The 57671-nt window shown below is 42.6% G+C and carries 62 protein-coding genes and 4 pseudogenes (1 of these 66 running past the window's edge); 50 read left to right on the top strand and 16 right to left on the bottom strand.

Annotated elements, in window-relative coordinates; translation table 11 throughout:
- Window positions 1–211 carry the 5' portion of a 4-hydroxyphenylacetate 3-hydroxylase family protein gene (locus tag QGT46_RS10240; protein ID WP_024727474.1) on the bottom strand. 1241 nt of this gene lie to the left of the window's left edge, so the window shows 211 of its 1452 coding nt (coding positions 1–211); it begins with the start codon at window positions 209–211; the stop codon falls past the left edge of the window.
- Window positions 212–527: 316 nt separating this feature from the next.
- On the opposite strand from QGT46_RS10240, the gene QGT46_RS10235 reads away from it, so the two are divergent.
- From QGT46_RS10235 to rpoN, 8 genes are read left to right on the top strand one after another with little or no spacing between them, the layout of a single operon-like run.
- Window positions 528–806 carry a NifU family protein gene (locus tag QGT46_RS10235; protein WP_024727475.1) on the top strand — a complete coding sequence of 93 codons (279 nt, stop codon included), beginning with the start codon at window positions 528–530 and terminating at the stop codon, window positions 804–806.
- Window positions 807–816: 10 nt separating this feature from the next.
- Window positions 817–1536: a MaoC family dehydratase gene (locus QGT46_RS10230; RefSeq protein WP_270430587.1), complete on the top strand. Its 720-nt coding sequence runs from the start codon at window positions 817–819 to the stop codon at window positions 1534–1536.
- Window positions 1537–1538: 2 nt separating this feature from the next.
- Complete coding sequence (locus QGT46_RS10225) at window positions 1539–1790, top strand: hypothetical protein (RefSeq protein WP_024727477.1); 252 nt, start codon at window positions 1539–1541, stop codon at window positions 1788–1790.
- Window positions 1783–2430 (top strand): MBL fold metallo-hydrolase, encoded by a 648-nt coding sequence (locus tag QGT46_RS10220; RefSeq protein WP_270430586.1) that lies wholly within the window; start codon window positions 1783–1785, stop codon window positions 2428–2430. Before QGT46_RS10225 ends, QGT46_RS10220 begins: the two co-directional genes overlap by 8 nt.
- A 4-nt stretch (window positions 2431–2434) precedes the next feature.
- On the top strand, window positions 2435–3505 hold the full coding sequence (locus QGT46_RS10215) for an acyl-protein synthetase (RefSeq protein ID WP_270430585.1): 1071 nt from the start codon (window positions 2435–2437) through the stop codon (window positions 3503–3505).
- Window positions 3495–4694 carry an acyl-CoA reductase gene (locus QGT46_RS10210; protein WP_270430584.1) on the top strand — a complete coding sequence of 400 codons (1200 nt, stop codon included), beginning with the start codon at window positions 3495–3497 and terminating at the stop codon, window positions 4692–4694. Before QGT46_RS10215 ends, QGT46_RS10210 begins: the two co-directional genes overlap by 11 nt.
- Window positions 4695–6083, top strand: a complete 1389-nt coding sequence (locus QGT46_RS10205; RefSeq protein WP_270430583.1) for an AMP-binding protein — start codon at window positions 4695–4697, stop codon at window positions 6081–6083.
- A complete protein-coding gene (gene rpoN, locus QGT46_RS10200; RefSeq protein ID WP_024727481.1) occupies window positions 6084–7391 on the top strand; it encodes an RNA polymerase factor sigma-54 in 1308 nt (435 codons plus the stop codon). It begins immediately after the preceding gene.
- Window positions 7392–7507: 116 nt separating this feature from the next.
- On the opposite strand, the gene QGT46_RS10195 is transcribed toward rpoN, so the two are convergent.
- Complete coding sequence (locus tag QGT46_RS10195; protein WP_024727482.1) at window positions 7508–8884, bottom strand: hypothetical protein; 1377 nt, start codon at window positions 8882–8884, stop codon at window positions 7508–7510.
- A 206-nt stretch (window positions 8885–9090) separates the two neighbouring features.
- On the opposite strand from QGT46_RS10195, the gene QGT46_RS10190 reads away from it, so the two are divergent.
- On the top strand, window positions 9091–10527 hold the full coding sequence (locus QGT46_RS10190; RefSeq protein WP_148458802.1) for a sigma-54 interaction domain-containing protein: 1437 nt from the start codon (window positions 9091–9093) through the stop codon (window positions 10525–10527).
- Between the two features lie 245 nt (window positions 10528–10772).
- Here QGT46_RS10190 and QGT46_RS10185 read toward each other — a convergent pair whose 3' ends face one another.
- The 4 genes from QGT46_RS10185 to QGT46_RS10170 form a co-directional block, all read right to left on the bottom strand.
- The gene (locus QGT46_RS10185; RefSeq protein WP_270430581.1) at window positions 10773–12581 is read right to left on the bottom strand and encodes an ABC transporter permease; all 1809 of its coding nucleotides are present in this window, start codon (window positions 12579–12581) and stop codon (window positions 10773–10775) included.
- The gene (locus tag QGT46_RS10180; protein ID WP_024727485.1) at window positions 12578–13261 is read right to left on the bottom strand and encodes an ABC transporter ATP-binding protein; all 684 of its coding nucleotides are present in this window, start codon (window positions 13259–13261) and stop codon (window positions 12578–12580) included. The genes QGT46_RS10185 and QGT46_RS10180 overlap by 4 nt, the downstream gene beginning before the upstream one ends.
- Window positions 13262–13365: 104 nt before the next feature.
- The gene (locus tag QGT46_RS10175) at window positions 13366–14403 is read right to left on the bottom strand and encodes a sensor histidine kinase (RefSeq protein ID WP_270430578.1); all 1038 of its coding nucleotides are present in this window, start codon (window positions 14401–14403) and stop codon (window positions 13366–13368) included.
- Window positions 14404–14411: 8 nt separating this feature from the next.
- Complete coding sequence (locus tag QGT46_RS10170) at window positions 14412–15098, bottom strand: response regulator transcription factor (protein ID WP_270430577.1); 687 nt, start codon at window positions 15096–15098, stop codon at window positions 14412–14414.
- 151 nt (window positions 15099–15249) lie between these two features.
- Here QGT46_RS10170 and QGT46_RS10165 point away from each other — a divergent pair, with 151 nt between their 5' ends.
- From QGT46_RS10165 to QGT46_RS10155, 3 genes and pseudogenes are all read left to right on the top strand, one after another.
- Complete coding sequence (locus QGT46_RS10165; protein WP_270430575.1) at window positions 15250–15588, top strand: hypothetical protein; 339 nt, start codon at window positions 15250–15252, stop codon at window positions 15586–15588.
- A 76-nt stretch (window positions 15589–15664) separates the two neighbouring features.
- The gene (locus QGT46_RS17300) at window positions 15665–16282 is read left to right on the top strand and encodes a hypothetical protein (protein ID WP_270430574.1); all 618 of its coding nucleotides are present in this window, start codon (window positions 15665–15667) and stop codon (window positions 16280–16282) included.
- A gap of 58 nt (window positions 16283–16340) precedes the next feature.
- Window positions 16341–16583: pseudogene (locus QGT46_RS10155) on the top strand (DJ-1/PfpI family protein); the annotation flags it as partial.
- A 167-nt stretch (window positions 16584–16750) separates the two neighbouring features.
- On the opposite strand, the gene QGT46_RS10150 reads toward QGT46_RS10155, so the two are convergent.
- The gene (locus QGT46_RS10150) at window positions 16751–16927 is read right to left on the bottom strand and encodes a DUF1540 domain-containing protein (protein WP_081723827.1); all 177 of its coding nucleotides are present in this window, start codon (window positions 16925–16927) and stop codon (window positions 16751–16753) included.
- Between the two features lie 160 nt (window positions 16928–17087).
- Here QGT46_RS10150 and QGT46_RS10145 point away from each other — a divergent pair, with 160 nt between their 5' ends.
- On the top strand, window positions 17088–18581 hold the full coding sequence (locus tag QGT46_RS10145; RefSeq protein ID WP_270430573.1) for a L,D-transpeptidase: 1494 nt from the start codon (window positions 17088–17090) through the stop codon (window positions 18579–18581).
- Between the two features lie 6 nt (window positions 18582–18587).
- On the opposite strand, the gene truA is transcribed toward QGT46_RS10145, so the two are convergent.
- Window positions 18588–19337, bottom strand: coding sequence for a tRNA pseudouridine(38-40) synthase TruA (gene truA, locus QGT46_RS10140; protein ID WP_148458799.1), 750 nt, complete (start codon window positions 19335–19337; stop codon window positions 18588–18590).
- A gap of 157 nt (window positions 19338–19494) precedes the next feature.
- On the opposite strand from truA, the gene fliB reads away from it, so the two are divergent.
- From fliB to QGT46_RS17290, 4 genes and pseudogenes are all read left to right on the top strand, one after another.
- Entirely contained in the window at window positions 19495–20604 is a 1110-nt protein-coding gene (fliB, locus tag QGT46_RS10135) for a flagellin lysine-N-methylase (RefSeq protein ID WP_024727492.1), read from the top strand.
- On the top strand, window positions 20597–20800 hold the full coding sequence (locus QGT46_RS10130; RefSeq protein ID WP_270430570.1) for a hypothetical protein: 204 nt from the start codon (window positions 20597–20599) through the stop codon (window positions 20798–20800). Before fliB ends, QGT46_RS10130 begins: the two co-directional genes overlap by 8 nt.
- Before the next feature lie 101 nt (window positions 20801–20901).
- Window positions 20902–21045 (top strand): annotated as a pseudogene (locus tag QGT46_RS17295) (diguanylate cyclase); the annotation flags it as partial.
- Complete coding sequence (locus QGT46_RS17290) at window positions 21041–21208, top strand: diguanylate cyclase domain-containing protein (protein ID WP_270430568.1); 168 nt, start codon at window positions 21041–21043, stop codon at window positions 21206–21208. The pseudogene QGT46_RS17295 and the gene QGT46_RS17290, both read left to right, overlap by 5 nt.
- A 22-nt stretch (window positions 21209–21230) precedes the next feature.
- Here QGT46_RS17290 and QGT46_RS10115 read toward each other — a convergent pair whose 3' ends face one another.
- Complete coding sequence (locus QGT46_RS10115) at window positions 21231–22229, bottom strand: SPL family radical SAM protein (RefSeq protein WP_270430567.1); 999 nt, start codon at window positions 22227–22229, stop codon at window positions 21231–21233.
- Between the two features lie 184 nt (window positions 22230–22413).
- On the opposite strand from QGT46_RS10115, the gene QGT46_RS10110 reads away from it, so the two are divergent.
- The 3 genes from QGT46_RS10110 to QGT46_RS10100 all read left to right on the top strand — a co-directional run bounded on the left by QGT46_RS10110 (window position 22414) and on the right by QGT46_RS10100 (window position 24495).
- On the top strand, window positions 22414–23259 hold the full coding sequence (locus QGT46_RS10110; RefSeq protein ID WP_024727495.1) for a hypothetical protein: 846 nt from the start codon (window positions 22414–22416) through the stop codon (window positions 23257–23259).
- 22 nt (window positions 23260–23281) lie between these two features.
- Window positions 23282–24202, top strand: coding sequence for an NYN domain-containing protein (locus QGT46_RS10105; protein ID WP_024727496.1), 921 nt, complete (start codon window positions 23282–23284; stop codon window positions 24200–24202).
- Between the two features lie 77 nt (window positions 24203–24279).
- Window positions 24280–24495 carry a helix-turn-helix domain-containing protein gene (locus tag QGT46_RS10100; RefSeq protein WP_009289583.1) on the top strand — a complete coding sequence of 72 codons (216 nt, stop codon included), beginning with the start codon at window positions 24280–24282 and terminating at the stop codon, window positions 24493–24495.
- Window positions 24496–24592: 97 nt separating this feature from the next.
- On the opposite strand, the gene QGT46_RS10095 is transcribed toward QGT46_RS10100, so the two are convergent.
- On the bottom strand, window positions 24593–24799 hold the full coding sequence (locus QGT46_RS10095; protein WP_024727497.1) for a DUF378 domain-containing protein: 207 nt from the start codon (window positions 24797–24799) through the stop codon (window positions 24593–24595).
- Between the two features lie 78 nt (window positions 24800–24877).
- The gene (locus tag QGT46_RS10090) at window positions 24878–25006 is read right to left on the bottom strand and encodes a hypothetical protein (RefSeq protein ID WP_268876113.1); all 129 of its coding nucleotides are present in this window, start codon (window positions 25004–25006) and stop codon (window positions 24878–24880) included.
- Between the two features lie 116 nt (window positions 25007–25122).
- Here QGT46_RS10090 and QGT46_RS10085 point away from each other — a divergent pair, with 116 nt between their 5' ends.
- Window positions 25123–25311, top strand: a complete 189-nt coding sequence (locus QGT46_RS10085; protein WP_148458790.1) for a DUF6472 family protein — start codon at window positions 25123–25125, stop codon at window positions 25309–25311.
- Between the two features lie 14 nt (window positions 25312–25325).
- Window positions 25326–25814, top strand: coding sequence for a VanZ family protein (locus tag QGT46_RS10080; protein WP_051405203.1), 489 nt, complete (start codon window positions 25326–25328; stop codon window positions 25812–25814).
- A gap of 100 nt (window positions 25815–25914) precedes the next feature.
- Here QGT46_RS10080 and QGT46_RS10075 read toward each other — a convergent pair whose 3' ends face one another.
- Both QGT46_RS10075 and QGT46_RS10070 read right to left on the bottom strand, forming a co-directional pair.
- Window positions 25915–26574: a hypothetical protein gene (locus QGT46_RS10075; RefSeq protein ID WP_270430565.1), complete on the bottom strand. Its 660-nt coding sequence runs from the start codon at window positions 26572–26574 to the stop codon at window positions 25915–25917.
- A gap of 120 nt (window positions 26575–26694) precedes the next feature.
- Window positions 26695–26973, bottom strand: a complete 279-nt coding sequence (locus tag QGT46_RS10070) for a hypothetical protein (RefSeq protein WP_270430563.1) — start codon at window positions 26971–26973, stop codon at window positions 26695–26697.
- On the opposite strand from QGT46_RS10070, the gene QGT46_RS17525 reads away from it, so the two are divergent.
- From QGT46_RS17525 to ilvC, 9 genes are all read left to right on the top strand, one after another.
- Entirely contained in the window at window positions 26857–27312 is a 456-nt protein-coding gene (locus tag QGT46_RS17525) for an EAL domain-containing protein (protein ID WP_420314653.1), read from the top strand. The genes QGT46_RS10070 and QGT46_RS17525 overlap by 117 nt on opposite strands.
- Window positions 27296–27433, top strand: a complete 138-nt coding sequence (locus tag QGT46_RS10065; protein ID WP_235824578.1) for a hypothetical protein — start codon at window positions 27296–27298, stop codon at window positions 27431–27433. The genes QGT46_RS17525 and QGT46_RS10065 overlap by 17 nt, the downstream gene beginning before the upstream one ends.
- A gap of 224 nt (window positions 27434–27657) precedes the next feature.
- Window positions 27658–29571, top strand: a complete 1914-nt coding sequence (locus QGT46_RS10060) for a DNA gyrase/topoisomerase IV subunit B (protein ID WP_024727502.1) — start codon at window positions 27658–27660, stop codon at window positions 29569–29571.
- A gap of 12 nt (window positions 29572–29583) precedes the next feature.
- The gene (locus QGT46_RS10055) at window positions 29584–31845 is read left to right on the top strand and encodes a DNA gyrase/topoisomerase IV subunit A (protein WP_024727503.1); all 2262 of its coding nucleotides are present in this window, start codon (window positions 29584–29586) and stop codon (window positions 31843–31845) included.
- Window positions 31846–31862: 17 nt separating this feature from the next.
- The gene (locus QGT46_RS10050) at window positions 31863–32786 is read left to right on the top strand and encodes a glycosyltransferase family 2 protein (RefSeq protein ID WP_024727504.1); all 924 of its coding nucleotides are present in this window, start codon (window positions 31863–31865) and stop codon (window positions 32784–32786) included.
- A gap of 75 nt (window positions 32787–32861) precedes the next feature.
- Window positions 32862–33926, top strand: coding sequence for an LCP family protein (locus tag QGT46_RS10045; protein ID WP_024727505.1), 1065 nt, complete (start codon window positions 32862–32864; stop codon window positions 33924–33926).
- A gap of 135 nt (window positions 33927–34061) precedes the next feature.
- A complete protein-coding gene (locus QGT46_RS10040) occupies window positions 34062–35336 on the top strand; it encodes an LCP family protein (RefSeq protein WP_024727506.1) in 1275 nt (424 codons plus the stop codon).
- A gap of 66 nt (window positions 35337–35402) precedes the next feature.
- Window positions 35403–35903 (top strand): acetolactate synthase small subunit, encoded by a 501-nt coding sequence (ilvN, locus tag QGT46_RS10035; protein WP_009289590.1) that lies wholly within the window; start codon window positions 35403–35405, stop codon window positions 35901–35903.
- Window positions 35904–35973: 70 nt separating this feature from the next.
- Window positions 35974–36990: a ketol-acid reductoisomerase gene (ilvC, locus tag QGT46_RS10030; protein ID WP_024727507.1), complete on the top strand. Its 1017-nt coding sequence runs from the start codon at window positions 35974–35976 to the stop codon at window positions 36988–36990.
- Window positions 36991–37080: 90 nt separating this feature from the next.
- On the opposite strand, the gene QGT46_RS10025 is transcribed toward ilvC, so the two are convergent.
- Window positions 37081–38202, bottom strand: a complete 1122-nt coding sequence (locus QGT46_RS10025) for a LacI family DNA-binding transcriptional regulator (protein WP_024727508.1) — start codon at window positions 38200–38202, stop codon at window positions 37081–37083.
- Window positions 38203–38454: 252 nt separating this feature from the next.
- On the opposite strand from QGT46_RS10025, the gene QGT46_RS10020 reads away from it, so the two are divergent.
- The 18 genes and pseudogenes from QGT46_RS10020 to QGT46_RS09940 all read left to right on the top strand — a co-directional run bounded on the left by QGT46_RS10020 (window position 38455) and on the right by QGT46_RS09940 (window position 54643).
- The gene (locus tag QGT46_RS10020; RefSeq protein ID WP_024727509.1) at window positions 38455–39330 is read left to right on the top strand and encodes a metallophosphoesterase; all 876 of its coding nucleotides are present in this window, start codon (window positions 38455–38457) and stop codon (window positions 39328–39330) included.
- Between the two features lie 24 nt (window positions 39331–39354).
- Window positions 39355–40668, top strand: coding sequence for an MFS transporter (locus QGT46_RS10015; protein WP_024727510.1), 1314 nt, complete (start codon window positions 39355–39357; stop codon window positions 40666–40668).
- A 420-nt stretch (window positions 40669–41088) separates the two neighbouring features.
- Window positions 41089–41891 (top strand): annotated as a pseudogene (locus QGT46_RS10010) (MerR family transcriptional regulator).
- 525 nt (window positions 41892–42416) lie between these two features.
- A complete protein-coding gene (locus tag QGT46_RS10005) occupies window positions 42417–42629 on the top strand; it encodes a metallophosphoesterase (RefSeq protein WP_301590662.1) in 213 nt (70 codons plus the stop codon).
- Window positions 42581–42844: a hypothetical protein gene (locus QGT46_RS10000; RefSeq protein ID WP_301590660.1), complete on the top strand. Its 264-nt coding sequence runs from the start codon at window positions 42581–42583 to the stop codon at window positions 42842–42844. Before QGT46_RS10005 ends, QGT46_RS10000 begins: the two co-directional genes overlap by 49 nt.
- 43 nt (window positions 42845–42887) lie before the next feature.
- Window positions 42888–43094, top strand: a complete 207-nt coding sequence (locus QGT46_RS09995) for a hypothetical protein (protein WP_148458781.1) — start codon at window positions 42888–42890, stop codon at window positions 43092–43094.
- Between the two features lie 161 nt (window positions 43095–43255).
- A pseudogene (locus tag QGT46_RS09990) lies at window positions 43256–44122 on the top strand (glycosyltransferase family 4 protein); the annotation flags it as partial.
- On the top strand, window positions 44091–45011 hold the full coding sequence (locus tag QGT46_RS09985; RefSeq protein ID WP_148458779.1) for a glycosyltransferase family A protein: 921 nt from the start codon (window positions 44091–44093) through the stop codon (window positions 45009–45011). The pseudogene QGT46_RS09990 and the gene QGT46_RS09985, both read left to right, overlap by 32 nt.
- A gap of 1 nt (window position 45012) precedes the next feature.
- Complete coding sequence (locus tag QGT46_RS09980) at window positions 45013–46218, top strand: glycosyltransferase (protein ID WP_148458778.1); 1206 nt, start codon at window positions 45013–45015, stop codon at window positions 46216–46218.
- 13 nt (window positions 46219–46231) lie between these two features.
- Complete coding sequence (locus tag QGT46_RS09975; protein ID WP_148458777.1) at window positions 46232–47323, top strand: radical SAM protein; 1092 nt, start codon at window positions 46232–46234, stop codon at window positions 47321–47323.
- A gap of 9 nt (window positions 47324–47332) precedes the next feature.
- Window positions 47333–48460 (top strand): hypothetical protein, encoded by a 1128-nt coding sequence (locus QGT46_RS09970; RefSeq protein WP_148458776.1) that lies wholly within the window; start codon window positions 47333–47335, stop codon window positions 48458–48460.
- Window positions 48461–48504: 44 nt separating this feature from the next.
- Window positions 48505–49422, top strand: coding sequence for a glycosyltransferase family 8 protein (locus QGT46_RS09965; protein WP_148458775.1), 918 nt, complete (start codon window positions 48505–48507; stop codon window positions 49420–49422).
- Between the two features lie 33 nt (window positions 49423–49455).
- Window positions 49456–50508 (top strand): glycosyltransferase family 2 protein, encoded by a 1053-nt coding sequence (locus QGT46_RS09960; RefSeq protein WP_148458774.1) that lies wholly within the window; start codon window positions 49456–49458, stop codon window positions 50506–50508.
- A gap of 119 nt (window positions 50509–50627) precedes the next feature.
- Window positions 50628–52061 (top strand): lipopolysaccharide biosynthesis protein, encoded by a 1434-nt coding sequence (locus QGT46_RS09955; RefSeq protein ID WP_148458773.1) that lies wholly within the window; start codon window positions 50628–50630, stop codon window positions 52059–52061.
- Between the two features lie 56 nt (window positions 52062–52117).
- A complete protein-coding gene (locus tag QGT46_RS09950) occupies window positions 52118–52804 on the top strand; it encodes a glycosyltransferase family 2 protein (protein WP_148458772.1) in 687 nt (228 codons plus the stop codon).
- Window positions 52805–52812: 8 nt separating this feature from the next.
- On the top strand, window positions 52813–53109 hold the full coding sequence (locus tag QGT46_RS17520; RefSeq protein WP_420360580.1) for a glycosyltransferase: 297 nt from the start codon (window positions 52813–52815) through the stop codon (window positions 53107–53109).
- Window positions 53061–53546, top strand: a complete 486-nt coding sequence (locus QGT46_RS09945; protein ID WP_148458770.1) for a glycosyltransferase — start codon at window positions 53061–53063, stop codon at window positions 53544–53546. The genes QGT46_RS17520 and QGT46_RS09945 overlap by 49 nt, the downstream gene beginning before the upstream one ends.
- Before the next feature lie 578 nt (window positions 53547–54124).
- Complete coding sequence (locus QGT46_RS09940) at window positions 54125–54643, top strand: nitroreductase family protein (protein ID WP_148458769.1); 519 nt, start codon at window positions 54125–54127, stop codon at window positions 54641–54643.
- Window positions 54644–54691: 48 nt separating this feature from the next.
- Here the strand turns inward: QGT46_RS09940 and QGT46_RS09935 are convergent, their stop codons facing one another.
- The gene (locus QGT46_RS09935) at window positions 54692–55009 is read right to left on the bottom strand and encodes an ArsR/SmtB family transcription factor (RefSeq protein ID WP_024727518.1); all 318 of its coding nucleotides are present in this window, start codon (window positions 55007–55009) and stop codon (window positions 54692–54694) included.
- 83 nt (window positions 55010–55092) lie between these two features.
- Here QGT46_RS09935 and QGT46_RS09930 point away from each other — a divergent pair, with 83 nt between their 5' ends.
- Entirely contained in the window at window positions 55093–55458 is a 366-nt protein-coding gene (locus QGT46_RS09930; protein WP_024727519.1) for an ArsR/SmtB family transcription factor, read from the top strand.
- 111 nt (window positions 55459–55569) lie between these two features.
- Here QGT46_RS09930 and QGT46_RS09925 read toward each other — a convergent pair whose 3' ends face one another.
- Window positions 55570–57438: a heavy metal translocating P-type ATPase gene (locus QGT46_RS09925; RefSeq protein ID WP_148458768.1), complete on the bottom strand. Its 1869-nt coding sequence runs from the start codon at window positions 57436–57438 to the stop codon at window positions 55570–55572.
- Window positions 57439–57671 lie beyond the last annotated feature (233 nt).

Below are 57671 nucleotides of genomic sequence, written 5' to 3'. Positions count from 1 at the left end.
TTACGATTTCTCCTGTATATGGAGATTTTGTTGTCATTAACTCTTCGTATTCTGGATTTCCTGCTAAGTCATAAGTTGCTTTGACTGAATTTAATGATGGACGTAAGATTGGGTCATCGACTGGGTTTTCGATTTTCTCTCCAAACATATAAACTTGAAGATTTAACTTCCTCATACTTTCCACATATTCATTTCCTGTCATTAAAGCCATAATTGTATCCTTCCTTTCTTGAATCATGAATAGTTCAAATGTTCCAAGTACATATAGCGTACTGAAATTATGATTGACTAAAAAGCAAAAGCCGTGCCAACTTAAAAAATGATAAGATTCTGAAAAATGAATGCAATAAATGCAGAAATGCAACAAATCTACGATTCAAAAATGCAACAAGAAAATATTTGTTGCAAAAATGCAACAAGAAAGAAGGATAGAATTTAAAAGGTATCTGAATCCACACGAAATGAGGATGGCATAAGTTTTGCTATAATAAATAAAATGAAAAGAATTATAGTAGGAGGAAACAGAAATGTTACATGAAATAGAAAAGGTATTAGAAGAGGACGTAAGACCACAATTATTATCTCATGAAGGAAATGTAGAAGTTGTAGATGTTACAGATGGAGTCTTAAAAGTCAGATTGCTAGGACAATGTTCTGGATGTCCATCTGCTACACTAACGACAGAAGAATTAATTGCAGAAGCAATGAAAAGTCGGATTCCAGAGATCAAGGATGTTGTCTTAGTCAATCAGGTGAGTCAAGATTTGATCGATATGGCAAAGAAGATCCTAAGTCACGGAAGATAAGGAGCTTATTATGGAAATTGGGGTCAAGTTTTGTGGTGGCTGTAATCCAAGATATGATCGTGGACGAGAATTAACTGCACTCAAAGGAAAGTTTCCAGATGTGACTTGGGTTTGTGGAAGTTCAGATCAAGTATGTGATTATTGGTTGGTCATTTGCGGGTGTTCAAGAAGATGTATAGCCACGCAAGAATTGTTAGTGCGAAAGAAAATCTTATTACTAGAAAGTCCTATAGATTTTCAAAAGGCAGTGAAACAGATTAAAAAGGATCAAAGATCCAGAGGAAAGCAGGAACGAAAGGCTCTTACCGTTGGAGATGAAGCAGCCATGGAAAAGAAAGTGACCAAAGAGGTGGTAGAAGCATTTGCAAGTTTAACAGGTGACTATAATAAGATGCATATGGATACAGAATTTGCGTCTAGACAGTGGTTTCAAAAACCAGTTGCTCATGGGATGTTTTCATCAAATCTTCTTTCGTCTGTTATGGGAATGAAGCTTCCTGGAGATGGAACGATCTTGATGGAGGAATCTAGCCAATTTCAAAAACCAGTGTACCTTGGAGATAACATTACAGCAAAGATCACATTTCATTCCTATCAGGAGGAACGTGTATTTTATATTGGAACATTCCATGGAGTATGCACCAATCAAAATGGTGAGATTATCACCGAAATGAAAGCAAAACAAATGATGATGAAACATTTATTTCAGGTAAAAGAAAAAGGAGAATGAAAATGACAAACTTAGAAAAATACAACAAAGTATTTCAAGTAATTTTAAAAAAAGAAGGAGAAGAATTAAAGGAACTTCGTTATCGAGGAGTTCCGGAATGGGACTCCATGGGACATATGAATTTGGTAGGAGAACTGGAGGAGAAGTTTGATATTATGCTAGATACACCAGATATGTTAGCCTTTAGTTCTTACGAAAAAGGAAAAGAAATTTTAAAAAAGTATGGGGTTGAAATTGAGAAAGAGGATGCCTAGACTATTTGTCTTAGAAGATCGTTTGACACAGAGTAATTGTTATCTGATGGAAGATAATGGAAGTGTTCTGATCATTGATCCAAATGACCATGAACGAATCCTAAAAATCATAAGAGAACATCAATGGAACATAGATTATATTTTATTGACTCATGAACATTGTGACCATATACAAGGATTAAATGGGGTGCGTAGAGGATACCCGGAAGCATTGGTCATCGCAACCGCTGTATGTAGTGAGAATCTTGGAAACCGGATCAAAAATATGAGTGGTATGATGGGTACTTATTTACACTTCAAGTATGGAGGTGACAAAAAGTATGTTTATTCATCGATTTTATGTAATCCTGCAAATCTTACGTTTGATCAAGAATATGAGTTTCATTGGAAAGGGCATATGATTCAAATGGAACTTGTACCAGGACATACCATGGGAAGCTGTTGTATAAGAATGGATGAAACGATTTTATTTTCAGGAGATTATTTGATTATGGGGGAAGAAGACATAACCAGATTGCCAGGAGGAAATGAAGAGGCATATGAAACTTATGCAAAGCCTTGGATCGAGGCGTTAGAAGATGGAATTCATATTTATCCCGGACACGGAACAGATTATATCTTAAAAAAAGAAAAGAGGTGAAAATGTGGAATATGAAGAGCTATTAAAACAGGAACCATTTGGTGTTTCACAAAAAGAAAAAGAGGTGTGGTTTTATAACTATTTTACAGAATTGACTGCATACCATAAAGAACATTGTCCAGCCTATGCAAAGTTGTTAAGCGTCCTTCAGGTTCCAGAGGCATTTTCATCGATGAGTCAAATCCCTATGATGCCAGTATCTGCATTTAAGGATATGAAACTTCGAAGTGTGGAGGAAGAGGATGTTTTTAAGGTAATTACATCTTCAGGAACAACAGGTAAGAAGGTGTCGGAAATCTATTTAGATGAGGAAACAGCAGCGAACCAACAAAAAACGTTAGTCCGAATTATGGAAGAAGTGATTGGAAAGAGGCGAATTCCAATGCTGATCGCAGACTCTCCAGAGGTGCTGCAAGATCGGAATATGTTTTCTGCAAGAGGAGCTGGAATCTTAGGATTTTCCATTGTATCTTCCAGACACCAGTATGCCTTTAACAAGGATATGAATCTAGATGTCAAAGGAATCGAAGCATTTTTAGAAAAATATAAGAATGGTCCCATTTTAGTCTTTGGCTTTACCTATATGATCTGGAAGTATTTTTATGGTGCGTTAAAAGAAAGTGAAAAAAAACTTTCGATTCCCAATGGGATCATGATCCATGGAGGCGGTTGGAAGAAGTTGCAGGCACAAGCGGTATCAATGGAGGATTTTAAAAAAGGTATTCAGGAAGTCAGTGAGATCAAACAGGTATATGACTATTATGGAATGGCAGAGCAGACGGGATGTATTTACTTAGAATGTGAATATGGTCATCTCCATGCAAGCACATATTCAGATATTTTGATTCGAAACATGCAGGATTTTTCGGTTTGTGAAATTGGAACGGAAGGAACGATCCAGGTACTGTCACCGATGGCTAGATCATATCCAGGGCATTCGATCTTAACAGAAGATCAGGGAATCTTACTTGGAATCGATGATTGTCCTTGTGGGAAAAAGGGAAAATATTTTAAAGTGACTGGAAGAATGCAGCACGCAGAGGTCAGGGGGTGCAGCGATACATATGAAGGATGAAACAATCATTAGATTAGCAGGAGGCTGGAAAGGATCTGAAATCGTTGGGAGAACCCTTTTAGAAGAAAGTGTGTTATGCTTTTTGGAGGATTTATCCAGGGAAATTCGCAGCAATCCCATGACAAGAAATCGAGAAGACTGCGCGGCTTTTGCATTCTGGTGTCGAAGAAAACATTTAGAGTCATGGAAAGAAGCACTGAATGATAGAGAAAGCAGACTTGGATGGGGAATGATATTTCACATTGCACCGTCAAATATACCAACGCTGTTTGCGTATAGCATGGTGTTTGGTATGTTGGCTGGAAATGGAAATGTCATTCGGATTTCAAGTCGAGTCATGGAAGATAGTCTTCCATTGTGCCAGATGATCGAGCAGGTAATGCAGCAGAAAAGGTATCAGGATATTTATGAAAATACGTTACTGTTTACTTGTGAACGAGGAGATGGCTGTATTGAAACCTATACAAATCTTTGTGATGGAAGGATTATTTGGGGTGGAGATAAAGCCATTGAAGAACTTCGCAAGATTCCAGTGAGGCCTGGTGTGACAGAACTTGAATTTGCAGACCGATATTCCATTGCAGTTATTGACACAGAATGGATGAAACAACGATCAGAAGAAGAGCTTCAGCAGCTTTCTTATCAGTTTTATAATGATACCTTTGCTATGGATCAAAATGCATGCTCTAGTCCAAGGTTGATCGTTTGGAAAGGGGAAGACAGAAAGTGTTTTGAAACGTGGTGGGAGCAATGTATGGAAACCGCAAAACGATATGAATTAAGTCCATGGAAAGTTAGTCGTAAATATGAAGAAGTCTGTCTAAACATCATGGAAACCGATCAAATAGAGAAGGTTCGTTTTTATGATAATCGAATCTATGTGGCAGATTTGCAAGAATGTCCTAGAAATCCAGAACAGTATGATGGGAGATTTGGTTGCTTTTATCAATGTATCATTCAAAATCTAGAGGAATTGATGCCAAGCTTAAATCGAAAGATTCAAACTATAGAGTATGCTGGTGTTTCGCCAAAGGAATTGCAAGATAGGATTGTAGAATTTGGAGCTAAAGGTGGAGACCGTATCGTTCCATTGGGACAAGCACTTTCTTTAGACTATATGTGGGATGGAATAAATTTGATAGAGCATCTGTCACGCGTGATTTGTACAGTAGAAAGAAGGGAAAACTAAATGTATTTTTTTGAAGAACAAGTATTAGATAAGGATCGGATCTATTTAAGATCAGAGAAGGAAGGATCAGTGACATATGGAGAGTTGGATTGCTTTTGCAAGGAGATGGGAACACATATGGAGAAAAGAACGCTGGTGTTTCTTCTATGTCAAAATACCGCAGGTTCTGTTCTTGGATACATAGCATGTCTTCGAAATCGAGTGGTCCCTCTTTTGTTAGATTGCAAAATGGATTATAATATGTTAAAAGATTTAATCTGCCATTATGAACCAGACTATGTGTTTGCACCAAAAGGACATCAGGGGTATTCTCCAGATGAAAGGACACAATTGGTATATGAGGCATATGGATATAACCTGTACGATATTTCAAAGGAAACGGAGACGAAGTTAAATGAGGATTTAGCTCTTTTACTGACGACGTCAGGAAGTACTGGAAGTCCCAAATTAGTCCGTCAAAGCTATGAAAATATTCAGTCCAATGCAGAATCCATCGTGGAATACTTAGAGTTAAATGAAAAAGAGCGTCCAATCTCGACACTTCCTATGAATTACACTTATGGCTTGTCGATTATAAATAGTCATACTCTTTGTGGGGCAACGATCTTATTAACCGAACATACCATGTTTGAACATGAATTTTGGGAGTATTTTAAGGCAGAAGAGGCAACTTCCTTCGGAGGAGTTCCGTTTACTTATGAGATGTTAAAGCGAATTCAATTTTTTCATATGGATTTACCGTCTCTTAGAACAATGACACAGGCTGGAGGAAAACTTTCGAGGGCTTTGCAAAAGGAATTTGCGTTATATGCGAAAAAAGCAGGCGTTAAATTCGTGATTATGTATGGTCAGACAGAAGCTACGGCTAGAATGTCCTGGCTTCCGCCAGAACGTGTTCTGGAAAAAGCAGGAAGCATTGGAATACCGATTCCAGGTGGATCATTCTCTATTGTGGATGGTGAACTTGTTTATGAAGGGAAAAATGTAACTTTAGGTTATGCAAAGTGTAAGGAGGATCTGGCAAAAAAAGATGAGCGTCATGGCGTTCTATACACAGGGGATCTGGCAAGAAAAGATGAGGATGGATTTTACTATATAACCGGGCGGAAAAAACGATTTTTAAAGATCCTTGGCAGCAGGGTCAATCTTGATGAAATTGAGCAGATTTTAAAAGGAAGATATAAGGATGTTTGTTTTGCTTGTACTGGTGTGGATGATCGATTAGATATCTTCGTAGAAAAAGGAGCTGGTCTTTGTTCAGAAGAAATCGTTGACTTTATTAGTAAAAAAATAAAGATGAATGATGGAGTGCTTCAAGTGAGGCAGATCGACAGTATCCCGTTGAATCATTCTGGAAAGATACATTATAGAGAATTGGAGGAAATGTAGATGGCATATGGGTTGGAACTCCAACAGGGGTTATCACAACAACTGAATCAATTTCAATTACAATCATTGAATATATTGTCGTTGGATAATTATGAGTTGGATGAATTTTTGCAAAATGAATTTGCAGAAAACCCATTGCTAGAGTATAAACCACAAAGTGAAAGTCCACAGATGTTAAGTGGAAATGCAGGCGGCTACCGAGAGACTGAGAGACCAGAGATCAAAGACGAATCTCCCAGAGACAAAAAAACATTTTTTATGGAGCAATTGCATCTTGTACAATTTACAAGAAAGGAACTGGATATTATGACATATCTGATAGACTGTCTTGAAGATTCAGGGTTATTGCATGTTTCTTTAGAAGAAATCAGTGATAATCTTGGTGTCCCTTTAGAAGAGATCAAAGCGTGTCATGATGCATTGATCAATCTAGAGCCAGCTGGTGTTTTTGCAAGAAACCTAGAAGAATGTTTGATGCTGCAGTTGGAACGAAAAGGATTGTTAGATGATGATCTTGAGAAAATTATCCTAGAACATTTAAGCGATGTGGCGACGGGGCATATTGCTTCGATCACAAGAACTTTGGGTCTTTCAACGGTGCAGGCAAGAAAGTATATTCAACAGATCCAGCAACTCAATCCAAGACCTTTTAGTGGATATTCATATGAAAAGGCAGAGTACATTGTTCCTGATATCATCATCCAGAGAAATGGAGATGAGTGGAAGATTGAACTTAACGATAACTGGATAGGAAATTATTCTTTGAATGACTATTATCTAAAGATGATGAAGGAAATCGAAGATCCGGAATTGAAAGAATATTTTCAGAAAAAGTATGAGAGAAGCCGCTTTATCATCGCAAGTATCGAACAGAGAAGACAGACTATTACAAAGATTGTATGGGCTGTTTTTAAGAAGCAAAAAGAGTACTTTACTAAGGGCGGAAAGCTAAAACCCATGTGTATGCAGGATGTTGCAGATGAGACACAGATGCATGTCTCTACTGTCAGCCGTGCTTCCAAAGGGAAATATATTCAATCCCCATTTGGAACCGTCTCGATCAAGGACTTATTTGCATCTTCCTATTCGTTCGGGAATCAGTGGAATACAGCAGATGATATCAAGGAGGCAATTTGGAAGTTGATCCAGTCGGAAGATCCCAAAAAGCCATATAGTGATCTTAAGATATCTCAGTTGTTGTTGGAAAAAGAGATGAAGATCTCGAGAAGAACGGTGGCGAAGTATCGAAAAGAGATGGGGATCTTGGGGACGTATTCGAGGAAAGATAGTGAAAGTTTCGGATGGTAGAGCTTTTTAGCTCATCGATTAAGACTTGGGACCATAAAAGGAAAAATCGTCAAGGTCATGAATTGATTATAACCTTGGCGATTCTACCTTATCTTGAATTTGAAAATGAAGATTATCTAGTCTGTTTCTTCGATTGCGTCTGGTGAATTTTCTTCAAGAACAGGGTTCTTGAAGTTTCCATTGACTAAGATGTAAACAATGATACCAATGCAAAGTCCCCAGCTAGCACCCTTGATGGCAAGGATAGCAGCCATAACTCCTGCGATACCACGTTCCATATCAGTGCCGATCATACTAAGGCCAATCTTACAACATACATAACCTTGAACAATTAATGTAAGTGACAATGCAGCCGGGAGGATTGGCTGTACAAAAGATGCAACAGGAACCAATGCGACACAGATAAATGTCATCCAACGGAAGGTACCGACTCCACTGTAGATGGAATCCATAGATTCACGGCCTTCTTTGTAGCGTTCAGAAATGGCTGCGGTAACAGCTGCCCACAATGGGCCGCTTAATACAACATAAGGACAGAAGAATCCTTCCACTAAGTTACGTAATGCACTGATGACATTTGAACGGTTTGAATTGAAGTCAATCTTCTCATCGGTACGAATTTCATCTGCCTCACGAATCAACTGTTCACTCGAAACGAAATCACCGAATGCAATGATGTAAACAGCAATTGCTGTTGGAATCACAGAGATAAAGGTTTGGATGGAAGGGAATCCAATTCCAAATGGACTCAAAGTTTGGAAAATCGTTCCGATATCCGGAATCTTGATGATAGATCCAAGCACAAAGTTTGGTGCTGGTAATTCTCCAGATAAAGGTCCAATGATAACAGCGATGATGATCGCTGGTAACATCCCAAAGTTTCCAATTGTGTGCCAAAACTTACTTTTTTCCTTCGTTCGTCGGAATAGCAAGGAAAAGAGCAAGAAATAAGCAATCAAAGAGCCAATACCAACAGTGATAGGGTATAATCCAAATCTTCCTCCTGTTTGGAATTCACCCATTATCGCAGAAAATCCAGCACCCAATAAGATACCAGCTTTAATCGCATTTGGAATCAATCCAATGATCTTTCCTGCCATTCCACTCAGACCCATACTTAAGAATATAAGTCCAACTACAATTTGAAGTGCAATCAATGTTTTGATTCGCTCAGGCCCTTGTTGAGATTGGGTCAAAAATGCAGTAATCAAGGGAAGTGCCGGTGTAATCCAACCTGGAACCACCGGGTCACCAAGCAGAGTGTGTAGATTGTATAAAAAACCGTTAAGAATAACCATGCTCCATGCGATTTCATATGGAACGCCTAAGACTTGCTCCAGGATTGGGATCGCCCCAAGACAGGTTGCACACATTAAAATAGCTTGGAGACATTCAGAAAGTTCCCAACGATAGTGAATAAATGGAAGTCTGATCTTAAAAATACCAGCGGGTATGTATGGCTGTTCCATACCCTCTTTACGTTTTAATGCCATATAATATTCCTCCTCTTCGTATAATAAAATTTATTTGCTAATGATATAAGAAGCAAAAAAGGTGCCAACCTTAGAACCTTGGTTTTGTGTTAAAAATAAAACAAAATACGAATCATTTTTGAAACGTGTTGCAAAAATGGATCAATACGTAGATAATAGGGTTGAAAAAATTAGACAGAAGAGAAAAATAGGAAGGAGATGCTATAATGAAAAAAATTAATTTATTTCGGACAAAAGAAGAAACTTTGGAACGCTTAGAAGCGATCATTGAACATTCTTTTGATGGAATTTATATTACAGATGGACATGCGAATACCGTGATGATTAATCGTGCCTACGGACAGATTTCTGGATTAAAAAAGGAAGAGGTTATGGGTCGCAATATGAAGGATCTTGAGAAAGAAGGGCTCATATCGATCTCAGGTTCCTTAAGGGCTATTCGAGAGAATCGAGTGGTAACGTTGCCACAGGAATTTAAGACTGGGAAAAAAGCAATTATTACAAGCTCCCCAATCTATGATGAACATGGAAATATTGTTATGGTAGTGACCAATGTACGTGATTTGACGGAAATACACTATTTAAAAGAACAGGTAGAAGAACAGCAGCAGCAAGAGGAGCGTTTGCGTCGAAATCTGGAGCATATGCAGGATAGACTTTTGAAAAAGGATATCATCGCACAAGATGAGAATACATTGAATGCCATTTTTAAGGCGGATAAAGTAGCACCACTTGATGTGACCGTGATGCTGCAAGGAGAAACCGGAGTTGGAAAAGAAGTATTTGCGACCTATATCTTTCAAAATAGTTCCAGAAAAGATGAGAACTTTATCAAAGTTAATTGCGGAGCCATTCCAGAAAATTTATTAGAAAGTGAATTGTTTGGATATGAAAAAGGTGCATTTACAGGCGCCAACCGAACGGGAAAGATTGGATTATTTGAATTGGCAGATAAAGGAACTATTTTCTTAGATGAGATTGGAGAACTTCCTTTGGCGATGCAGGTGAAGCTGCTTCGTGCCATTCAAGAACAAGAGATTACAAGAATTGGTGGAAGTAAGCCGATAAAGATCAATGTAAGAATCATTGCTGCAACGAACAGAAATCTTGAAGAGATGATGCGGCAAGAAACATTCCGAGCGGATCTATATTATCGATTGATGGTATTTCCAATTTATATTCCTCCGCTTAGGGAACGAAAAAATGATATTATGGCACTGGCAGAATCTTTTTTGGATAAATTAAATAAAAAGTATAACTTTCAAAAAAAGTTTTCAGATAGCAGCAAATATATTTTAAATGAGTATGCTTGGCCTGGGAATATTCGAGAATTAAAGAATATCGTTGAGCGAGCCATTATTATTAGTAATGGAGATGAAATCGAGCCGGATGCCATTCCGATCGTAAGCCAAAGAGAAGCTGCACAGCCGGAAGGAAAGATGTTAAAGCCAGTGAATAATCTTGCTCAAACTTTGCTTGAAATTGAAGCCGAATATATGAATCAAGCTTATGAAAAGTGCGGAAATGTAAGAGACGCAGCTAAGAGTTTAGGGATGAATCCATCAACCTTTGTACGAAAACGAAAAAAATATGAAGCATATTTAAAAGAAGGAGAAGGTCAAGGATGGACACAACAAAATTAGTGATGATAGGCACAGGAAATGCCATGTAACCACGCGAAGCTATATATTGAATGTGGACTTTCCGGCGCTAGCAGAACCCAAAATGAACCCTTATGACCTTTATGCATAGACCAGCACATGCAATCTGGAATAGAGATGATGATGGAAATATTCACTGATGATTCAGCAAAAATATCCAGCAGGGGCCTCCTGCTGGATAAATTTTTTTTATTGTTTAACTTTCTGCATAACAGGCCGCGGTGATCTTACAGCTCATTAATCGTCTCCGTAACAGATATATTCCGAATCCTTTTTGCCGGCCCATAAACTGCGGCAGCGGCTGAAAACGAAACGAGCAGAAGTATAAGGATCAGAGATTTGACAGGCAGGCTCCAGACAGCATAACCGAAATGTGAAGTGATGAGTATATCGTACATTGTTTTGCTGAGAAGCAGGCCGAACGCACATCCGGCAATACAGCCGGATAAAGCATAAGTAAACGATTCGGCAGCGATCATTTTCGTCAGCTGTCGTTCATCCATGCCAACTGCCCGCATTGCTCCGTATTGTTTGATTCTTGCAGAGACACTCATAGAAATGCTGTTTACAATATTCAATACTGTCACTAAAGTAATGATTGCCAAAAATGCGTAGATGCACAGCACGAACGCAGTATAAGTGCCGGAAGTGCTCTGGCTGCGCTGATCACTGAATTTATATTTGCTGCCTGCTATATTGCGGATGGCTTTGATATTGTCATCGGTTGCGTCTTTTGTGGTCTGTATCATTACAAGAGAATAATCTGAAACACCGGTTAGCCGCTGAAAGGTTTTTCCGGAAGTAATTAGCGTTATTTTTTTATTTGTACTGCCTCCACTGTTGAACGGATCATATTTTAACAAGCCTGCGATCTCTAATTTTGATGCCCCTACCTGTATTTTATCACCGATTTTTAAAGGACTTTTTTTATCCCAGGTTGCCAAAACATAATGGCTTTCTCCGTATACTTTTGAAATATCGCTGCCCTTTTTTAATACATCATCTTTTGTAAGGCAGTCTAAATCAAAGTTATCATAAGAAATTATATCAGTTTTGTCTGAAAGTTTTGTTTCCCTGTCTAATTCTGCGGGAATATCAAAAATGCTTCTGCGTCCATAAACGTGCTTTACTCCTTCCATATCGCTGATTCTGTCAAGCAATTTTTCGTCTATTGAATTAGAACTGCTGCTTGAAATCTGGAGATCAGGGGTGCTGGATAACTGAGGCATAAGACAGCCGACAAAATCAATAAGAACCGAAAAACTTAAAAAGAGAATGATGCTGAGGGCAAAGGACCCTGTCATGAGTATAAGATTTTTCTTGGCTGATACTGCGTGATGGATGCCCAAGGCAGTTTCGATTTTAAAAAAACGTGTATTTACTGCACGGTGTATGTTTTTTGTACTTTCAGAATTTCCGGAAACAGCAGTAACAGGGGATACCTTCGCTGCCCGTTTCGCAGGGGATCTTGCAGCAAGAAGTACTGTGACGATTCCTACAATAATCCCGCTGATAATTCCAATGATGCTGATACCAAACAGAGGGATATCAGAAAATTCCTCTCCGACAATAAAACGCAGAGCGGCACACAAACCCCAAGTAGACACGGTTCCAAGTATAAGCCCTGCCGGAACTGCAGTTTTACACCAGTTCAGTGCTTCCAGCCGGACAAAACGGATGATCTGACGTTTGCTCATTCCGATGCAGCGCATCATTCCGAAAAATTTTGTTCTTTGAGCTACGTTGCTGTTGATGCTGCTTGAGATCATCAGCACTCCGGCTATCAGAATCAGGACAAATAATACTGCAGCTGCCAGATAGATCGTTTGTCCCATGGCACTGCCGCTTAAATCTTGAAGTGACAGTCCGCCATGTTTCTTCATCAGTCTTGTCTGTTCCATCCTGACACCCATGTCTGCCATGCTGAAAACAGCTGTTACTAAAAATACGGCAAAGATGATGCAGAGCAGCGTCATGCGGTTTTGCCGTCTGTGTACTTTTGCGGAAATTGGGATCAGGCTAAGATAGCTTTTCATTCGCGGCACCTCCCAAAATCGGTCAGGACACCGTCAGATACCTGCAATATCCGGTCTGCAGACTGTGCGATGCTGCGGCTGTGGGTAATCATAACAATGGTCTGTTCATATACTTTTGCGGCTTCTTTTAGCAGAGCAATGACTTCACTGCTGTTTTGTGAGTCCAAATTACCTGTTGGTTCATCTGCAAGGATAAGAGAAGGACGAGTAATCAGAGCACGGCCTATCGCCACGCGCTGCTGCTGGCCGCCGGATAATTGGCTGGGCAAGTGGTGGCGGCGTTCTTTCAGATTGAGGACAGTAAGAATTTCTTCCAGATAATTTTGATCGGGTTTCTGGTAATCAAGCAATACAGGGAATATGATGTTTTGTTCAACACTCAATTCCGGAATTAAATTAAAACTTTGGAAAATAAATCCGATATTTCTGCGGCGAAAAATTGTCAGGCTGCGTTCCTTCATTGCAAAAATATCTTTACCGTCAATCAATACTTTCCCGGAGGTTGGTGTGTCAAGTGCTCCTATCATATTCAAAAGTGTACTTTTTCCGGAGCCGGACTCGCCGACGACTGCGACAAATTCGCCTTTCGGAACGGAAAAAGCAGCGTTTTTTAGTGCGTGTACGGCAGCTTCGCCACTGCCGTAAGTTTTAGAAATTGATTTAACTTCCAATAAGTCCATTGGATAAACACTCCTTTCTGTTAAGTCAAGGATATTTCCTTTTTTTAATCTTTTTTCCTATAGATAGAATATCACTCCAATACTACCGGAAGATGACACACAGCCTACAATTTTGTAGGAATTAAGAAATTGATCGTAAAGGTTGTTCCAACCCCTAATTCACTGCCAGCCTCGATGGTTCCACTGTGTGCCTCAACAATCGCTTTCGCAAGCGGAAGGCCCAGCCCGATGCCCTGTGTATCTTTAGAAAAGCGGCTGCGGTAAAATCTTTTAAAAATGTGGTGCAGATCTTCCGGGTGGATACCGCTGCCATTATCTTTTATGGAAATTTGAACAACCGACGGGAACTGTTTCCATTCTATACAGATCCTATCGCCTTTTTTTGTATGGTCAAAAGCATTCTTAACAAGATTGCCGATGCCCTCAATCAGCCAGTTACGGTCGCATAATAATGAAATGCTGTCATCCCCGGACAGATGTATTTCTTTTTCCTCCTGCCGGGCGCGGTACAGGTAGTGATCTTTTATATTGTTCATCATCTCAGACACATTTTCCATGTTTTTATCTACTACAATCGTTCCTGCGTCAAGTTTTGTGATTTTCAGGAGATTTTGTACAAGGATTTCGATTCTGTCCAGCTCCCGTTCCGAAAGATCTGCAAACTCTTTGATCGCAGGCATGTCTTTTGTTTCTTCCTGAAGGATGCCGTTATAGATATTGAGGGCAGCGAGAGGGGTTTTTAACTGATGAGAAATATCAGAAATAGTGTCTTTTAAGAACCTTTTTTCTTTTCCGGCATTTTCAGCATGGGCATTTAAAATAGACACTAAAGAATTTACTTCATGGAAGAGCCTGTATAATTCTCCCTCGTTGTTACATTCGATGCGTGCATTCTGGTTTCCGGAAATATATGCTCTGATCTGTGTGACGGCATCCTCCATTATTTTATTTTGTTCCCTGAAGTACAAATAGGCGGTTACTAATAATGAGATACTCATACACAAAGAAGCAGCCAATATATAAGATGCCGCATTTCCGGTTTTCAAACCTATAAAAGCAGTGGAGAGAAGAGTATATACTGTGATAAACAGCAATTCCCAACAAAAAAATAATTTAATCTTTCTATTTATTAATATTTTCATACTGCACCTCAATCCATTGTGTTCCATTTGTACCCCATACGCCGGACGGTCACTATTTTTTGGGGCTCTCTGGGGTTATCTTCGATTTTTGTGCGGAGTCTGCGAATATACACAGTTAGAGTGCTGCTTTCTATAAACTTGTCATCATAATCCCAGAGTTTGCTCAGAATCTGTTCCGGTGAGAGAACAATATTCGGATTTTCCATAAAGAGACAGAGCAATTTATATTCGCCTGCGGTTAAATCAATCTGTGTTCCGTTTTTATAGACTTCCATTTTCAGAAGCTGTACTCTTATTCCGTTTGAGATTAAATCAGTATTTGCCTGAATAAAATTACTGCTTCTGCGGAGCAGGGCATTGATCCTTGACAAAAATACTGCAAGCTTGAATGGCTTTGTAATATAATCATCGCCTCCTAAATCAAGGCCCATGATAATATCCGTTTCCTCATCGGCCGCAGTCAAAAACATAATCGGCACTTTGGATGATTCACGTATTTTTTTACACAGTTCGTAGCCGGAACCATCGGGGAGTGAAACGTCCAGAATAACTAAATCAAATGTACCGTTTGCCCATAAAATTTGTGCTTCATTGCTTGTGCGGGCAACCTCTATTTCATATCCCTGTTTTTTCATGGCATAGGATAAACCGCTGATTAAACTTAAATCGTCTTCAACAAAGAATATACGTTTCATTTTTTACACTGTCCTTTCCGACACCTTCTCTCAGAATCTATACGATACATTATATAAGTTTGACCGAATAAAAACAATAAAGGATGAAAGCAGTAATATAAAATCAGTTTTTGAAACTTGCCCACATTGTCCTCAACCGCCAGTACCGATTGTGGATCTGAGACAGCAGGTCGACGTGACGGAGGGCGGATATGACACCACACTTCAGCCATCAAAAACAGACGGAGGAAAAATGATTATACCGGTTCTGTTGGAGAATAGAGGATTAAAAGAAAGCTATGAGTTATGGCAGGTGGGATTTTATGCGGAAGATCCGGACGAGGGGGAAGTTTTATTCTGTCTTGCACAGGCGGCACAGGCTAAAAATATTCCCGCGGAGACGAAAAGCCCGGGCTTTTCTGTTACATGGGATTTTTGTTTTGATATTTCTAATACTGCACCATTTGATGTAGTGATGAACTTTGTTGGATTAGTAAACATTGAGGCATAATTTGTTTTTATAATACTATTTGAACAACCCGACAAATTATGAATATAATACAGTAAAACAGTAGTTGGAAACTTTTATGGATAACAATACTCGTGGGAGATTGATTCAACAAGGAAATCTGATGCGGATCAACAACGCTTTCGTGGAAGAGACTTCTTGTGTTAATAATTCAGTTGGAAGTATTTTGATATCTTATTCTGTCCCGGAAAGAAATCGGTCTGATTCGATTCAATATATACGTTTAAATTTAAATAGGAATACGGTGATCTTAAATTCTTTTGGACAGAGCATGTGTATATGCTGTATTCAGAGGGGAATGTGGGTGAATGTCATATTTTCATCACGCATGACAAGAAGCATACCGCCTCAGTCCAATGCGGTCTCTGTGATTGTACAAAGGACCTCTTTGCCGCCGCGGCCACCATTGCCGCCTCAGCGCCCTTCCTCGGTGACAACAGGAAGGATTGTTTTAATTGATTTTGACAATAATTATATCGTTACGGAAAATCCAAGGAATATCAACAGTCAAAACAGATTTTTGATCACAAATTCAACTACATTTACTAACCAATTCGGTTTGCCGATCAGACTGCGTGATCTGCAGCCCGGAAATATGGTGAAAGTGACTCATGCAAATTTTCAGACGCCTTCTGTGATACCTCAGACGACTGCATTCCATATACAACGGATATAATTTGAGAAATCGATGAATTTAAGGAGAAGGTTTTATGAAATAGGCGGCATTATTTGTTTTATTGGATCAATATGCTGACTGGGAGTCTGCCTATCTGTCCTCTGCTCTCTATATGCTGGGAGACAGCAGGTATGAGGTTAAAACAGTATCCCTGATAAAAGACAAGGTTTCATCTATCGGAGGTTTTCATGTTCTGCCTGATTATGATATTTGTTCCGTCCGGGATGAATATGAGGCTTTGATCCTGATCGGCGGGATGGCGTGGAGAGATGAAAATGCAGGCCCTCTTTTTATTTTTTAAGAAAGATCTTGTCACGCTGATGTGTGAAAGCTTTTCCTGAAAAATAAAAAACTCTCCGCGGGCTGTGCACAGATGCGTAATGAAAAACAGCAGAAATTTTATTATAAAATTTCTGCTGTTTCCGAACTTAAAGGAATAAAGAAAATGAGTTGGTGGATGTTATCATCTTAGCATCCTGATTTGTTTGCGAAAGATTCACAGTCAGTGCATTCTTTTGTTGTTGGATTAGGCTCATGAGTTCCGATTTTGATTGTCTCTAAAGTACAGTAGTCAACGTCGCCTGCATGGTAGGCACAGTTATTTATTGTACACTCGATACAATCGTTTTTTTCATTTGATTTCATAACAAAGCTCCTTTCAATTTATGATACAACCTTAGTATCTCCTTAATCTAAAAAAGGATACATAACATGTTGACACTAAATAAAATGTTCGTTATCCTTATACGTGGCAAGCAAAAACAGGCCATAAAAGGTAAATGCAGCTTAAAGACAGGAGAAAAATATGGCAAAAATGAAACAAAAATATTTATATATAATGGGTGCAACGGCGGTGGTCGTCATTGCAGCACTCACAGCAGTACATATTTATTATAAAGACCGGTGGTATCCAGGAAGCAGAATCGACGGCCTCAAAGTATCCGGAATGACCTATGAAGAGTCGCTGGATGAGCTCAAACAGACTGCAGACCGTTACAGACTTACTGTAAAAGGCAGGGAAAAAGGAACCTTAACGATCACAGGCAGGGATATTGACTTAAAGGTAAAGTCTCTGGAGTCGGTGGAAAAACTGTATCAAAAGCAGCATAAACAGAGTGTCATTTTTTCTTTTATGAAGAAGGAACAGAGAAATTTAAAGGACACGATTGATTTTTCAGAGAAGAAGCTCTCGGCTCTTGTAAAAAAATCGGTTTTGGTGACCGGGGATGACGGCTATAAGCTGATGAAGCCCGAAGATGCAGCGATCGAATACTCCAAAGAGAAAAAGTATGGTGTGCTGAAAAAAGAATTAGAAGGAAATATTTTGGATCAGAAGGCCTTTCTGGGACAGATATCGGAAGCCATAAAGGGGCTGAAACCTTCTATGGACCTGATGGACCAAAAGACATATCCCGGTGTGTATCAAGAACCCGGACTCAGAATCGATGACGCCGAACTTACCAGGATGCAGGAGAAATATAATCAGTATTTGCTGCACTGGATCCAATGGGACATGGGAGACAATACAAAAGAGACGATGACACCTGAGGTTTTGAAAGACTGTATCAAGGTCAACACGAAAAAACATACGGTGAAGCTTAACAAAACTGCCGTGGAAGACTGGGTGGAAAAATTCTGTCTTAAGTATAAAACGGTAGGTATTGCCAGAAAATTTACGACTCATTCAGGCAAGAAAATAAAAGTAGAAGGCGGAGATTACGGATGGAGGATCGATTACGACAAGGAGATCGCCAGAGTCCTGAAATTGCTGAAGAAAGTGCCGTCAAAGGAATTGATTGAGGCTTACCAAAAAGATCCGTCGGATAAAAATCAGGAAGCTATGACTGCAAAATTAAAACCTGTTTATTTTAATAAGGCCTATCGGAAAGATTATCAAAATCCCCAGAATGACTGGGATCATAAAAATTACAGTGAGGTGGATCTGTCCGCCCAGGAAGTATTTGTATATAAAAACGGCAAGAGAGTATTTTCTGCAAACTGTATTACGGGGAAACCGACTCCTGACCGCATAACAAGGACCGGAACTTACTACGTGAAGGAAAAACGGCTGACCAAAACTCTGGTTGGTGCAGATTACAGTGTAGACACGAAGTATTGGGTCAGAATCATGTGGACCGGAACCGGATACCACTGGAGCAAGAGGAGCGACTGGGGTCTCTGGTCTCCGAGCAGATATAAAGTGACCGGTTCCCACGGGTGTGTAAACCTTCAGCTCTCAGACGCCGCGGCCATATATAAACTTGTGGAGAGCGGAGATCCGGTGTTTATCCACTATTAAGTGTTCTTAATACTCAACATTCATCAGGAACAGACCCTGGGGCGGGGCGGTGATACCTGCATCTTTCCGGTCTTTTGACTGAAAGACATGAAGGATAGATTCAGGATCTCTGGTTCCTGCACCGACCTCAGCCAGTGTTCCGGTCAGAATCCGGACCATATTATAAAGGAAGCCGTCGCCTGTGAAACTGATCCGGACTTCCCGGTGACCTTCTTCAATCACAATAGAAGAGATCGTTCTCACAGTTGATTTCTTTGTCTTTTTGACAGAAGAGAATCCTAAAAAGTCGTGGGTGCCTAGACAGAAGGAGGCTGCCTTGTTCATTTTTTCTATGTCGAGTGTTTTTGGATACTTCCACAGATATTTTCTTTCAAAAACATTCACGGTGCCGGGGACAGCGATGCGGTACTGATATGTCTTTTGTTTTGAATTCAGCCGGCTGTGGAAGCGCTCTGAGACTTCATCTGCCGTCAGAAGTCCGATATCGGAAGGCAGATATTTCGTGAGGTACTCTTTGATCTCCTGGCAGGAGAAGCCGCAGTCTGTATGGAAATTGGCGACTTGTCCGCAGGCGTGTACGCCGGCATCTGTGCGGCCGGAACCGATAACCTGGATGGATTCCCCGGTCATTTTCGAGAGGACCGACTCCAATTTTCCCTGGATCGTGTTGGCGTTTACATTTTTGCCAAGCTTCTGCCAGCCTTGATAGCGGGTGCCGTCATATTCTATTTTCAGGCGGATATTGCGTTTCATCATTTCCTGTACTCCTTTTTGTGCGGGATTTTTTAATCTGCTGGACTTCATTATAGGGGAAGATGCCAAAAAATACAAATCATAGTTTCTGCTGCAGGCTGTGTACAGATGCGCAGGGAATTTATGATATAATAGAGGACAGAAAATATCAGGAGGAGAGATGAAGTTTCGGATACCGGATTATTATGACAAATTTAAATGTATAGGTTCTGACTGCACAGACAGCTGCTGCGCGGGATGGGATATCACTGTGAACGATGAGACCTATGAAAAGTACACCCTCGTGAAAGGATCATTCGGAGACCGTCTCATGAGATCTGTCAGCTCTTCCTGTCCTCATCATTTTCTCATGGAGGAGAGAAGATGTCCTTTTTTAAATCAAAAGAATTTATGCGATATTTACATTCATCTGGGAGAAGATTTCCTCTGCCAGATCTGTACAGACCATCCACGGTTCTATGAAGTTTATGGCAGCCGGCAGGAAGCGGGACTGGGACTCGTGTGCGAAGAGGCGGCAAGACTGATTTTGACCAACAAGAAAAAGGTCCGGTTTCTTGATAAAAATTTGGATGAAAAAAAGGAAGAAGAGGAGCCCTGGCTGGAGCCGCTTACGCTGGCAAGAGACTTGATCATCCGTCTGCTTCAGGACAGGGAGCAGACGCTGGAGAGACGTTTGCGACAGACGCTGTCGGCGGCAGCTGTCTTTCAGGAAGATTACATTCGCGATGATATGGAGGCCATGTATCTGCATATACATAAATGGAAGACGAAAGAAAGAGTACAAAAGCCGCGGATCGGTCTGAGAGAATGGTTCACGGAATGTCTGGAATTTCTTCTGGATCTGGAGATTCTCACCCCCGAGTGGAAGCAGGCTTTAAGCCAGGCATCTTTCATGTTTCGGGAGGGAGACATTTGTTTTTCTGATTTTGACGGAATCTTTTATGAACATTTGATGGTGTATTTTATATACCGGTATTTTTTAAGATCCGTTTATGATTTTCAGCTGTTGGATAAGGTTAAATTTGCGGTTTTCAGTTGTTTGGCTGTCCGGGGGACAGAGGCTGCGGCTTCGGGAGAGGGGAGCCTGACGTCTTTGGAAATTGCCCGTCTGTACTCAAAAGAAATAGAATACTCGGAAGAAAATATGGAAGCAGTCAATGAACAAATTTTGTTTTCAGACATGTTTGACACACAGAGACTGTCAGAGATGGTATCTGCAGTGTTCAGAAGTTCATATTTATCTGAAGAGACAGGGAGAACTTATGAATAAGATAAAAAAATATCTGGGGTTTCCGGCAGATTCTGCTTACCGGATTCAAATTGAACAGAACCTGACCGCCAATATTTTTAAAACTCATACGATTTTTCAGCTGCTTATTTTGGGCTGTCAGATTTTGATGCTCTATTCGATATCGACACTTCCGAGAGGCGTTTTTTTGAAATCGAGAAGAACCGCATATTTCTGATCACTCTATATCGGAACCGGGTTTTGTCAGAATATGACCGTATTATTATCGGAGAACAGTATCAAAAAATCGCCGAGATCAATAAGGAATTGAATCAACAGGTGATCCGTGACCGTCTGACCGGGCTTTTTAACCGCAGTTATCTGGAAACTGCCCTAAAAGAACAGTTCCAGACCGTACAAGAGAAGCTCGGAAACATTGAATGTATGATGATTGATATTGATTATTTTAAGCAATATAATGATCGGTTTGGACAATATATCCGGAGACCAGTGCCTGAGAACTTTCGCAGGCTTCCTGGAGAAGGAAGTGCAGAACAGGTCAGGAAGCCTGATCCGTTATGGCGGAGAAGAATTTCTCGTATTCTTATTTGGGCAGGATGCTGAGGAGGCGGAAGAAACTGTGTAAAATTAAAAACAAGTAAACTTCCTCAGCAGACATAGACCAGTCTTGCTTCCGGAAGACGCAGACTCACATAGTCTGTCAGCACCGACTCTGCTTCCAGACGCAGTTCCTTCCGGTAGCGGTATTTTCCTCTTCCGCCTCCGGACATAGACTGATTGTCATAGAGGTCCGGGACCTCCGGAAATGCCTCTTTGTTAATAGCATTCTGTACAAAACTGTAAGTCATAAAAATCATCTCTATGGTCATCGCCTTTTTTGTTTTTTCTGTAAGCCCGTCGGCCAGCTGATCGATCAAATCCATGTATTTTTCTTTCCATCCATCATTAAGAATGATGGGAGCGATTAGTATTCCTACGGGATATCCGGCCTCACACATAGCGTTGACTGCCCGTATTCTCTGATCCAGAGGTGAGGTTCCAAGTTCGATGTGGTCGATGATCTCCTGAGGGTTGACGCTCATTCGAAAAATGGTTTTTCCCTGATGGTCAAGGCCGAGCAAAGGTTTTACAGATGCAAATTTGGTCGGAAACGTAATCTGTCCTCTCCCTTCACGGGCGAAAGCAGGTATGACCCATTCCAGATTGCCTGTGATCATATTTTCTAAGACAAGATCGCTGTTGGAGCCTATCTCAAATGTCTGGGGATCAGCTCCTTTTTTTGAGTTCTTTATCAACCGTTCCATCATCTCTTCCCGGTTTACGAAAAGCCTTAAATAGGCGCATTTATTATAATTGCATACCAAATAACAATAAAGGCACATGGCAGTGCATCCGGACGAGGTGAATGGGACCAGATAATCGGATATCTTATGGTTTTCCGTATATCGGTGGGTTTTTCTTGTGCCGATGATCAGGAAGCGTTTCATTTTTGGAAAATCGCTGTTGGGCCTTTGGGTCATCTCTTCGATCCGGTTATGGCTTTTGATCTCATGCCAGGGCAGATCCGCAAAATCTCTTTTTAATTTTCGGCCGAGGGGATAATCAAAGATTCCTGGTTCATGATATACGGCGGTAAATAATTTCATAAGCAGTTCTCCTTTTCGTATTTGTTTTAGTATTCCAGAAAAAAACGAGATATATTGATTGTTGTCTGATTTTTGGTAAGGATTTCATTGGAAATAATAGAAAATTTTCTAGTTAAAACAGATTTATTATGTTATAATAAATGAAAACAGATTTGTTTGCATGTAAAATGATGGGAGTTATAAATTGGATGAATATTCAGCGTTGATGATACATATAAAAAAGAGAATGAGGTATGAGCCCGCAGAGGAGCAGAATCTTCAGATATATCTGACCAAAGTGGCGGAGCAGCTGAACAGCCTTTTTGTGGACAGCATGATATTTCCGGTGATCTTCGGAAGGCATGACGAACTTCAGGGCCTGTTTACATCTTCAATGTCCGCAGCCTCTTATTTCCGGCTTTTTGAGATCATGTGTTATCCGGTCGCCGTCACCGGAGGGATCGGAATCGGAGAGTGGACGGTACGGATAGAGGAAGGGACTTCTGCGCAGCAGCAGGGACCAGCCTATGACCGGGCAGAAGAGGCCATGAAGACTGCTGCAAAGAAGAAGACACAGAGGCTGCGGATCCATTCTTCCAGAGAAGACGGCATGGCAAACTATCTTCTGAATGTCTCCAAGGATATGCTGAGCGCACAGAATTCTATCCAGAATCGTCTCCAGCTGATCGCAGAGATCCTGTACCCGTTTGTTGAGAACAGGACGTGGATACGATTTGAAAATCATGGTCTCAGGCTGCTGACATTGAAGGAGAATTTTGGGCCTGCGAAACAGATGGTTGATAAGATCGCAAAAGTGCCGGAACAGACGATCTCCTGGAAGAAGAACGTTTATGTCCAGGAACCGATCTTCATCACTGGCGAAAAAAAGGAAGGAGAAGAAGCTGTCATTCTTAAAAATGTTTCCAGCAACATTGCGGTGACCGCAAAGAAAAGCCGGCAGAACGTGGAAACGATCATGAAACGGGGGAAACTGCTCACGATCCGGATCATGGATTATATGGCACTGCAGTATATAAAACGGTATTACTGAAAAGGGAGAAAGAAATATAAGTATGGAAAAGAAGGAAAAAAGATTTGCTCTTTTAATCGACGCTGACAACATATCAGCAAAATATATCAAGCCGATTTTGGACGAACTGTCCCAGTACGGCAACATTACATACAAGAGAATCTACGGCGACTGGACAAGTACGCTTCATGCCAGCTGGAAAGAGGAACTGCTGGCCAACTCCATCACGCCGATCCAGCAGTTTTCTTATACACAGGGGAAAAATGCGACGGATTCAGCAATGATTATCGATGCCATGGATATCCTTTACACCAACCGGGTGGACGGCTTCTGTATCGTCTCCAGTGACAGCGACTTTACGAGGCTTGCCAGTAGGATCAGAGAGACAGGACTCACTGTGATCGGCATGGGTGAGGGGAAGACTCCCCCGGCTTTCCGTAAAGCGTGTGATGTTTTTACAAACCTGGAACTCCTGATCGAGGACAAAGAGGAAAAGGAAAGCAAACCTATTGGCCGCAAGGATATCGAGGCAGCGATCCATTCTATCATCACTGACAATCAGAACAGCGATAAAGAGACGACGCTGGGAGAGATCGGGACAAGGCTGTTAAAGAGATATCCGGACTTTGATGTGAGGAGCTATGGCTACAGTCTGCTCTCTAAATTTCTGGAAGAATTCGATCATTTCAGGCTGATAAAGGATGGCAATATTGTCACTGTTTCTCTGAGAGAAGATATTGACATGAAAGAACAGCTGGACCACTATGTGACGGCGCTGGTGAAAAATACAGGAAAGAAGGGGCTTGATCTGTCTGATCTTGCAAATAAAATTTATGCAGAATATGAGAACTTTAAGGTGCAGGACTTTGGATACAACCGGTTCAGCTCATATGTGCGGAGCATCCCGGGCATGCAGCTGGAGAACAAGAACAATATTACAAAAGTAACATTTTCAAAAAAATAATACCGCTAAGGCAAAAAAATTTTCTAATAGAAATACGAAAGCAGATAAATATACAAACCAAACGAGGTATTTTAAATATGAGAATTTTTTTATGGGAAATCAGGGAAGAACAGGGTTACAGTTTGAGAAATCTTGAAAAATATACGGGCATCAGCCATATGCATATCTATGATATTGAAAGAGGGCTGGTCAGTCCCACGTTGGAGGAAATCGAAAAGCTGGCGGGAGTCATGAGGATCAGTCCTTACCGTCTGTTTGATTTTCGTCCGGCCATACAAGTTAATTCCAATTAAAGAGACTGCTGCAAAACGCGCATGAGTGTTTCTGTTTGAAACAGAATATCGGGTTTTGCAGCAGTCCTTTGTCAAACGAATATGAGGATCATTGGTATTAGAGATCTCTTCCACAGCGGCCGTAAAAGGTTAAAAGATAAAGTCCGCAGATGCCGACCAGATCATAGACGAGCCTTGAAAGCATCGTCATGCTGCCGAAGAGAAAAGCTACTAAATCAAACCGGAAGAAGCCAATCAGGCCCCAGTTGACCGCACCTATAATTGTAATTGTCAGTGCTATATAATCTAATGTTTTACTTCCCATAGCAACCTCCTTTTCTATTTATAATCTTCCCAGTCTTAGAAATATTATGCATGATATTTTGGCACTATGGTCAAAATATTAATTTCCGCCGGGACCGTCTTTTCTGGGACGTTCAGACTCGGGAAGAGGCTCCACGATATGCGGACGTTCTTTTTTTGCGTCTTTTGGTTCCTGCTGTTTATGCCTGTGGCAGTTGGATTCGTGCATTGCGATCACTCCTTTCTTTTTAGTTCTCTTAGTATGTTTGCAAAAAGTCCGGACTATACAGTATAATAAAGACAGAAACTACGAATATAGATTGAGATTAGGATAGGAGGGATTTTATGGTGGGAAAACAGAAAAGCACCTGTGAGTCTTGTGTAAATTATGTGTATGACGAAATGTGCGGTTACTATGTATGTGACGTAAACCTGGACGAAGATGAGCTGATGCGGTTTATGACATATTCTAATTATAACTGTCCGTATTTTCAATTAAATGATGAATATAGTATTGTTAGAAGACAAATTTAAACAGGAAAAGATGTATGAAGTTAAAAAGAAATCGTATGGTATCCTGGACAATGGTCATTTTGATGATGGCGGTGATCTTTTTATTTTCTGCGAAGACGGCAGATGCGTCTGAGCAGATGAGTATGGGAGTAACCCAATGGATATCAAAGCTGATCGGGATATCCCCGGCAGAGGCGGGAACATTCGGAAACAGCCTATATGATATGCTGTCCGTCATGGACCACTATGTGAGGAAGACAGCCCACTTTTTGGAATATGCACTGCTCGGAGTGCTTGTGTGCCGGGCTTTGAGGATTGATGTAAAGAAAAAGGCCCATCTTCTGGGTGCGGCATTGGCGTTTTGTTCTATCTATGCCGTGACAGATGAACTGCACCAATATTTCGTACCAGGAAGAAGCTGTCAGGTCAAAGATGTCATGATCGACAGTTCGGGTGCTCTGACCGGCATCTGTCTTTGTATGCTGGCATGTTTTGTATTAAAAAAATTAAAGGATAAAGCGTAGAACTTTCCTATGAAATGAAAAAACACCCCGGATGTCAGATTTTTCTGATATCCGGGGTGAAATTTTTGGTGACAGCGGCAAACAAATTATATAAGATCCCTTATCTCCCTGTGACGAGATTAATCAGATCAGAGCCAAGCTGTTTGGAATCTTTCGGAAAGTACAGGGTAACTGTGTCTTCACCGCTTTTGATATTCTGTTTGGTCAGTGTGAAAGTCTTTGTCTTCATGTCGGAAGACGGTTTCATACTTTTGAAACCTTTTGCCACGTTTTTGATCAAAAGTTTCTGAGCATCTTCTTTCGTCTCGATATGCTGAGGCTTCAATGCATCTACTGTTTTTTTCTTGGCGTCCTTAAATACGGATAAGTAATCAATATACTGTGATTTTACAGTGACAACAGCCTCTTTCTTTTCCTGCTCTTTCACGGATACTTCATATTCAAGACTGGACAAAGCCTGGGAGAGTGCATCAAAGATATCTTCAGCGTCTTTTGTGGTCAGTGTGATGCCCGCAGATTTGAAGCTGTTTTTCAGTGATGAAATCGTAGACTCCTTGTATACACTCAGGGTATCACTGACTTCGGCAGAGTCAATGCCCAGATCTGTCATGGCATCTGCTTTATGGCATACGATCAGCTGATAAAAAGCATCCATGGATTTATCTGCATCCGGGGCTTTTTTTGTGCCGCATCCGGTCAGCAGAGTCACTGCCAATAAGGCTGTTATAATCAAGGACATCAATTTCGTATTTTTCTTCATAATTCATTTCCCCAATCCTGTTTGTTTATAATGAATACTCGTTTCATTATAAAGGTTAGAAGGAAATGTGTCAATAAATGACGAATAGAATCGAAGGACCGAATGTTTCCCATAACATTTTCATGACCGGAGTTCCTGGATCAGTCTGCGGAGCTTAGACATGATCTTTCGTCTGTGTATGCCGGTATAGCCCGTTTTTTCTGCAGAGAGGAACAAATACTCGCGGTAAAGAACGACGATATCCGGCTGCGAGATCTCAAGTACCGTAAAAGGATCAGACAGATGTACCAAAAGGGCGCGGTGATTTTCTTTCAACATGAGTGTACTGTCTGGTTTTTTGAGAGCAGGCTGTTTCCCTTGGTTCAGAGACTGCAGACCGGCTTCTGGCAGATTTATCAACTGCCCTGCTCAGTACGCTGTCCGGTGACCTGTCGGTGTTTACCAGAGCAAGAGCGGATACATTTTTTATGCTTGTCCCATACAATGAGGACCGTACGCTTATGGCTGCTGACAGAAAGTGCATACGTGAAGGATTCAGAAAAGTATTTGTCTGTTATAGAGAAGGTGAACCAGAAAGGATTTATTATTAAAATGGATGACATTGGGAGCGGTTACTCGTTTCTTAATACACCTTCAGAGCTCCACATTGATGTTATGAAACTGGATCTGAAATTTTTGCGGCAGACTGAGGATAACCGGCGGCGTCAAAAAGTAGTGGAGTTTGTCAGATGCCCCTGAACTTCAAGTCATCGCAGAAGGGGTAGAGACAAAGGAACAGGCACAGATGTATAAGAAGATGGGTGCTGTCATGCCCAGGGATATCTGTACGGATGTCCGATGCCGGAGCAGGAGTTTATAAACTATTTATCAGGAGAAGAATTGTAAGCAAAGCTATTATGCGGATTAAGTATAATAGCCTTTTGCATGAAAAACGATGGAATACTGCACACTATGACTACTGCAGGATATCTACTTGAAGTTCTTGTTCAAAATGTATATAATATTTTAGATTGTATAAAAGCAGATGTTTCTATGACAGGGCTGCAGGAAAGCCTTGATCATATTGGGAGGAGAATATAGAAAATGAGCAGTCAAAACTATGACGCAAACAGTATTTCTGTACTGGAAGGGCTGGAGGCAGTCAGGAAGCGGCCCGGAATGTATATAGGAAGTGTTTCGACAAAGGGGCTTAATCATCTGATCTATGAGATCGTAGATAACTCAGTGGATGAATTTCTTGCGGGACACTGCGATGAAATCACGGTAACACTCAAGGATGACGGGACAGCAGTGGTCGAAGACAACGGCAGGGGCATTCCTGTCGGGATCAATGAACAGACCGGTCTTTCAGCGGTGGAGATGGTGTTTACCATGCTTCATGCCGGAGGAAAATTCGGAGACGGGGGATATAAAATTTCAGGAGGACTGCACGGTGTGGGGGCATCTGTGGTCAACGCCCTTTCTACCTGGCTTAAAGTGACGGTCAAACAGGACGGAAAAATCTATGAGGAATGTTTTGAGAGAGGGAAGGTTACAGAACCGCTGAAAGTCATCGGAAGCTGTAAAAAGTCGGAGACCGGGACAAAGGTCCGGTTTCTGCCCGATCCCGAGATCTTTGACAAGACCTATTTCAAAGCCGCTATGATCCGCAACCGTCTCCATGAGACGACTTATCTGAACCCGGAATTAAAGATTAATTATATTAATGAACGTTCAGGGGAAGAGACGGAAGTTTTATATCATGAGCCTGAGGGGATCTGTGCCTATGTAAAGAAGCTGAATGATGGTAAGCATGTGCTGCATGATCCGGTCTATTATAAGAGGGAGATCAACGGAATCGAAGCGGAGATCGCCTTCCAGTATACGGAAGATTTTGGTGAAAATATTTTAGGCTTCTGCAATAACATTTATACCACGGAGGGCGGTACCCATATCACGGGATTTAAGTCCAAATTTACGGCAGTGATGAACCAGTATGCCAGGGAACTGGGTGTATTAAAGGAAAAAGACGCAAACTTTACCGGGGCAGATGTGAGAAACGGCATGACCGCAATCATTTCCGTAAAGCATCCGGAACCAAGGTTTGAAGGTCAGACAAAGACAAAATTGGACAATCCTGATGCCAGTAAAGTGGTCAGTGAAATTACCGGAGATGAGACGGTATTATTTTTTGATAAAAACCTGGATACCTTAAAAAAAGTCCTTGCCTGTGCGGAGAAATCTGCAAAGATCCGCAAGGCTGAAGAAAAAGCGAAGACAAATCTTCTTGTGAGACAGAAGCTCTCCATTGACAGCAACGGAAAGCTATCTAACTGTGAAAGCCGTAAGCCGGAAGAGTGTGAGATTTTTATCGTCGAGGGAGATTCTGCCGGAGGCTCTGCGAAAACTGCCAGAAACCGCCGAACTCAGGCCATTCTGCCGATCAGGGGAAAGATCCTGAATGTTGAGAAGGCTACCATGGACAAGGTCTTGGCTAATGCAGAGATTAAAACGATGATAAACACCTTTGGGTGCGGATTTTCAGAAGGGTACGGAAACGATTTTGACATCGAAAAACTGAGGTATCAAAAAATTGTGATTATGACCGATGCCGATGTGGACGGAGCCCATATTGCCACCTTGCTGCTGACATTTTTCTACCGGTTTATGCCGGAGCTGATTACCCACGGACACGTTTATCTGGCAACACCTCCTCTTTATAAGGCAATTCCTAAGAAAGGAAAGGAAACTTATCTGTTCGATGATACCGCGTTGGAGAAATACAAGGCTGCTCATAAGGGTCCGTTTACCCTTCAGCGGTATAAGGGCCTCGGAGAGATGGACGCCAGCCAGCTGTGGGAGACGACGCTGGACCCGGAGACGAGGACATTAAAGCAGATTGAGATCGAAGATGCCAGAATGGCATCCGATGTGACCTCTATGCTGATGGGCAGCGAGGTTCCGCCGAGAAGGCAGTTTATTTACGATAATGCAGGCGATGCGATGTTGGATATATAGAAAGGGAGAAAGATGGCAGAACATATCATTAGGGCAGAATTTTCCGAGGTCATGCAGAAGTCGTATATCGACTATGCTATGAGCGTTATTTGTGCGCGTGCCCTCCCCGACATTCGGGACGGTTTAAAGCCCGTACAGCGCCGCGTCCTGTATGCCATGGATGAGCTTAATCTGAGGTATGACAGGCCGCACAGAAAATCTGCGAGGATCGTCGGAGACACGATGGGTAAATATCATCCCCACGGAGACGGCTCTATCTATGAGTCTCTGGTAGTCATGGAACAGGAATTTAAAAAGGGTATGCCTTTGGTGGACGGACATGGAAACTTTGGTTCCATCGAGGGTGACGGGGCCGCGGCCATGCGTTACACGGAGGCAAGACTGAAAAAGTTTACCCAGGAGGTTTATCTTGCGGATCTGGATAAAAATATAGTAGATTTTATATCCAATTTTGACGAGACAGAGAAAGAACCGGAAGTGCTTCCGGTCAGAGTGCCGAATCTTCTGATCAACGGCGCCGAGGGGATCGCCGTCGGTATGACCACCAGCATTCCGACTCATAATCTGGGCGAAGTGGTCGATGCCATGATCGCGTATTTGGAAGATGAGTCAGTGACCAATGAAGATCTGCTCACCTATATCCAGGGACCGGATTTTCCGACCGGAGGCCTGGTGGTCAACAAAAAGGACATAAAAACAATTTACTCTGAGGGCCGCGGAAAACTGAAACTCCGGGGGAAAGTAGTCTTTGAGCCGGGGAAGAAGCGCGGGGAAAAGGACAAGCTGGTCATCACAGAGATACCATATACGATGATCGGCGCCAATATCGGGAAATTTCTTTCTGATGTCGTAAACCTCGTGGAATCTAAGAAAACGACGGATATCGTTGATATTTCCAACGAATCCTCCAAGGAGGGTATCCGCATTGTTCTGGAACTGAAAAAAGGGACAGACATAGAACGCCTGAAGAATCTCCTGTACAAAAAAACAAAGCTTGAGGATACCTTCGGCGTGAATATGCTGGCCATCGTCGACGGCCGTCCGGAGACTCTGAGTCTTCGGGATATCATAGCGCATCACACAGAGTTTCATTACGGGCTTGTAAGAAGAAAATATCAGACTCTTTTATCCAAACTTTATGACCAGAGGGAGATTAAAGAAGGCTTGATCAAGGCCTGCGATATGATCGATCTGATCATTGAGATACTGAGAGGGAGCAAAAACCTGAAAGAGGCAAAAGCATGTCTTACGAAGGGTGAGGTCGGAACTATCAGGTTCAAATCATCTGAATCCATGATCGAAGCCTGCAAGCTGTCTTTTACAGAGAAACAGGCAGAGGCGATCCTGGACCTGCGCCTCGGAAAGCTCATCGGATTAGAAATCCTGGCTCTCAAAGAAGAATATGAAGAGATCGTTGCCAAAATAGCCGAATATGAGGATATCCTTCATAATCCGGCATCTATGCAGCGCGTTATGAAACAGGATCTCACGAAGATTAAAAAAGAGTATCAGAGAGAGAGAAGAACGGTGGTAGAGGACGGAGCCGAGGCAGTTTATGAAGAAGAACCGCTGAAAGAGGAGCAGGTTTATTTTGTCATGGACCGGTTTGGCTATGCAAAGACCTTCGACAAGGCTACCTACCAGAGAAATCAGGAGAATGCAGCCAGGGATTATAAATATATTGTTCCGTGTATGAATACGGATAAGATCTGTATTTTTACAGACACCGGCGTAATGCATCAGATCAAAGTGCTGGACATACCGGCAGGAAAATATAAAGATAAGGGAACACCGATCGACAATCTGGGCAACTACGACAGCTCCGACGAAGCAATTATCGCAGTTCTGGCAGCGGAAGAAATGATACATGAAAGTCTTTTCTTTGCCACGGAACAGGGGATGTTAAAGATCGTTTCGGGAACGGAATTCCAGGTAACCAAAAGAACAGTATCCGCCACAAAACTGTCGGACGGAGACGCACTCCTCTCGGTAAAGCCGCTGAAAACCGACGGTGGCCTGATAAAACCGGATATGGTAATATTAGAGACAAAAGAGGGGGTTTTCCTGCGGTTTTCACTGGAAGAGGTGCCGGAAAAGAAAAAAGGTGCGGTAGGCGTAAGAGGCATCAAACTGAATAAGGATGATATACTGCTCCATACTTATCTTATGGAGGCCGACGGCATTACATCCATAGATTATAAAGGAAAACGTCTGGATTTCAATAAACTGAAGCTTGCAAAACGGGATACGAAGGGTTCTAAAATCCGGCGCTGAGAAAAAGGAGAGAAGCGATGACGATTGATCTTGTAATTCCAACTTATAAACCAGGGGAGAAGCTTTTTGAATCTCTCCGGCGCCTGTCGAGGCAGACGGTTACCTTCGGAACTATCTTTCTGATCAACACGGAGGAGGAATATTTTCCTGAACATCTTACAGAGCAGTATCCGAATGTGGCAGTAAAGCATATAAAAAAAGAAGAGTTTGACCACGGAGCCACAAGGGATTACGGAGCTTCACTTTCTGATGCGGAGATCATTGCGTTTATGACCGATGATGCGGTGCCCAGAGACAAATATATGGTGGAAAATCTGCTGAAGGCTTTTGAGGACCCCCGTGTGGGAGCCGCTTATGGGCGCCAGATGGCGGACCCGAAGGACAATTATCTGGAGTATTATACGAGGAGCTTTAACTATCCCCCGGATAGCTCCATAAAGACAAAAGCCGACCTGCCAAAGCTTGGGATCAAGACATTTTTCTGTTCCAATGTGTGCAGTGCATACAGGAAAAAAGATTATGAAGCTATGGGCGGATTCATTCACAAAACAATATTTAATGAGGACATGATTATGGCTTCCAGGCTGATCGAGTCAGACAAAGCCATTGCATACCAGGCAGATGCCGCCGTATGGCACTGGCACAACTACCGCTGTTTTGACCAGCTGCACAGGAATTTTGATCTGGCAGTTTCACAGGTATCCTACGGAGGACTGTTTCTTGAAGTCTCTTCTGAATCGGAGGGGATGAGGATGGTCCTTCACACACTGAAACATCTGCTGTTTACCGGAAGATTTTTTAAGATTCCTAAATTCATGGCGGATACGGCGTGTAAATTCATAGGCTATAAGCTGGGCAGCAACTATAAAAAACTCCCCAAAAGCCTTATCCTGAAACTTACGATGAACCATTCTTACTGGGATTCGTATGAAAAGCTTTAGATTTTCTTAACATTTCTGGTTTAGTTTTCTGTTACAATAGATAAAATTACAGACATACGTTTGGAGGATAAGGAAATGGGAAAGAAATTTAAAATTGTTATGGCTGTCTTCCTTGTATTTGCTCTTTCAATAGGAGGAGTTCTTGGATACTATGATGCAAAATTAGAGGCTTCGGTGACACCGAAGGGAAACTTAAGCAAAGTAGATGTGGGAGACGACGTTAAATTTGATAATGATGTAGTCAACATCCTGCTGGTCGGTTCTGACCGCAGATCCGACGAGACCGAGGCAGGAAGGTCGGATTCTTCTATGATCGCCACCATCAATATGAAGACAAAAGAATTAAAGCTTACCTCTTTGATGAGGGATATGTATGTGGATATTCCGGGGCACGGAAGGAACAAGCTGAATTCTGCATATTCTTTCGGCGGAGTGGACCTGCTCTACAAAACCATTGCCCAGAATTTTGATATAAAGATCGACAAATACTGTGTCGTAGACTTTTCAACATTTGAGAAGGTGATCAATGAGGTGGGCGGCATCGAGATCGACCTGGAAGAAAAAGAGGCAGACTATCTGAATACGACCAATTACATTTCAAAGAAAAAATACCGCAATGTAAAAGCCGGAAAACATGTCCTGAATGGGAACCAGGCTCTCGGTTATTCCAGAATCCGTTATGTGTCAAACAGCAGGTACGGAGACGGCGAATTCGGCCGCACCGGCCGTCAGAGAGCGGTCCTGGAAGCTACTTATAAAAAGATCATCAGGCAGAATCCGATGAAGATCCTGGATATCGGGTTCAATGCACTGGACGATGTGTCCACCGATATGAATGCAAGTTATATCAAAGGCCTGGTGACTTCTGTGGTTCAGTTCGGAATTCCGAAGGTCCAGCAGATGAGGATTCCAATCGAGGGCACTTACATGCAGGGCCGGGCACAGAGCGGCATGTTTGTCTTCTTCATCAATTTTGATGCGAACAAGGCGGCAATGGAGCATTTCATCTTCAGCAAAGGAAAAGAAGAAGATTTCGCATCCAAATTCGGCGGATATCAGAATATAGAAACTTACGGATACCCTGCAAAGCCGGATTCAGAGGATGCGTCAGAGAGTTCTCCCGGAAGCTATAAGAGATAATTTTTCACACTTACATAAAGTCGAAACAGTACAAACATTGTAAAATCTTCAGGTTTAATTAAGAAACTGTCTGTTGTTTTCTGATATAATGTGCTATAATTGTAGACTAATAAATAGCAATTCAGGAGGAGTAGCATGACGCTGAAGACATATAAAATCATTTTGAACATATTTTTAGTAATATCCGTTGCGGCCGGAGGAGTTCTTGGATATTATGATGCCAGGCTTGAAGCTGCCATCAATAAGACCGGTGATTTAGGAAGTGTAGATGTCGGTGATGTAAAGTTTGATGAGGATGTTGTAAATATTCTGCTGGTGGGTTCTGACCGGAGATCCGACGAAGAAGCGGCCGGACGGTCCGACTCTTCGATGATCGCGACGATCAATTTTAAGACAAAAGAACTGAAGCTTACCTCCATTATGAGGGATATCTATGTAGAGATCCCGGGACACGGAAGGGATAAGCTGAATTCTGCATACGCATATGGCGGCGTGGAACTGCTTTATCAGACTATTGCGAAAAACTTTGGAATTAAGATCGATAAATACTGTGTCGTAGATTTTGACACTTTTGAAAAAGTGATCAATGAAGTGGGCGGCATCGAGATCGATCTGGAAGAAAAAGAGGCACAGTACCTGAATACGACCAATTATATTTCCAAGAAAAAATACCGCAATGTAAAAGCCGGAAAACATATCCTGAACGGAAATCAGGCCCTTGGCTATTCCAGGATACGCTATGTGGTATCTAAGAAATACGGAGACGGAGATTTCGGCCGTACCGGCCGCCAGAGGGCAGTTATGCAGGCGACCTTTGATAAAGTCAAAGGCCAGAGCCTCACGAAGATCCTGGATATTGCTCTGAAGGTTTTAAGCGATGTTTCTACCGACATGGATGCCGACTACATCAAAGGTCTGGCGGCATCTGTGATCAAGATGGGAACGACGGATATTGACCAGATGAGAATACCGATTGAAGGTTCCTATAAGATGGGAAGGGCACAGCATAACATGTTCGTCTTTTTCATCAACTTCAATGCAAACAAAGCTGCCATGAACTATTTTATCTTCGGTGACGGCAAGGTTGGGGACGGATCTGACGAGGCCTTTGCCAAGGAGTACGGCGGACTAAGCGGCGTGGAGACCTTCGGATATTCGGGGGTATCCAATACTTCGTCCGGCAGTACCTCGTCAGGAAATGCGGGATATGGTAATTCAGGAGGATCTACGGGGAGCGGCTACCCTACTTCGTCTACGAGCGGTACAAGCAGGCCGGCTTCCACAGCGACCAGAAGGCCGGCTACGACAGCAGCCACCCAGGCCACAACAGAACAGCAGATCCAGGCTACCACCCACGCCACAACGGCTGCTAAACCAGAAAATACGAGTCAGGGAAACGCAGAAGAATAGTTTTTCAGTGATTTCTTGACACTGAATATTAGAATTGATAGAATTGTTAGGAGGATGAAGTCGTCTATGAAACAGATCGTACTATCTATCGTGGCGGAAAATAATCCGGGGGTACTCAGCCGTATATCCGGACTGTTCAGCCGCAGAGGCTATAATATCGACAGTATTACAGCCTGCAAGACACAGGATGAGAAGTATTCGCGAATGACGATCGCGGTCAGCGGGGATGATACCATTCTGGCACAGATCAAGAATCAGCTTATCAAGCTTGAGGATGTCATAACACTTGTGGAACTGGAGAACCCGACCTCTGTCTGCAGAGAGCTTATCTTAGTCAAAATCCGCACAGGAAAGTCGGAAAAACAGGAGATCATCACGATCGCCGATATTTTCAGAGCCAAAGTTGTGGACGTGTCAAAAGATTCACTGATGATCGAGCTTACCGGAAATGTAAATAAAATCGAAGCTTTCATAAATCTTTTGGAAGGCTTTGATATTCTGGAACTTGTGAGAACCGGACTCACCGGGCTTTCTCGCGGGGAATCCGTGCCGAGACTTGTCAAATAGGCACATATTTAATTTGAAAGGTATGGGAATACCCCTTACTTATAAAGCCTAGAAAATGGAGGAATGTAAAATGGCAAAGATTTATTATCAAGAAGACTGTAACTTATCACTTTTAGACGGAAAGACCATCGCAGTGATCGGTTACGGAAGTCAGGGACATGCACATGCGCTTAACGCAAAAGAGTCCGGATGCAATGTTATCATCGGATTATATGAAGGAAGCAAATCCTGGAAGAGAGCAGAGGAACAGGGATTTGAAGTATATACAGCTGCTGAGGCTGCAAAAAAAGCAGACATCATCATGATTCTGATCAACGATGAAAAGCAGGCTACAATGTACAAAAATGATATCGAACCGAACTTAGAAGCAGGAAATATGCTGATGTTCGCTCATGGTTTCAACATTCATTTTGGATGTATCGTGCCTCCTAAAGATGTAGACGTAACAATGATCGCTCCTAAAGGGCCTGGACACACGGTAAGAAGCGAATACGAAGAAGGCAAAGGCGTTCCTTGCCTGGTAGCTGTAGAGCAGGATGCTACCGGAAAAGCACTGGACATGGCTTTGGCATATGCACTGGCAATCGGAGGAGCAAGAGCAGGTGTTCTTGAGACTACCTTCAGAACAGAGACAGAGACAGACCTCTTCGGAGAGCAGGCAGTGCTCTGCGGCGGTGTTTGTGCACTGATGCAGGCAGGTTTTGAGACATTAGTAGAAGCAGGATATGATCCGAGAAACGCATACTTTGAATGTATCCATGAGATGAAACTGATCGTTGACCTGATCTATCAGTCAGGATTCTCAGGAATGAGATACTCTATCTCCAACACTGCAGAATACGGTGACTACATCACAGGACCGAAGATCATCACAGAAGATACAAAGAAAGCGATGAAAAAGATCCTTGCAGATATCCAGGACGGAACTTTCGCAAAAGACTTCTTAGTAGATATGTCTGATGCAGGAAGCCAGGTTCACTTCAAGGCTATGAGAAAGTTAGCTTCCGAACATCCGGCAGAAGTTGTCGGAGAAGAGATCAGAAGCTTATACAGCTGGTCTGACGAAGACAAACTGATCAATAACTAATTCGGGATCACTGATATTACATATAAAGCCAGAGTGCATGTGCACTCTGGCTTTTCTTCTGACTCCATGGGAAAGTTCATCCTAATATGTCTACCCCTTCTGCTGTCTTGCACGGTTGGTGGAATCCCTGACGATGAGATACGGTTTGTACTCTATTCGGATAAAGTATTGGCTTTTCTGCTCCGGAGTCTCATTCCACAGGATTTTTTGATAAATCGTGTCAAAAGCTTTCCGCCCTTTCTCCTCCATATAGTGTTCCACTGTGGTCAGTGAGACCGGAAGCAGTCCGGAAGGGAAATCATTGTCAAAGCTGCACACACTGAAATCTCTTGGAATCTTATATCCTTTCTTTAAAACCGCATCCATGATCCCATAGGCAACCATATCGTTATTTCCGACAAAAGCAGTGATACCGGACAGGCCCCGGTCTTCCAGACAGTCCATACACAGCTGATATCCCACATCATACTCCAGTGACAAATGATTTCTTTCATATTGGGAATCAACCTTTTGCTCTCTTACGATGACGTCATAGGGCTCATTTGCGCATAATTTTGCATAAGTATTCTGAATCGCCTTCAGCCTCTGATATCGCATGGCCAGGGATACGTCAGTCGTGATCGTCGTTGTCAAAAAAGCGATATGCCGGTGCCCTAAACTGTGCAGGTGTTCAGCCACCAGGACACCTGCGGTATAGTTATTTGTTTCAATGATATCAATGTTGATGGAAGAAGTCTTGTCACCGATCACGACAATGGGGAACTGTTTTGCAACTTTTTCCACAAATCCCGGATCGTTGGGAATCATGGTGAATATGATTCCTTCCACGTTCATATGGATGGCATCCATGACCAGTTCGTGTTCTTTCTTTACTTCCCGGAAAGTAGTAAAGATTAGTGTCTTATATCCTTTTTTATAAGCGGACTGTTCGATGGACTGGGCAATCGTTGCATAATAGGAGTTGAAAATATTGGGGCAAAAAACAGCGATTACTTTTTTGATCTGTGCAGAAGAAGGGGATCTGAGAGCAGTGTCTTTTTTCTCATGGCTTAACTCATATCCCAGCCGTTTTGCAGACTCCAGTACTTTTGCCACCGTTTCTCTTGAGAAGGAGACATCAGATCTTCGGTTTAAGATCATGGAAACAGCAGAAACAGAAATGTCCGTATCCTTTGCAATATCTTTCATCGTCACACTTTTTTTATTGGCCATGGCGGTTCTCCTTATTAAAATTTTAATTGGGTTTTATGTATTATATACAAAATATTTTTGTTGAAACTGTATATTATCCCGAAATTTATTGAAAATAATTTAAATAATTTGATAATTTAACGGGTCTGGATTAAAATTTAAGTAAAGAAAAGTTAAATTTAAATAAAATTCCGGAATGATTTATTAAAATTTTAATTAATTATAACACATCAATTAATGTGAATCAATGATTCCTAAGGAGGTTTAAGAATTATGAGAATTATACAAATTTCTGATTTTCATTTGAGAGGGGACGGGAAATTGTCTTTTCAGAAAGCAGACACAATAGCTGCATTAAACCAAACGATCGAGTACTTTTCAAAATTGAAACCTTATGAATTACCTGAATTTTTTATTGTGACCGGAGATCTGGCCGATGGGGGAACACAGGAAGGATATGAGATTATCAAGGACGGATTAGATAAGCTTCCACGGCCTTACTATGTAGTACCAGGCAATCATGACAAACGGGAGTTTTTCCTCCGTATGTTTCCTGAAAATGCACCGGTGGAAGATGATATTAAACCTTATATTTGCTACACCTTAGATGACGGGCTGATACGTGCGATTATAATTGACACCATGATTTCGGACTGCCATTACGGCGGTCTGACGGATGAGGTTGCAAAATGGCTGGAGAAGAAAATTATTGAATATCCTAACAAACCGACTTTGGTATTTACCCATCACCCGCCTTTTACTACCGGATTGGCAGCGATGGATGAGGGGTTTGCACAGGCAGACCGGCTGGCTGGAATTTTAAAGAAGCATAAAAATGTCCGCCTTTGCTGCGGACATATGCACACCGGTATTTTTACTTCATGGCAGGGAGTTTCCTGTGTGACCTGTCCGCCGATCGCCATGCAGATGGAAGTAGATTTCAGGACAAAAGACGGACCGGATGTCACGCCGGAAGAGCTGGCTGATCATTTCAAAGGGGGAGGAGATCGTTTCTTCCTTGGAAATCCCGGATATTTAATTCATGATCTGCAGAATGACATGGTAAATACCCATTATATGATAATCCCCACAGGCGCAGATTATTCCGGTCCCTGGCCATTTAAATATTATGAGGGAGAAGGCCATTAATAGTCTGATAAAGGAGAGAAAACTATGGGAGAGAAAAAATTAAGTCTTAGAAAAATTGCCGCAGTTACCCTGTTTGAAAGTGCTGTTCAATGGTATTGCTTTTTACTGTACGGCACCGCTGCAGGAACTGTGTTTGCAAAAGTATTTTTCTCACAGTCCGGGAACGGCACTACCGCATTGATTTTGTCTTATATGTCTTTTGCCATCGGATACATAGCCGGACCGTTTGGAGCGGTGTTTTTTGGACACATCGGTGACCGAAAGGGACGTAAGGTTACAATGTATGCCTCTTTATTGATGATGGGCATCTCAACATCTATTATCGGGATCTTGCCGTCGGCAGCGACGGCAGGCATTTGGGTCGTTATCGTACTTCAGTTAATGCGTCTGCTACAGTGCTTTGGACGCGGAGGAACATGGGGTGGCGGCATCCTGATGGCTTTTGAAAATGTGCCGGAGAATAAGCGAGCTTTCTACGCGGCTATTCCGCAGATCGGGCTTCCGATTGGGTTCGGATTATCCTCCATTTTAATTGCCGTACCGACTTTGGTACTGCCTGAGGAGATATTTTTTAAATGGGGTTGGAGAATTCCGTTTTTGTCGGCAATTATCCTGACACTTATTGTTGTCTATTTAAAAGGCATCACGATGGAGACGGAAGACTTCAAGAAAGCCCAGGCAAAATTAGAGGCTCAGGAAGCCGAGGGGAAGAAGCAGAAAGTAGGATTTATCCCTATGGTAAAAGGGTATTGGAAGACGCTGCTTCTCGGATGCGGAACCCGCTGGGTAGACGGAACATTTTATAACATCTTTATTGTATGGATTTTATCTTACTGCATCGGATGGCTCGGAATGCCATTGATTCAAACTTATATTATTACCATCGTTGCATGTGTCTTCAAGATTCCATTTACACTGTTCGGCGGATGGTGTGCACAAAAGTTCGGTATGACCAGGACTTTTGTCATCGGAGGCCTGGCATCGGCGGTTCTCAGTATTCCGACATTGAAAGTCATTGAGCTGAGCGGCGGAAATCTGTTTGTCACCATCATGGGAGTCGTACTCGGATGGAGCATTGCCTACAATTTAATTTGGGCAGTCATCAGCGGTCTCTGGTCTTCTTATTTTGAGACGGAAGTGCGCTACTCCGGCATTTCCTTTGTTTATCACGTTCCGAGTTTCCTGGTAGCCGGTCTTGTGCCGACCATCTGTACACTGCTGATCGACTACGGAAAAGGAGATACCATTTATGTAGGAATTTATTCTACTATTGTCGCTTTGATCAGTGTGGCCTGTGCCATTGCTTTAAAATACCGGCATGACCGGGGCATGAAATAAATCAAAATTCTAAGTGAAAATACGATTTACCCAAAGGGGCTGTCGCACTAGCTAGAAATATTTAGCTGGTCGGTAGCCCCCCTTTCATCCCTAAAAGGCCAGTTCCTTTCTCTTTCATGCAACATTTCTTTTTTTAGTGCGACAGTCCCTTTTGGCTTTTTGTTTCCCAACATGATTAGGAGTTTATAGTGTTTTTTCCGCCAAGATGATAGATTGTCGCAAATAACCTAAATTTTCTCTTATGAAACGGACAAAACTATATCCTCCTGCCTGCCTTAATTTGCGGAAGACTTTATCGAGAAAAAACGATCCGGCAGGTTTGATATGGTGATAATCCATGAATTATTTGAAATTATCTATTGACCCTCACGGGGCGTAATAGATTAAGTTGGATATATCAAGAGCGGGAGGTCAACAGCTATGAGGACGGTAAAGGAAATATCAGAAGTGACAGGTATCAGCGTGCGCACGCTTCACTACTATGATGAGATCGGGCTGCTGAAGCCGACAAGCAAGAGTGATGCGGGATACCGGCTTTATGACGATAAAGCGTTGGAAACTTTACAGCAAATCCTGTTTTTCCGTGAATTTGATATTCCACTGAAAGAAATCAAAGCGGTCATGTTGCCAGGAAAGAACGGATGGAGCGTTTGATTGCCAGGATTGATGACATTTTGAAAAGAGATAAAAAGATGGATTTTGCAGTTTTCAGTAAATCAGAAATAGAAGAAATGTTTCAAACAATTATGGGTCATATGCCAGATGAAATGCGGCAAATGGCTATTGAGGAATTTGGCGGTGTAGAACAGTGGAGAAAACATTACATTGAAGCATTGTCCTCAGAAAAAATGCAAAAGGGCTATGCAAAGGTAGTTGAGTGGTATGGCGGCAAAGATGAATATTTGTCTGTTGTGAAGAATCCTGTCAGCAAAGAAGTTGCAGAAAGCTATAACAAAAGAATAGAAGCGATATTGCAAAAGCTGATTGCTAAACGCAGCTGTCCTGTAAATTCTTTTGAGGTAAAAGAAATTGTCGGTGAGTACGGATTTGTAATGAAGCAGCTTAGTCAGATGAAAGAAGAGAGGGAATGTATGCTTGCCACCGCACGCTTTTATCGAAATGAACCTTCAAAATCTAAAACGGATGAAATGTATGGAGAGGGGGCGGCAGAATTTTTTGCAGAGGCGATTGAGGCTTTTTATGAAAGAAGTGGTGAGCATTAAATTATCAAAAGTTTGATGATGAAGAAAAAGTTGAGAGAATAGAAAAGAATAAAACACAAGAGATTTAGTCTTTCATAAGATGCATTTCTCTTGTGTTTCTATTTTATTGGCATATCTGATAAATAGCATACTAAAAGCCGATTTGCTGTAGAGTCTGGCTCCGCCTTTTTTCAGCGTGTCTGGAAACGGCAAAAAAATTATAAACACTGATAATCAAGAACCTTGTGAATGAGGTGTATGCAAGGGATATTTCCAGGAGAATTATCAGCGCATTTCGCACGAAGCAGAGGAATGGAGAATATATAGGTTTGGTGGCTCCTTATGGATATATGAAATCAAAGGATAATCAGAATAAGTTTGTTGTGGATGAAGCGGCGGTTCCGGTGGCCACAGGATTATCCAGATGTATACAGACGGGTACAGCATGGACAGTAACTTGACAATTTATAGGGTGAAATGCAGGGATAGTATGGTATAATTAGGGTGCCTGCCAAAGGGCAGACACCTGGAAAGGATAGAAGGATTATGATATACATAACAGGGGATACCCATGGACGGTTTGAACGGGTGGAGCGGTTCTGTGAAAGGTTTGGGACAAGCCGTGAGGATATATTGATTATACTTGGAGATGCAGGGATTAATTTCAGTGGTGGTCGGATGAACAGCCTTCGGAGGAAATCAAAAAGGATGTGGAGCGGAAACTGGATGAGCTGGGGTGGAAGGTGGATGCTGTTCTGAGCCATACCACACCGCTGAAATATGAGCCAGTGGAGGTGTTCCTGAAGGGGATTGACCAGAGCAAGGTGGATAAATCTACGGAAGAGTGGCTGGATGGGATTGAGGACAGGCTGGATTATGGGAAGTGGTATTGTGGGCATTATCATACGGAGAAGAAGGTTGATGGGATCGAGATAATGTTTGAGAACTTTGATATGTTTTGTGGTGGGATATAATTACTATATCCAATTTAAAAGAATGATAGAAGGGGAAAATATTATGGAAAATCAGTTTAGATTAGATGGATATACATTCAAAGAAATAAAATTAACGAATCCTCATAGACCGTATAGAGATAGATGTGTTGAAACAGGGGATGAGAAGGACGGAGCTATAAGTTACGAAGAAGCAGCAAGACTATTAGTAGAACAATATGTATTTGCAGAAAGTATATGGGAAATTAATTGTAAGGATAGATGCATGTAAAGGAAGTTTTTTCAAACGTTTTGCTTGAAGAAAGAAGTCTAAACTTGTATATCTGGTCGGTCTTACAGTTGCAGGCGACAAGTCTGGAGCGTTGTCAATAATTTTTTTGATGAAAAAACCTACTCCCGCAACACATATCAGTGCAAACACGAGAACAAGCATATTTCCACGCTGAGGGCCCATGTGCTATGCTCTGGATTCCGAAGCTGTTTGGAAAGAAGTGTATTGCCACGATTCATGGCCTGGATCATCAGCGCAAGAAATGGGGAGGTTTTGCGTCTGTATACATCCTGCTGGGAGAGAAATGCGCTGTGAAATTTGCGGATGAGATCATCGTGCTCTCCAGGGGTATGCAGGACTATTTTAAAGAAACCTACGGTCGGGACACCGTGTATATCCCCAATGGGATAACCCGCTTGCCCATTCGAGAAACAGATATTATTCAAAGCAGATTTAATTTAGAAAAGGACAGCTATCTATTGTTTTTGGGTAGACTGGTTCCGGAAAAGGGGATCCCATACCTGATACAGGCCTTCTGTAGTGTCCGAACGGACAAGAGACTGGTGATCGCCGGCGGTTCTTCTGACAGCGATGCCTTTGTAGAGGAGCTCAAGACGTTGGCCGCCAGGGATCACAGGATTTTGTTTACAGGTTTTGTGCAGGGCCAGGCGCTGGAGGAACTCTATAGTAATGCTTACTTATATGTATTGCCCTCCGACCTGGAGGGAATGCCTTTGAGCCTGCTGGAGGCAATGAGCTTTGGAAACTGCTGCGTGGTTTCCGACATCGCTGAGTGTAAGGATGTGGTAGAGGACCATGCGGTGAGTTTCCGAAAGGGTAACGTGGATGATCTGCGTGAGAAGCTGCAAAGGCTGTGCGATGAGCCGGAGATCGTTGAACAGTACCGGCAGGGTGCGGCCGCGTTTGTCTTGGAAAAGTATGATTGGGACGATGTTGTGAGGCAGACACTAAATTTATATGGGGCTGATAAAGTTGATGACATTAACGATTCTTACACCGGTCTATAACAGAAAATGGGGTGTAGAGCGGCTGTTTGCTTCCTTGCGGAAGCAGACCCGCAAGGATTTTGAGTGGCTTATCGTTGACGATGGGAGCACGGACGATATTGGATCGTCTATACCTAAGATCATGTCGGAGGCGGATTTCCCCGTACATTTTATCCGAAAAGAAAATGGCGGGAAGCATACCGCTTTGAATGCGGGGATCGTATCGATTGATACACCATTGACTTTTATTGTGGATTCTGATGACACGCTCACAGAAGATGCTGTTGAGATCATCCTGAAATATCATCAAAAGTATAAGAGCCATCAGGGGCTGTGCGGCTATTCATTTCTGCAGATATTTCCGGATGGAAAGATCAATGGGAAACTGTTTGAGCCGGATGAGAAAGTAGGGTCTTACATTGATGTACGCATCAATGGGGATGACACCCATGCGGATAAGGCGGAGGTCTTTTATACCAGGTGCCTCAAGGAGTTTCCGTTTCCAGAGTATTCGGGTGAAAAATTTCTTGGCGAGGATGTTGTTTGGGTTCCGATGGGTAGAAAATATTCCATGGTCCATATCAACAGAGCGATTTGTCAAAGTGAATATCTAGATGATGGGCTCACAAAAAATCGTCGAAAGAATAATATTGCGTCGCCACGAGGATGTATGCACAGGGCTGCGATGTATATGGAAAAGGATATTAAACTGAGATATCGAATCAAAGGCGCGTTGCAGTTTTCGGTATATGGACAGTTCGTGGGATACAAGCTAGGCAGTCTGCTGAATATGACAGAACATAAAATGCTGGTGACGATGTTTTACCCGATGGCGGCAGTGCTCTATTTAAAATGGAAAAGGGCATGTATGATTTCTAACAGCCAGCTTGGTTCTGCACAGGAGAGATAATATGAAGATTCTGATGGTAAACAAGTTTCTGTACCCAAGGGGCGGTGCGGAAACCTATATGCTCAAGCTGGGCCAATGTCTGCAATCTCAAGGACATGAGGTTCAATATTTCGGAATGGATTCAAAAGAACGCTGCGTGGGGAATCGCATTGGCGCCTATGCAGCGAATATAGATTTCCACAATGGTCCCATAATCGCAAAGGCTGCGTATCCGATAAAGATAATCTACTCAGACGAGGCACGGAGAAAAATCAGACTTGTGCTGGAGGACTTTCAGCCGGATGTCGTTCATCTTAACAACTTTAATTACCAGCTTACTCCTTCCATTATCCTCGAAGTGCAGAGGTGGCGCACAGAATGTAAACGCAAGTGCCGGTTATTGTATACAGCGCACGACTATCAGCTTGTCTGCCCAAACCATATGATGTACAAGCCAAATACACATGAAGTCTGTGAGGATTGTATTGGCGGGCATTATTTTAAATGTGTAAAGGGGAAATGTATCCTAAACTCCGGGGCAAGATCCGTGGTAGGGGCAGTTGAATCGACAGTCTGGCACAAAGCAGATGTCTATCGTTACATGGATACAATTATTTGCTGCTCTCTCTTCATAAAGGAAAAATTGGATACTGACCCTGTTCTTGCGGAAAAGACTGTGGTGCTGCGAAATTTTGCGGATAAGGTAGAGGAAAAAGAAACTAAGAAGAAGGACTACGTCCTTTATTTTGGTCGGTATTCTGAGGAAAAGGGGCTTCAAACACTGGTAACTGTCTGCAAGTCTTTGCCGGAGGTGCGCTTTGTATTTGTGGGGGCGGGGCCATTGGAAGTTTTGCTGAATAGGACATCCAACATCACGAATGTCGGCTTTCAAGCTGGTGATGATTTGGAAAAACTGATCCGGGAGGCGAGGTTTAGTGTTTGCCCATCAGAGTGGTATGAGAACTGCCCGCTTTCTGTGATAGAAAGCATTACGCTGGGAACGCCGGTGTTGGGTTCAGATATCGGCGGGATCCCGGAGTTGATACAAAACGGTCGGACCGGCGAGCTGTTTGCGTGTGGAAACGCGGTAGACCTGGAAGAAAAAATACAAAGGTTGTGGAATGATAGGGCATTGACAGAGCAGTACAGCCGAAACTGCGCGAAGAATGGATTTGATAACGTCGCTGGATACGTTGTCAAGCTGCTGAAATATTACAAAGAAAGTTGAAGGAGGGCGGACCATGGCCAGAAGAAAACTAAATGGGACAGTGATCGTCACCTACCGGTGCAATGCGCGCTGCACCATGTGCAGCCGATATAAGATGCCCTCTAAACCGGAGGATGAACTCACGATCGATACAATAGAAAAGCTTCCGCCCATGTATTTTACGAATATAACGGGTGGTGAACCCTTTATCCGCACAGATCTGAAGGATATTGTCCGTGCGCTTTATAAAAAATCAGATCGAATTGTGATTTCGACCAACGGTTACTTTGCAGACCGTATCATTGACCTGTGCAGGGAATTTCCACAAATCGGGATCCGTATCTCGATCGAGGGGCTGGAAAAGACTAATGATGCGATCCGTGGACTTGAAAATGGATTTCAGCGCGGCTATGGCACATTAAAAAAGCTGCGTGAGATGGGCATGAAAGACGTAGGATTTGGCATGACTGTTCAGGACAGGAACGCGGCAGAACTTGTTCCGCTCTATTGTTTGTCTGACGAAATAGGAATGGAATTTGCTACAGCGGCTGTACATAACAGTTTTTATTTTGTTGAGGATAGGAACATCATCCATGATCGCCCGATGGTGGCGCAGAATTTTGAGGACCTGATCAATGAACTGCTTCATTCAAACAGCCCAAAAAAATGGTTTCGCGCTTATTTCAATCACGGTCTCATCAATTACATATATGGGCAGCGCAGACTGCTCCCTTGCGACATGAGCTTTGACACGTTTTTTGTTGACCCGTACGGCGATGTGATGCCTTGCAACGGAACGAAAGAAAAAATGGTTATGGGCAATCTGAACAGTCAGACCTGGAACGAATTGTGGAACAGCAAAGAAGCAGAGGAAGTCCGTCAGAAGGTACGCCGCTGTGACCGAAACTGCTGGATGATCGGCTCTGTATCTCCGGCCATGCATAAGTATATCTGGAAACCAGCATGGTGGGTCATGCATCACAAATTTCTTCGTTTTGGGAAAAGGCGGAAATATTCGATGTATGAAAACAGGATCGTGAGAGATTTGCGCGATGGCAGGGTCACGAAAAGGGAGTTGGACAGTTGTAGTACTTGCAATCTGTGCGTTACTGGTGAAAACCGATAGAGGGACTTAATGGGGGTGACGGAGCAAGAAGCTATGAAAGAGAATTTTTTTCACGTTAAAATTAGGAAAAAATGGTTGTTTCCTCTATTTTCGTTTTACGTTTACTGGAGTGTACTGCTCATCGGAAAAGGTTTTGGATTGACATCGACCGATATTGTTTTTCGAGGAATGACTTGGTGCGTTTTGCCATTTGCGGTTATTAAACTGACGATGACCCGATGGAGGAAGCGCGAACTGATTTGTGCGATCTTCCTTTTATTACTGGGGATCGCGGTGATGTTTTGCTCAAAGGACACGGCGGTACTTCTTTCGTTTATTACGATCCTGTGTGTCAAAGGTATCAGCTTGACAAAAATGATGAAATACAGTTTTTTCGTTAGAGCAGTTCTGTTTGTAGTGCGGACAACCCTTGCGATAACCGGTTTTCTCGATATCCAGGAAATAAAGAGATGGCATGTTGGTTATTATACAATTCGATATGCACTCGGTTATGGCCATCCAAATTCAGCACAGTATACGGTGTTTCTGCTTACTGTACTGTGCGTTTTAGTGTACTACGCAAGGATGAAATGGTATCATTATTGCTTATTGTTTGCATATAATTGTTTTATTTTCCGATATACTGATTCCAGGACCGGTTTTCTAATGACTACCTTGCTCATTTTGCTTGTCGCTTGGGTCAGGAACGATAAAGCACGATGGCTGCGCAAATTTTTATTCTATCTATCGGATAAAGCGTATTTTGTTGGCGCATTTTTGAGTATTATGATTTGTGTTCTGTTCCCAGTCTTTCCTGTTTTAAAGACTTTTGGCACACTTAGTTCCAGATTTCGAACAGGCTATGCGGTCATTATGGATCATGTCGTTCCTCCTTTGTTTGGGACTATGACCATGAATACTGACTTTGGGTATATTGAAATTTTGTACCGAAATGGGATAATTGTTTTTCTGTTATTCATAATTGGTTCGTATGCTCTGACAAAGAGATTTGTCAAACGACAGGAGTGGGAATTGGCTATCGTTATGGTACTCTACGCAATTTACGCTCTGGCTGAATCGAGTACAGCTTCTGTTTTGATGAATGTCTCGCTGGTATATTTCAGCGAATTGATTTTTGAGCAGCCCAAAAATCAATGAGGACAGATCCAGTCAGATTTTAGAGTAAGAAGGAGTGTTGAAGATTGAATCTTTTAGTTACACCGGATGACCAATATATCTTTCCGATACGCATCATGCTTGACTCTCTGTTCGCCCACAATTCTGAGAAAATAGATCTGTATATGATCTACTCGAATGTGTCGGATGAAAACCTCGAGATGTTGGATGTTTATATGCAAGAGCACGGCGGGCGGTTTATACCTGTGCTTGTACCGGAGAATGAAGCGTTTCAAAAGGCCGCCGCCGTAAATGGCGGCTATCCCAAAGAAATGTTCTACCGCTTCCTGTGCAGCGAGCTTTTACCGGACACATTGGATCGAATATTGTATCTTGATGGAGATACCATTGTGCAGGGGGAACTTGCTCCGCTGTATGGATTGGATTTTAACGGAAAGTCTATAGCGGGGGTTTTAGACTGGTGTAAGTACAAGCATCCTGTACAAGCGGCGTATATGAAAAGCATAGGGCTTTTAGAACCATATAATTATTGTAATTCGGGGGTCCTGCTGTTCAATTTGAAGAAAATGAGAGAAACTTTTTCAGTAAAAGAATTCCTGCGTGCTGTAGAACAGCACATGAATGTAATTCAACTTCCCGACCAGGATGTCATGAACCTCTTGTTTCAAAATGATATTCTCACGGTTGACTGTACTTATAATTATGCCACACGCCTTTTGCTAACGCGCGATATGCCACAGCCGGGACAGAAAAATATGCACAGGGTTTCGTCTCCGGTGATCCTCCACTACGTAGTGAGCCCAAAACCTTGGAAAGGAGGATATCAGGGGGCATTCTGGCGTGAATACTACCGATATCTAAAAAAGTATCTGACCTGGAAAGAAAGGATTCAGCGCACCGTGCTCCGACCGTACTACGTCATAAAATACACTGTATGGCGGAGCGTAAACGAAATCAAACGGTTTTTGCGATCTGAACGTTGAACATAAAAGAATACATTGGAAAGGAATCTTGATATGGAGCCAAAAGTCAGTGTGATCGTTCCGGTTTACAATGTGGAACGATATTTGAAGCAATGCGTCGAAAGTATACGAAACCAGACGATGAAGGAAATTGAGATCCTGCTTATCGATGACGGAAGCCCGGATTCCTGCCCCGAGTTATGCGACCAATTTGCCGCCGAGGATGAAAGGATCCGCGTATTCCACCAGGAGAACGCAGGCGTTTCCATAGCGCGGAACCTTGGCTTGGAAGTAGCGAGGGGAGAGTGGATCCTGTTCGTTGATTCCGATGACTGGCTGGACATGAACGCGATGGAGGTGTTGCTTGAAGCGGCGGTCCAAAAGGACAGTGATCTCGTATGCGCGGCATGGTATCGGAATTATTTGAATAAAGAAGAGCGGATCACATTAAAAGGTTGGGATCAGGATACATATGAAGGCAAAGAGCTGCATCAAATTTTTCTGGAGGCTACCTTTGGCATTGGGGGTATGGACATCAATATGCCCCCCCCGTGGGGAAAACTTTATCGAAAAAGCATGCTCGAGAACGGAAAATGCAGATTTTCAGTGGGCATAAAAAAATGGGAAGATGCCATTTTTAATATTGATGTGATCCAGGGCGTAAAGAAGTTGTGCACGTTGAATGATGTTCCTATTTATCATTACAGAATACGGCGTGGTTCCGCATCTAACAGTACTCATATTCCGGATATCAAGGAAGCAGTTTGCATGTATACCGAACGACTCGAAAAGTATATGGGAAAGTATGAATTTGCGGAAAAGTACTATACATGGATTGGTCTGGTATATATACATGAGATCATGTCATATACCAAGGCAAATGGGGAAAGTATAAAACATATGGATCAGCTGCATTCTGCTGCTTTGGCTTTGGAAGATCTATGCCGGGCGAGCGGCTTCGCTGGTGCTATTGCAAAGACCCCAGTATCATCCATGCCTGCTGTGAAAGGCCGTATTGTACTATTATTGCTCAAACATCATATGTACCGTACAGTGATGTTTTTGGGCTGCGGAAATGGAAAACTATCCCGGAAGAAATATGATTGATTTCATGTGAGAAAACTATGTCTCGAACACAAAAATCTCTTAAAAACATTAAAGCTTCCATGTTTTTTCAGGCTATCAGAATTTTTGTTACCTTCTTAACACGCAAGGTTTTTATCCTTGTGTTAACGCAGGAATACCTTGGTCTGAACGGAACCTTTTCCAGTATCCTGTCCATGCTCTCCCTGGCTGAGCTGGGTATTGGCAGTGCCATCACCTATAGCCTCTACAGGCCACTGGCAGAACAGGACCAGAAACAGATCGCCGCCCGGATGGCCTTGTTCCGGAGAGTCTACTGGACCATCGGACTCGTTACCATTCTGTTGGGTGGTGCGTTGACTCCATTCTTGCCGGTACTGATCCAGAATTTGCCTGATATTCCGCATATCGATCTGATCTATCTGTTGTTTGTTCTGAACACCGCGCTGTCCTACCTTTTTTCCTATAAGCAATCCCTGATCATTGCCGATCAGAGGCAGTATATCACGACGAGCTGCCACGTATTGCTTAATATTTTACTGCAGGTGGCTCAAGCGCTGTTCCTTTGGCTGACACGGAATTATTTTGTCTATCTGGGGCTTCAAATTGGCACGACACTGTTGGAAAATCTGATCCTTGGCCATATTGCCAACCGGCTTTTTCCATATCTAAATGTATATCAAAATGAGCCGGTCGAAGTAGAAGCAAAAAAGGAGATCATAAAAAATACAAAAGCCATGCTTGCCCATAGGGTAGGAGGGATCGTTGTATTTGGTACAGATAATCTGCTGATCTCATATTTTTTCGGAATGGTTTCCGTAGGGTCATATTCCAATTATCAGATGATCACCGGTGCATTGACATCGATTTACAGTCAGCTTTTTAGTGCTTTGATGGCGAGTGTTGGAAATTTGGGAGTTACTGCGGGACCAAAACAGGTCCTAGGCGTATTTGAAAAGGTAAACTTCGCCGGAAGTTGGCTGTATGGGTTTTCAACCGTCTGCCTCACGATCCTTTTGAATCCATTTATTGAGCTCTGGGTAGGGGAAAGCTATCTGTTTGACCAAAGGATCGTATGCTTGATCGCGCTGAATTTCTACTTATATGGTATGCGTCAGGCTGTGTTGATCTTTCGAGACGCCGAAGGCCTCTACTGGTATGACCGCTACAAGCCGATCACGGAGGCGGCCATCAATTTGGTGGTATCCATTGCGTTGGCGGCCCCGCTTGGAGTCGCAGGAATTTTTGTCGGAACAGCTGTCAGCACAATAACCACCTGTTTCTGGATAGAGCCAATAGTACTGTTTAAATATGGATTCCATAGTTCAGTGCGGCCGTATTTTTTGAGCTATATTGTCAATACCTTGATTACTTTATTGACAACCGTTGTAGTATGGTGTATCTGTGAGATGTTGCCGGGAATCGGCTTGCCACTATTTATGGCCAAAATGGCAATCTGCGCAGTGGTTGGGAACTTGAGTTATCTTGTAGTCTACGTAAGGCGGGATGAATTTCGTTATTTTGTAGAATTGTTCTCAATATTATTTTCAAAAAAGAAAAATGATGAAAGGAAATAAAGCTAGATGATATTAACGATTCTTACACCGGTCTATAACAGAAAATGGGGTGTAGAGTGGCTGCTTATGTGGGTATTGCATTGATCAATACGCCATTAACCTTTATTGTGGATTCTGATGACACGGTCACAGAGGATGCGGTCGAAATCATCCTGAAGTATCACGAACGATATCAGAACTGCCAAGGATTGTGTGGATATTCATTCCTAAGGATGTTTCCGGATGGCAAGATCAGCGGGAAACTCTTTGAGCCAGATGAGAAAGTAGCTTCTTACATTGATACGCGAATCAATGGTGATGATACCCAAGCAGATAAAGCGGAGGTCTTTTACACCAGGTGTCTCAAGGAATTTCCGTTTCCAGAATATCCGGGGGAAAAATTTCTCGGTGAAGACGTTGTTTGGATTCCAATGGGCAGAAAGTACGCTATGGTTCATATCAACAGGGCAATTTATCAATTTGAATATCAAGATGGCGGACTTACGAAAAACCGTCGGAGGAACAATATTGCCTCGCCTCAGGGCTGTATGCACCGGGCGGCGTTGTATATGGAAAAGGACATTAAGCTAAGGTATCGAATCAAAGGGACTTTACAGTATTTGATATATGGAAGATTTGCAGGCTATAAGATGAACCACCTTTTTTCCATGGCAAAATATAAGTGCTTGACGGTCCTGCTTGCTGTACCGGCTGGGATAATTTACATGATGTGGAAGCGGAGATATGGGGTGTCTACTTTCTAGTGAAAGGCATGATCCACATGAAAGTTTTGCTGGTCAATAAGTTCCATTATCGAAAAGGCGGCGCGGAAAAATATTATTTTGCTTTAGCGGAAGCCTTAAAAGATAGAGGGCACGAGGTAATAATTTTTTCCATGAGGGATTCCGAACGGAATCTCCGCAATGAGAAGGAAAAGTATTTCGTGTCAAATGCTTCAGTGAACGGGCCGCTAAAGAGTCGGATCAATATGGTACTGCGCATTTCCTATTCCAAAGAAGCATATCGAAATATGCGCAGCTTTTGGAAAATGAGCATCCCGATCTTGTAGTGCTGAATAACATACACCGGCAGATTACGCTGTTTGTTATCAACGCAGTAAAAGACTTTGACAAAAATCTGCCGATTTTTTGGACAGTGCATGATTTTATTTCAATTTGCCCCGCTTATACTATGCTGGATGGGAACGGAAACACATGTGAGAAGTGTTTAGATGGACACTTTAGCCACTGCATTTGGAACCGATGCATTAAAGGTTCCAGACTAATGGGCGCATTGGCAAAATATGAGGCGGATTACATACGCAAAAAAGGTCTATATGGCAAAGTTGATTTATATATCTGCCCGTCGGAGTTTATGATGCGGATGTTGCAAAGGGCTGGCTTTACAAAAAGTAAAATGATAGTGCTGCGCAATCCGCTGCCCATTGATACAAAATATGAAATGAGTAACCGCGGAAATTATATCCTTTTTTTGGGCAGGCGCTAGATAATTATATCAGAGACAGCGGATGTGTTGTAGTACCATCTGTCATCTGTTGATCAGCATCCTGCTTCAACTGGCTCAAGCGCTGTTTCTTTGGCTGACAGCAAATTATTTTGTCTATCTGGGGCTCCAAATTGGGATGACTTTACTTGAAAATCTGATCCTTTCCCTTATAGCCAAACGGCTCTATCCATACATAAACACAAACCGGTCTGTGCGGATCAATCCAGAGGCCAAAAGGGAAAACATAAAAAATACAAAAGCAATGATGTGATAAAGCAATCATGTTTGTCTTTAGCAACATCAATTCCAACGTAAATCATAAAAATACTCCTTTGAATAAAATTTCATACTGTTTAGAACCCACGGTACTCTTTGCGATTGTAACCTCGTTCTAAATAAACCGTCATGCGGTATCTAACTGATTAACAAATATACAAAGAGACTGTGGTTGGAGCCGTTCTAAAACCATCGAGTGGTAGGAAGTAAGAACCAATCCACAGTATCTCCAACAGTATAGCATACAGTCCTTGGAGAGGGACTATAAACACTACTACTTTATAATACGAGGGGTAATTATTATGGATTTTATCAATATTGCAAAACAGCGTCATTCTGTACGCAGCTACAAAAATCAGAAAGTGGAGCCGGAAAAGTTGGAGCAGATTCTGGAAGCAGCTCATGTGGCTCCGACAGCCGCTAACCTTCAGCCGGTTCATCTGATTGCTGTTCAGAGTGAGGAGGGTCTGGCGAAGGTCAGTAAGGCCGCTGGTATCTATAATGCACCGTTGGCGATCATTGTTTGTGCAGATCATAACAAGGCATGGGTACGTCCATTCGATCAGAAACAAAGTGGTGACATTGACGCATCTATCCTGACTGACCATATGATGCTGCAGGCCACAGAGTTAGGTCTTGGAACCGTATGGGTTTGTTACTTCAAGCCGGATGTACTGCGTGAGGAATTTAACCTTCCGGATAGTCTGGAACCGGTCAACATTCTGGTAATTGGTTATTCTGATGATGATCCGGCAGATACGAATCGTTTTGATACACAGCGTATTCCGATGAGCCAGTTGGTTTCCTATGAAAATCTGTAAATGAATACTTGGCGCAGCCCCTGTAAAACAAGCACAGGGGCTGTGCTTTTATCGCTCTGAAATATGTGCGTAGGTTTCTTCCAGTATCCAGCCGATGTGTTCGTCCTGCAAGGAATAAAATACGTTTTTACCAACCTTGCGGGAGTAGACCAGGCGTACAATCCGCAGCGCACGAAGCTGATGGGAGATGGCTGATTTTGTGGCCTGCATTTCCTTTGCCAGATCACTGACACAGTATTCTTTCTCCATCAGACGCCACAGTATCCGCATACGGGTATAATCACCCATTGCTTTATAAAGTTCAGATAGCTGCTGCAATTCCTCTGGTTTTGGAACCATAAAAGTTGTATGTTCTGTTGTATTCATGTAATTTCTCCAATCTATGTGTAAGCTGTTTGACAGATAAAATTTAAATAGCTATGATAGTTCCAGGAAGGAGATGATTTTTGATGTCACATTATAATCTACCTCACAACCACGGACAGAACATTGAACGGGTATTAGACAAGATGCCTTCTGTGAAAGGCTTTACTAATATAGCATTTTTATTTCAGCAGCTTGATGATCCGACACGTCTGCGGATTTTGTGGCTGCTCTGTCACTGTGAAGAATGTGTCTGTAACATTGCGGCGGCTGTGGATATGAGTGCTCCCGCAGTATCGCACCATTTGCGGATACTGAAAAAAAGTGGGATCATATCCAGCCGCAGGGAAGGAAAAGAAGTGTATTACTCCTTGTCAGACACACAACAGGCTAAATTATTGCATCGTTCTATTGATGCGTTATTTGAAATATCCTGCCCGACAAATCAATAGAGGAAATACCCTCCGGGTATACCATGATGTCATGATTACAGGACGAATAAGGGAAATGCGCCGCTTTCATGTTAGGAATGAAGTGCGGCGCATTTCGGTTCTCAAATCTTTTTAGATCTGGGAAGGCACATCCAGCCGTTTTACCCGCATGGCACGGATTGCGTTTAGGATGGCAATGACGGAGACACCGACATCGGCAAATACGGCCGCCCACATATTGGCGTATCCCAAAGCACCTAAGATGAGTACCAGGAATTTCACACCCAAGGCAAATACGATGTTCTGATTTGCGATACGGATCGTCTTTCTGGCAATCTTCATCACAGAAGCGATTTTGGATGGTTCATCCGTCATCAATACAACGTCAGCAGCTTCAATGGCTGCATCGGAACCCAGACCGCCCATAGCGATACCTACATCGGCCCGTGCCAGTACGGGAGCATCGTTGATGCCGTCCCCGACAAAGACAAGTTTTCCTTTTTCACTTTTTTGTTTCAGCAGTTCTTCTACACGGTCAACCTTATCGGCAGGGAGCAGTTCAGTGTATGCCTGATCTAATCCAAGACGGTTTGCTACCTTTTTTCCAACGGCATCTGCATCTCCGGTCAGCATGACTGTTTTGTGGATTCCGGCGGATTTCAGACGTTTGATTGCTGCTGGAGCATCTGCTTTGATCTCATCTTCTATGACAATACATCCGGCATATTTTCCGTCACAGGCCAGATAAACAACGGTGCCGACAGCAGTAGAAGGGGTGTATTGGATACGTTCCTTTACCATCAGCTTGGCGTTTCCGGCCAGAACTGCTTTACCGTCAATGACAGCCCGCACGCCATGGCCTGCGCTTTCCTGAACATCTGCGATGCGGCCACTGTCAATTTTTCTGCCATAGGCTTTCTTGATCGAGAGCGAGATTGGGTGATTAGAATAATCCTCCGCATATGCGGCCAGTTCCAGAAGCTGTGTGTCTTTCATGCCTTTTGGATTGACCTCACTGACGGCAAAGGAACCTTTGGTCAGAGTACCTGTTTTATCAAAGACTACCATTTCCGCATGAGCAAGTGATTCCAAATAGTTGCTGCCCTTTACAAGAACACCGATCCTGGACGCACCGCCGATACCTCCAAAGAAACTAAGCGGGATGGAGATGACGAGCGCACAGGGACAGGAGATAACCAGGAAGGTCAAAGCACGGTAAATCCAGGTGCCAAATGACTGCCCGGTGATCAGTGGTGGCAGGATGGCAAGTGCGAGGGCTGCGAATACCACAGCAGGGGTGTAGTATCGGGCAAAGCGTGTGATAAAGTTTTCTGTCCGGCCTTTTTTGTCGCTTGCGTTTTCCACCAGATCAAGGATTTTTGCAACCGTAGACTCTCCAAATTCCTTTGTGGTCTGGATGGTCAAAATACCAGTCTGGTTGATACATCCGCTGATGACTTCCATTCCCGGCTCTACTTCACGGGGCATGGATTCCCCGGTAAGGGCAGAAGTATCCAGTGCAGAGGAACCTTTGAGGATTGTTCCGTCCAAAGGGATGCGTTCTCCCGGCTTTACTACGATGACATCTCCGATCTGCACCTCATCTGGATCAACCTGCACCAGTTTTCCGTCCCGTTCTACGTTGGCATAGTCCGGGCGGATATCCATCAGGCCTGCGATGGATTTGCGGGATTTGGAAACCGCATAAGACTGGAACCATTCGCCTACCTGATAAAACAGCATAACGGCAACACCTTCGGAATGTTCCCCTAAAATTAATGCGCCAACGGTGGCTATCGTCATCAGAAAGTTTTCATCAAATACCTGCCCGTGAAGGATGTTTGTGATCGCTTTCCATACAATATCCCATCCAACAACAGCGTAGCAGACAAGGAATACACCCATTTCTACGTATTCAGGAAGCTGTAAGAAGCTCCCTGCAAAGAACAGCACTGCCGCCACAATGATGCGTGTAAGCAGATGCTTTTGTTTTCGTGTCATAATTTCTATTCTCCTTTCATGGCAGGGAAAGCGGTAATTGTACTTTCCCTGTGTCTTAATGGAACAAAGTGGGCAAGCCCACTTCAACGCCCCAACCCCTCACTCTTTGAGGGGCTTGACAACTTTGCGTGCCTGATGCAATTTGCCGCAGGCAAATAATTTCCTTACGCATCTGTGCACAACCCGCGGAGCGTTTTTATTTCATAGGGAAGGTCGTAGAACTTTCCTATGAA

It is taken from the genome of Anaerostipes faecis (genome assembly GCF_910574135.1).
In the GTDB taxonomy this organism is placed as follows: domain Bacteria; phylum Bacillota; class Clostridia; order Lachnospirales; family Lachnospiraceae; genus Anaerostipes; species Anaerostipes hominis.
Note: the sequence above shows the minus strand (reverse complement) of the source record. Positions and strands in the feature narration are given on the sequence as shown.

Bases quoted from the DNA above. Each gene is read 5' to 3' on its own strand.
- QGT46_RS10005 (WP_301590662.1), top strand. From the start codon at position 42,417: ATGATATACATAACAGGGGATACCCATGGACGGTTTGAACGGGTGGAG.
- ilvC (WP_024727507.1), top strand. From the start codon at position 35,974: ATGGCAAAGATTTATTATCAAGAAGACTGTAACTTATCACTTTTAGAC.
- QGT46_RS10195 (WP_024727482.1), bottom strand. From the start codon at position 8,884: ATGGCATTAAAACGTAAAGAGGGTATGGAACAGCCATACATACCCGCT.
- QGT46_RS10095 (WP_024727497.1), bottom strand. From the start codon at position 24,799: ATGGGAAGTAAAACATTAGATTATATAGCACTGACAATTACAATTATA.
- QGT46_RS09940 (WP_148458769.1), top strand. From the start codon at position 54,125: ATGGATTTTATCAATATTGCAAAACAGCGTCATTCTGTACGCAGCTAC.
- ilvN (WP_009289590.1), top strand. From the start codon at position 35,403: ATGAAACAGATCGTACTATCTATCGTGGCGGAAAATAATCCGGGGGTA.
- QGT46_RS10175 (WP_270430578.1), bottom strand. From the start codon at position 14,403: ATGAAAATATTAATAAATAGAAAGATTAAATTATTTTTTTGTTGGGAA.
- QGT46_RS17520 (WP_420360580.1), top strand. From the start codon at position 52,813: ATGATCCACATGAAAGTTTTGCTGGTCAATAAGTTCCATTATCGAAAA.
- QGT46_RS10225 (WP_024727477.1), top strand. From the start codon at position 1,539: ATGACAAACTTAGAAAAATACAACAAAGTATTTCAAGTAATTTTAAAA.
- QGT46_RS10210 (WP_270430584.1), top strand. From the start codon at position 3,495: ATGAAGGATGAAACAATCATTAGATTAGCAGGAGGCTGGAAAGGATCT.
- QGT46_RS17290 (WP_270430568.1), top strand. From the start codon at position 21,041: ATGATCGGTTTGGACAATATATCCGGAGACCAGTGCCTGAGAACTTTC.
- QGT46_RS10020 (WP_024727509.1), top strand. From the start codon at position 38,455: ATGAGAATTATACAAATTTCTGATTTTCATTTGAGAGGGGACGGGAAA.
- truA (WP_148458799.1), bottom strand. From the start codon at position 19,337: ATGATGAAACGCAATATCCGCCTGAAAATAGAATATGACGGCACCCGC.
- QGT46_RS10060 (WP_024727502.1), top strand. From the start codon at position 27,658: ATGAGCAGTCAAAACTATGACGCAAACAGTATTTCTGTACTGGAAGGG.
- QGT46_RS10040 (WP_024727506.1), top strand. From the start codon at position 34,062: ATGACGCTGAAGACATATAAAATCATTTTGAACATATTTTTAGTAATA.
- fliB (WP_024727492.1), top strand. From the start codon at position 19,495: ATGAAGTTTCGGATACCGGATTATTATGACAAATTTAAATGTATAGGT.
- QGT46_RS09925 (WP_148458768.1), bottom strand. From the start codon at position 57,438: ATGACACGAAAACAAAAGCATCTGCTTACACGCATCATTGTGGCGGCA.
- QGT46_RS10220 (WP_270430586.1), top strand. From the start codon at position 1,783: ATGCCTAGACTATTTGTCTTAGAAGATCGTTTGACACAGAGTAATTGT.
- QGT46_RS10185 (WP_270430581.1), bottom strand. From the start codon at position 12,581: ATGAAAAGCTATCTTAGCCTGATCCCAATTTCCGCAAAAGTACACAGA.
- QGT46_RS10235 (WP_024727475.1), top strand. From the start codon at position 528: ATGTTACATGAAATAGAAAAGGTATTAGAAGAGGACGTAAGACCACAA.
- rpoN (WP_024727481.1), top strand. From the start codon at position 6,084: ATGGCATATGGGTTGGAACTCCAACAGGGGTTATCACAACAACTGAAT.
- QGT46_RS09995 (WP_148458781.1), top strand. From the start codon at position 42,888: ATGGAAAATCAGTTTAGATTAGATGGATATACATTCAAAGAAATAAAA.
- QGT46_RS17300 (WP_270430574.1), top strand. From the start codon at position 15,665: ATGGATAACAATACTCGTGGGAGATTGATTCAACAAGGAAATCTGATG.
- QGT46_RS10205 (WP_270430583.1), top strand. From the start codon at position 4,695: ATGTATTTTTTTGAAGAACAAGTATTAGATAAGGATCGGATCTATTTA.
- QGT46_RS10170 (WP_270430577.1), bottom strand. From the start codon at position 15,098: ATGAAACGTATATTCTTTGTTGAAGACGATTTAAGTTTAATCAGCGGT.
- QGT46_RS10150 (WP_081723827.1), bottom strand. From the start codon at position 16,927: ATGAAATCAAATGAAAAAAACGATTGTATCGAGTGTACAATAAATAAC.
- QGT46_RS09980 (WP_148458778.1), top strand. From the start codon at position 45,013: ATGAAGATTCTGATGGTAAACAAGTTTCTGTACCCAAGGGGCGGTGCG.
- QGT46_RS09930 (WP_024727519.1), top strand. From the start codon at position 55,093: ATGTCACATTATAATCTACCTCACAACCACGGACAGAACATTGAACGG.
- QGT46_RS10090 (WP_268876113.1), bottom strand. From the start codon at position 25,006: ATGCACGAATCCAACTGCCACAGGCATAAACAGCAGGAACCAAAAGAC.
- QGT46_RS10050 (WP_024727504.1), top strand. From the start codon at position 31,863: ATGACGATTGATCTTGTAATTCCAACTTATAAACCAGGGGAGAAGCTT.
- QGT46_RS09975 (WP_148458777.1), top strand. From the start codon at position 46,232: ATGGCCAGAAGAAAACTAAATGGGACAGTGATCGTCACCTACCGGTGC.
- QGT46_RS10130 (WP_270430570.1), top strand. From the start codon at position 20,597: ATGAATAAGATAAAAAAATATCTGGGGTTTCCGGCAGATTCTGCTTAC.
- QGT46_RS10055 (WP_024727503.1), top strand. From the start codon at position 29,584: ATGGCAGAACATATCATTAGGGCAGAATTTTCCGAGGTCATGCAGAAG.
- QGT46_RS10045 (WP_024727505.1), top strand. From the start codon at position 32,862: ATGGGAAAGAAATTTAAAATTGTTATGGCTGTCTTCCTTGTATTTGCT.
- QGT46_RS09970 (WP_148458776.1), top strand. From the start codon at position 47,333: ATGGGGGTGACGGAGCAAGAAGCTATGAAAGAGAATTTTTTTCACGTT.
- QGT46_RS10180 (WP_024727485.1), bottom strand. From the start codon at position 13,261: ATGGACTTATTGGAAGTTAAATCAATTTCTAAAACTTACGGCAGTGGC.
- QGT46_RS09985 (WP_148458779.1), top strand. From the start codon at position 44,091: ATGACATTAACGATTCTTACACCGGTCTATAACAGAAAATGGGGTGTA.
- QGT46_RS09960 (WP_148458774.1), top strand. From the start codon at position 49,456: ATGGAGCCAAAAGTCAGTGTGATCGTTCCGGTTTACAATGTGGAACGA.
- QGT46_RS10145 (WP_270430573.1), top strand. From the start codon at position 17,088: ATGGCAAAAATGAAACAAAAATATTTATATATAATGGGTGCAACGGCG.
- QGT46_RS10075 (WP_270430565.1), bottom strand. From the start codon at position 26,574: ATGAAGAAAAATACGAAATTGATGTCCTTGATTATAACAGCCTTATTG.
- QGT46_RS10105 (WP_024727496.1), top strand. From the start codon at position 23,282: ATGGAAAAGAAGGAAAAAAGATTTGCTCTTTTAATCGACGCTGACAAC.
- QGT46_RS10115 (WP_270430567.1), bottom strand. From the start codon at position 22,229: ATGAAATTATTTACCGCCGTATATCATGAACCAGGAATCTTTGATTAT.
- QGT46_RS09935 (WP_024727518.1), bottom strand. From the start codon at position 55,009: ATGAATACAACAGAACATACAACTTTTATGGTTCCAAAACCAGAGGAA.
- QGT46_RS10025 (WP_024727508.1), bottom strand. From the start codon at position 38,202: ATGGCCAATAAAAAAAGTGTGACGATGAAAGATATTGCAAAGGATACG.
- QGT46_RS10230 (WP_270430587.1), top strand. From the start codon at position 817: ATGGAAATTGGGGTCAAGTTTTGTGGTGGCTGTAATCCAAGATATGAT.
- QGT46_RS10015 (WP_024727510.1), top strand. From the start codon at position 39,355: ATGGGAGAGAAAAAATTAAGTCTTAGAAAAATTGCCGCAGTTACCCTG.
- QGT46_RS10100 (WP_009289583.1), top strand. From the start codon at position 24,280: ATGAGAATTTTTTTATGGGAAATCAGGGAAGAACAGGGTTACAGTTTG.
- QGT46_RS10080 (WP_051405203.1), top strand. From the start codon at position 25,326: ATGAAGTTAAAAAGAAATCGTATGGTATCCTGGACAATGGTCATTTTG.
- QGT46_RS10085 (WP_148458790.1), top strand. From the start codon at position 25,123: ATGGTGGGAAAACAGAAAAGCACCTGTGAGTCTTGTGTAAATTATGTG.
- QGT46_RS17525 (WP_420314653.1), top strand. From the start codon at position 26,857: ATGTACCAAAAGGGCGCGGTGATTTTCTTTCAACATGAGTGTACTGTC.
- QGT46_RS10190 (WP_148458802.1), top strand. From the start codon at position 9,091: ATGAAAAAAATTAATTTATTTCGGACAAAAGAAGAAACTTTGGAACGC.